Genomic DNA, 54,231 nt, shown 5'->3' with positions numbered 1-54,231 from the left:
GCGGTGCAGATAGGCGACGTTCTCGCGCCAGGTGTCGATGCCGACGCGGCGGATGTGCAGGTCGTGGGCGTCCAGGGCACTGTTCATACGCCGATTCTGCGCCCGTCAAGCCAGGCCGGGGTTGACGCAGACGAGGGCCCGGGGCATGGACAATGGCGCCATGTTCAAGAACCTGATCGTCTTTCGCATCGCCCCCGAGTGGACGCCGCCGCCGCTGGCGGGGCTGGATGCCGAGCTGGCCAAGGCCGCCTTCGTGCCCTGCGGTGCCAGCCAGCCGCAGTCGATGGGCTGGGTGCCGCCGCGCGGGCAGGCGCACAGCACCTACGTGGAGAGCGTCGACGGCGGCCGGCACTGGCTGCTGCGGCTGATGGTGGAGCGCAAGATGCTGCCGGCCTCGGTGGTCAAGCGCCGCGTCGAGGAAATGGCCGCGCAGATCGAGCAGGCCACCGGGCGCAAGCCGGGCAAGAAGGAGCGCGGCGAGCTGAAGGACCAGGCCACGCTGGAGCTGCTGCCGATGGCCTTCACCCGGCAGTCGGCCCTGCAGCTCTGGCTGGACCTGGAGCAGCGCCTGCTCTGTGTGGACGCCGGCAGCGCCAAGGCGGCCGACGAGGCGCTCAGCCTGCTGGTGCGCACGCTGGACGGCCTGGCGCTGGCGCCGCTGCACACCGCGCAGTCCCCGGCGCAGGTGATGTCCGACTGGCTGGTGAGCGGCGAGCCGCCGGTGGTGTTCTCAGTGGACCGCGAGTGCGAGCTGAAGTCCGCCGACGAAATGAAATCGGTGGTGCGCTATGCCCGCCACCCGCTGGACATCGAGGAGGTGCGCGCGCACATCGCACAGGGCAAGCGGCCCACGCGGCTGGCGCTGACCTGGGGCGGGCGGGTGTCCTTCGTGCTCACCGAGGCCGGCACGCTCAAGAAGCTGGACTTTCTCGACGGCGTGTTCGAGAGCCAGGGCGCGCCGAAGGGCGAGGACGAATTCGATGCCGATGCGGCCATCACCACCGGCGAGTTGGGCCGACTGCTGCCGGACCTGATCGACGCGCTGGGCGGCGAGCAGCTGCCCGGCAGCGCAGCACCGGTCGAAGGCGGCGCCACAGCCAGCCCCCTGCCCACGCTGGCCGACGACGGCCCGCCGTTCTGAACGAACACACCGCCCCGCCGCCGCGCGGGGGTCACTGCTCTGGAGCCTTCTCCAGTTGCAGGTCAACCCAGGTGTTCTCGTCCTGGCGGATCAGGATGCGCACCGGCAGCAGCTGCAGGCGCGGCGCATACCAGACCTCCACGCTCAGGTCGCCCTTGCTCGCCGCCCGCCGCGGCTTGACGTGGAAGGCCTCCAGCACGCCCACCGGGGTGGTGATCGGCTCGCGGCGCCCCACGTCGTAGGTCCAGCGGTCCACCCGGTGCGGCATCGCCAGCGGGAACTCGATGCTGCGCCCGACCTCCTGCAGCGCCGGCTGGGCGGTGAAGAGGTAGATCATCTGGATGAACTGGCTGGCGGTGTCCTGCACGTCGGCCTGCTGGGGCACGCGGTTGCCCTTGTCGAGCAGGATCTCGCTGTCCTCGAAGCCGATGCGCGCGGTACGCGTGCGCCCGATGATCTGCTGGGTGACCTGCAGGTAGCGCTGCGGCACCAGGCCGCGCTCGGTGATGCGGCCCTCGCTGGTCATGCGCCGGGTCATCAGCGGCGCCAGCCGCGGCCCCACGGCCACGTCCAGGTACACCTGGTAACGCCAGCCCTCGCGCAGCCACTCGACCTGGGCCTGGCCGTAGACGTCGCCGTTGTACCAGCCGTGCAGGGCGTAGCTCAGCCGGGTCGAGACAGGCCAGGGCCGGCCCTCGCTGATCATCGGCGTGCCGGCAGCCAAGGCCGCCACACCCGATGCGGACGCCGACACCGATACCGACGCGGCCGTGGCAACGGCCGAGGCCGATGAGGCCGGGCCGCTGGCGGCGGCAGCAGAGGTTGCAGGGGCGGCGGCCGCAGAAACGGCCGCAGAAACGGCCGCAGAAACGGCTGCAGAAACGGGTGCTGAAGCAGGAGCGGCCACCGCGACGCCCGACGCCGGGGGAGCCGGTGCGACCACCTCGGCCGGACGCGGGCCGGCCGATGCCGCCTGGACCGCGGCGAGGGCGCGTTCACGCAGCGCGGCCTGTTCCGCGGCGATCTGCTCGGCGGTCAGTGCGCGGGCCTGTGCCGCACCGGGGCGTGGGCGCGTGGGTGCGGTGACCACCGGCCTGGCCGCAGCCGCGGGGGCAGGCGGCTCGGCCTGGGCCACGCTGCGGGTGTAGGCGGCCTGGATGCGCTGCAGCGGCGGCGCGGCGGGATCGATCGGCGCGATCAGCTCGCCGACTTGCTGCCCGACCAGGGCGTGCAGCGCCAGCGTGACCAGCAGCGCCACCCGCCCGGCGCGCCGCCACCCCGGCGGCGTCAGGCGGGCGGGGTGCCCAGCCATGCCTCGCGGCGGCGGCGCTCGGCCGCGCCGGCCTTGGGCTGAACCACCAGCGCCACCGCGCCTTCGGCAGCGGCCGCACTGGAGGCACCAGCGGGCAGTTCGAGCGCCAGCACACGCCGGTCGCGACTGACCAGCAGCGGCAGCGTCCGGGTGCCAGCGGGGTCGAAGGCGCCGTAGAGCGTCAGGTCGTCGATCTTGCCCAGCCGCCAGCCGTCCAGCGCCAGCAGCTCGTCTCCCGCGGCCAGGCCGGCCCGCTCGGCCACGCCGCCGCTCAGCACCGCCAGCACGGTCGGCCCGGCGGGGCCGTCGCTGGTGCGCGCGCCCAGGCGCTGGGCCAGGGTGGGTGCCTCGCGGCTCCAGCCCACCGCCGCCGAGGCGAGCAGGCGCTCCAGCGGCAGATCGCCGGTGCCGTGCACCCAGACAGCCAGTTCGGGGGCGAAGTCACGCCGGCCCACCGCCTGCAGCGCGGCGGCGATGTGGGCCTCGCTGATCGGCCCGCCCTGCTCGGGGGCGCTGCCCGCCGCGACGCTGCGCGCGCAGGCCTCGCGCCACAGGCGCTGCATCACGGCGTCGAGCGTGCCGCGGCCCTCGCTGCGCAGCGTCAGGTCCAGCGCCAGCGCCACCAGCGCGCCCTTGGTGTAGTAGCTCACCGTGGCGTTGGCGCTGTTCTCGTCCGGGCGGTAGTACTTGATCCAGGCATCGAAGCTGGCCTGCGCCACCGACTGCACGGCCCGCCCCGGGCTGCCCAGCACCTGGTTGGCGGTCTTGGCCAGCAGCTTGAGGTAGCGTGCCGCGTCGATCAGGCCACTGCGCACGAGGAACAGGTCGTCGTAGTAGCTGGTGAAGCCCTCGAAGAACCAGAGCAGCTCGGTGTAGTGCTCGCCGCTCAGGTCATGCGGCGCGAACTCGGCCGGGCACAGGCGCTTGACGTTCCAGGTGTGGAAGTACTCGTGGCTGATCAGGCCGAGCAGGGTCACATAGCCATCGCTCGCGGCGGCAGGCCGGCCATCGGGCGGTGGCGCCACGGGCCGGCGCGGCAGGTCGCGGCGGTTGCAGATCAACGCGGTGCTGTTGCGGTGCTCCAGGCCGCCATAGCCGTCGTCCACCGCGCTGAGCATGAAGACGTAGCGGTCGAAGCCGGGGCGCGTCTGCCCGGCATCCCCGGGCTCGCCGTGCCAGAAGCGGATCTGCGCCTCGCAGATGCGCTGCGTGTCCGCCAGCAGCCGCTCCCCGTCGAAGCCTGGCGGCACCCCGGCCACGACGAACTCGTGCGACACGCCGCCCGCCTCGAAGCTGCCCCGCCAGAAGGCGCCCAGCTCGAAGGGGTGGTCGATCAGCGTGGCGTAGTCCGGCGCCTGCCAGCCGCCCGCCAAGTCCCCCGCCAGCCCGGAGGCCACGTCCCAGCCCGCCGGCAGACCGGCGAGCGTCAGGCCGTGCGGGCCGGCCTCGTGCCCGGCGCAGCTCAGGCAGACGCTGGTGCCGTTGAAGAAGCCGCGCTGGCTGTCCAGCCAGGCGGTGCGCACCGAGCGGTCGAAGGCGTAGACGCGGTAGCGCAGCTGCAGCGCGCCCGCCTCCGGCCCGGCGCAGTGCACCTGCCAGCGGCACTTGTCGATCTGCTGCACGGTGCAGGCCCGGCCGGCCTGGGTCGCCACCAGCCCGCTGAGGTGCCGCGAGAACTCGCGCACCAGGTAGCTGCCGGGGATCCACACCGGCAGGCTGACGAGCTGCATGGCCTGCGGTGCGGCCAGCGTCAGGGTGACGTCGAAGTGGTGGCCGTTGCGGTCGGAGAGATCAACCTCGTAGTGCACCGGCGCCGACGCAGCGGCGGGCGCGGCGACGGAGGCGGCACGGGTTCGGCGGCGGGTGGCCATCGGGTCTTCTCCGGGTGGGGGTGGGCAGGGCGGCGTACGGAGCGACGTACGTGGCGGCTCAGGTGCGCGCGGCACCCAGGAAGCAGCTCAGCACTGCCACCACCGTGAGGCGGAAGCGCAGCGTCAGCCAGGGCGACAGGCCGTGCGCCGGGTAGGTCCGGCGGTCCACCAGGTAGCAGGCGATCAACACCAGGCCGTCGATCACCAGGCCGGCATAGGCCGGCATCACCACCGCCACCCAGGCCAGCAGCGCGGGCACCACCGACCAGCCGAAGGGCGTGGGCGAGGGCACGGCCCCGCGCATGCCCAGGCCCCAGTGGATGCCGCCGAGGAAGGAGATCACCACCGCCGCGTAGCCCGCCAGCGCCAGCACGACATAGGGGTGGGCGTCCTCGCGCACGATCAGCGACAGCAGCGCCCCCAGGACGAAGGGCAGCAGCCCCAGGTAGCCCAGCCGCAGGGCGACCGGGTTGGGTGGCGCCATCGGCTGGCGCCCGGGGTGGCGGGGGGTATCGAGGGAGGGCAGCGGGGGATGGGCGGACACGGCGGACTCGCGGCGAGCGAGGAAGAGCGGACGGCGGTGGCGATTGTCGCCGCTGCACGCCCGGGCTGCAGGCGCAGCGCCTCGACCACAGCGCACGCCGGGTGCGGGCCAGATCGCAGGCCGGCTCGCGGGCGCTCAAGGCGCCAGCCAGCGCCGGCCGCGCGCGTCGAACATCGCCCGGCGGTGGCCGAGCGCATGCACCTCCAGCCAGTCGACCGACTGCACCTGCAGCGTCATCACGCCGAAGTGCTCGCGCGGGTGGTCCACCTTGCCGCCGGCCACCCACTCGCTGCCCGGCGCCAGCGGCGAGAGGTAGTCCTGAGCCGCCGGGCGGTGCTTGATGGTGGCCCAGCGCGAGGTCACCTGCAGGCCGTCGCAGGCCACCTCGACCTCGCCGCGCAGGCGCAGCTGCCAGCCCAGCGCGGCCGACCAGCACACCAGCGTGGCGCGCCGGTCACGCTGCAACTGCGCCACCTTGGGCGAGCGGGTGTCGGTGTAGATCATGAGCTCGCGTGCCTCGCGGTCGACCTCGCGCAGCACCACGAGGCGGGCATCGGCGCCCTGCTCGCCGCTGCTGGCCAGCACGCAGCGGCGCCAGTCGTGATCACGCTCGTGCACGCAATGCCCCAGCTCCTGCCAGAGCGCCTCCTCGATGTCGTCGAGGCTCGTCAGCCGCTGCGCTACCCTTACTTGCTCCAGCATCGTCCTCTCCCGCACCGCGCCCTGCCTCATCCGACTGAGGCGCAGCGCCGCGAAGGTGAAAAGTACACCGGGCGCGGCGCGACGAACGGCGGGGTTTGCGAGAACCAGAGGCCCTTGTGCGCGCCCAATCTTCATCGGCGTCAATTTCCAGCAGCCAGCCCCGGCCAGACCGATAGCGCGGATTGCCCGTCCACGTTACGAGGCTGTAACCTCGCGTCCGCGCCAGCCCATCACCTCTCCACGTTCTCCCACCATGCCTGCGAACCTCCCCGATTCCCGTCAACGCCGCGAGCTGCTGGGCCTGGGGCTCGGCCTGGGCACGCTGCTCACCGGCTGCGCACCGCTGCCCCAGCCGCCGCAGGACAGCCAGCCCCGATTCGCCTACGGGGTGGCCTCCGGCCAGCCCATGCCGGACCGGCTGGTGCTCTGGACCATGCTGACCGGCAGCGCCCTGCCGGCGCAGGTCGAGGTGCAGTGGGAGCTGGCCGCCGACGAGGGCTTCCGCAACGTGGTCGCCCGTGGCAGCGAATGGGCCGAGGCATCCTGGTCGCACAGCGTGCACGCCGAACCGGGCGAACTCGCGCCGGGGCGCTGGTACTGGTACCGCTTCACCGCGGCGGGCCAGCGCAGCCCGGTGGGCCGCACCCGCACTGCACCGGCGGCCGACGAGATGGCGCCACTGCACTTCGTCACCGCCTCCTGCCAGCGCTGGGACCACGGCCACTGGGCCGCCTGGCGCCACGTGGTGCAGGAGGCGCCCGACCTGATCATCTTCCTCGGCGACTACATCTACGAGAGCGCCGCGGCGCCGGGTCGCGTGCGCGCCCACAACGCCCTGCCCGAGGGGCGCAGCTGCCGCACGCTGGCGGACTACCGCGCCCGCCACGCGCTCTACAAGACCGACCCCGCCCTGCAGGCCGCCCATGCGATCGCGCCCTGGATGATGATCTGGGACGACCACGAGGTCGAGAACGACTACGCCGGCCTGCGCGGCCAGCACCTGCAGCCGGACTTCGCCGCCCAGCGCGCCGCCGCCTACCAGGCCTATTGGGAGTTCCTGCCCTTCCCGAAGTCGGCGGCGCCGCGCGGCGAGCACATGCGCATCCACACCCGCTTCGACTGGGGCCGGCTGGCCCGGCTGATCTGCCTGGACGGGCGCCAGTACCGCGACCCGCAGGCCTGCGCCAAGCCCGGCCGCGGGGGCTCCACCACCGTGCGCCAGGCCGAATGCGCCGAGCTGGAAGACCCGCGCCGCAGCCTGCTGGGCATGGCGCAGGAGCAGTGGCTGGCCGAATCCTGGAACCCCGCGCAGCGCTGGAACCTGCTGGCCCAGCCCACGCTGATGTCGCGCGCGGTGGCGCAGGACCGTTTCGACCCCGAGCGCGCCCAGGTCTGGACCGATGGCTGGGACGGCTACGCCCACGCCCGCCAGCGCCTGCTGCAGACCGTGCTGGACCGCCGCATCAACGGCTGCGTGGTGCTCAGCGGCGACGTGCACGCCACCTACGTCAGCGAGCTCAAGGCCGATCCCCTGGCGGCCGGCTCGCCGCGCGTGGCCACCGAGTTCTGCGGCACCTCGATCTCCAGTCACGGCTGGGCGCAGTCGCGCACCGACGCGCTGCTGGAGATGTACCCGTTGACGCGCTACGGCCGCGCCGACGAGCGCGGCTACCTCAGCTTCCGCCTCGAACCCCACCTGCTGCGCGCCGAGGTGCGCAGCGTGCTGGACCCCAACGACCCCGCCAGCAGCATCCGCACCGCGGCCCGGTTTGCCGTCGAGGCCAGCCGGCCGGTCATCCAGCGCATCTGACCGACCGATTCGGCAATCCAGGCTTCGCCTGGGTCAGTTCGCCGTCGGCGAGGCACTCCAGTACACCGGGTCGGTGTAGGGGTAGTTGCCCTCGCTGGCCTGCATCTGACCCGACATCACACCCGTGGTGGCGTTGCGCGTGCCCGTGTAGGTGAACTTGTAGGTGACTCCCGCATAGGCCACGCTCTGCACGAAGCTGACGGCTCCGTCGCCGCTGACCGTGCCCTGCAACGTGCCCCTGGCATCGCCCCAGTCGGCCGTGCCGCTGATCCTGCCGTCCAAGAGTTGCAGCGACAGCGCATGGGAGAGCGGGTAGTCCACCGAGCCCTGGTAATTGCCGGTCTGCACCGCAGACGTCTCCGGGCAGGCCTGCGAGGGCGTGCCCTTGAGGCCGAGCACCCGGCCGTTGATCTCGCCGCTGCAGACCACGCCGCCGGCCTTGAGGCGCTTGACCTCGATGTCCATCGCGCGGCCCGAGTTGGGGTTCTGGCTGCGCATGGTGTTGCAGTAGGTGGCCATCGTGGTGTCGTTGCCATCGCCGTCCAGCCGCACCCCGGCGATCGCGGTGATGACGTCGCCCGGCATCACGCCGGCCTTCTTGGCCTTGCCGCCCGCGGCCAAGCCGCGCACCCACACGCCGATCGGCACATCCTTGCTGGCCACCGAGCCGCTGGGCCGCTGGCCCCACAGCCCGTAGCCCAGCACAGTGCCGGAGCCATCGGCAAAGCGGTAGTACATCTCGCCCGAGAAGCCCAGCGCCAGCACGTCGCGACCGGCCATCAGCTCGGTGACGATCTCCTTGGCGGTGGTGGACGACAGGGCAAGGTAGCGGTTGTCGGCGCCGCTCGCGTAGTGCACGCCGACCACGGTACCGCTGTCGAGCTCGATCAGCGGCCCACCCGAGTTGCCGCCGTAGCTGGTGGCGGTGTGATAGAAGGCGTCGGCCGACGACCAGTAGGTATTGCGGAACAGCACGTCGGTGTTGATCGTGCCCTCCGTCAGGGTGTAGGGCGCGCTCTGGTCGGTGGCATTCACGTCGGCCGGGTAGCCGGCCAGGCCGACTTTCATCGAGATCTTCGGCGTGCTCACCGACCACGGCAGCGCGGGGTAGGGGCTGCCAGACACCAGCTTCAAGGCGGCCAGGTCCTCGCACTCGGCGATGGCCACCAGCTCGGCGGCCACCGGGCGATCGCGGCCCGGGATGGTCACCATGATGCTGCCCTGGCCGGTCACGACGTGGGCGTTGGTGACGATGCGCCCAGCGCTGTCATAGATGAAGCCGCTGCCGCGCGAGCCATTCGGGTCCTCGACCACCGCCAGGCCGTTCGGCTTGTACTCCGTACCCTGGGTGCGGATGAACACGGTCGAGGCACGCGCATCGACCTTGATCTCCTCCACGCGCAGCGTCGCGTCGGCCGAGTAGAGCGTGCCATCCGGCCGCTTGTAGGTGGACTTGCTGGTGTCGCTGGGCGGCGGCGTGGTCGCGCCGCCGCCGCTGTCCCCACCGCCGCCGCAGGCGGTGAGCAGCAACAGGGAGCTCAGCAGGCTGAGGGCGAGTGGGCGGTGCAGGGCGGGCATGGGTTCCTCCGGGGCCGGGCAAGGGGTGGAATCGACGGGTCGGCTCGCTGCGGGGACGTTGCCGTGCGTGGCGGGCCGTTGCGGTTGATCGTCCTGCGACGGCCGTTGCCGCTCCATATGGGCCGCCCCATACGGCACAACACCGCCGCCCGGCGTGCGCAGGGGGCTCACTAAAATGAGAAAACCAACCGACCCGCATGAGCCCGATCTGGCCGAACGACCCCCTAGCGCCCCTGTTGCTCGGCGGCATGGCACTGGCCTACCTGCTGGGCCGGCTGCACCGGGGGGACCGCCAGCGCCTGCAGGCGCAGATCGACGCACTGCAGCGCAAGGACGCCGAGCTGCAGCGCGAAGCGGCGGCCCGCCAGGCCGATGCCCGGTCGCTGGCCCAGGAGGTCGCATTCCGGCAGGACATCGAGGAGTCGGTCGACATGGGCCTGCTGGTGATCGACCGCGACGGCGTGCTCACCTGGGTCAACCGGGCTTTCTGCGCCCTCTCGGGCTGGCCGCGCGAGGCCCTGCTCGGCCTGCGCGCGCCGCTGCCCTACTGGCCGGCGCCGCAGCGCGAGGCCCATGCCGCGGAACGGCAGGCGCTGCTGACCGGACACGCGCCAACGCAGAGCCGCGTGGTCGAGTACGAGCGCCCGGACGGCTCGCGCTGGCAGGCCCGCGTGCAGGTGCGCGCTCTGGGCCGCGGCGACGGCTGGATCGTGGCCAGCAGCGACGTCAGCCGCGAGGTCGAGGACCAGCGCCGCATCGAGGCGATGAACGAGCTGCTGCGCCGCCAGTCCGCCGTGCACCTGCTGGGCGAACGCGCTGGCGAGCTGCTGCACAAGATCTCCAACCACGCAGCGGCCTGCAGCAGCGCCTGCGACGGCATGCAGGCCTGGCTGCAGCAGGGCCGCCCCGACCGGCTGGCCGACGGCGCGCGGCTGGCCGCTCGGGCCGCCGCCGACATGCAGGCCATCGTGGAGCGCTTCCGCCCCTGGCTGCGCGCCGAGGTGGCCTGGGAGCGGCTGGCGCTGCAGGAGGTGGTGGCCGACGCCCTGGCGCACCAGGCCGGCCTGGCCGCTGCGCACGCCGTCCGGCTCGAACAGAACCTGCCACCCGAACTGCCGACCGTGCTGGCCGACCGCCTCGCGCTGGGCGAGGTGCTGGGCAACCTGATCGCCAACGGCATCGCGGCCATGGCCGACACCCCTGCAGCGCAGCGGCTGCTCACGATCGAAGGCGCGCCCTGCGAAGGAGCCGATGCAGTCGAGCTGCGGGTGCGCGACCGCGGCCACGGCATCCCGCCCGTACTGCACGCGCGCGTGTTCGAGCAGGGCTTCACCACCCGGGCCGGCGGCACCGGCTGGGGCCTGTACATCTGCCGCCACTGGGTGGAGGAGCTGGGCGGGCAGCTCGACATTGCCGACAGCGCCACCGATGGCGCGTCACAGGGCACCACCCTGCGGGTGCGCCTGCCGCTGCATCGGCGCTCCGCACCACTGCAGGCCGATGACTGAATCCGCCCGCCCAAGCGACCCGGCCTGCCAGCCCATGGTGCATGTGCTGGACGACTACGCCGACTTCCGCGACGGCCTGGTCTACAGCCTGCAGGCGCACGGCCTGGAGGCCCGGGGCCACCCGAGCGGCGAGGCCTTCTTCGACGCCTACCGCTGGGGCTGGCGCGGCATCATCACGCTGGACATCGACTTCGAGCCGCCCGGTGCGGCCAGCGGGCTGCAGATCTTTGACCGCCTGCTGGCGCTGCGCTGCCCGATGCCGGTGATCTTCCTGACCGGCCCGCACGGCCACGACGTGCGCCTGGCGGTGTCGCAGGTGACGCGGCGCGCCGACGTGGACTTCTACGCCAAGCAGACCGCGCCGGCCGAGCTGCGTGCCGCCATCGGCCGGGCGATGGCGCGCGAGCCCCTGCTGCGCGAGCGCGCCGAGCAGGAGCGCCGCCTGCTGCAGATCGTCGTGGCCGAGCTGACCCCCGCGGAGCGCGAGGTGCTGTCACGCGTGCTGCGCGGGCAGACCAACTACGGCATCGCCCGCGAGCTGTGCAAGGAGGAAGGCGTGGTCGAGCTGCAGCGCGCCAGCGGCCTGCGCAAGGTGCTGGGCGAGCGGCGCACGCCGCAGGCGCTGGTGGAGGAGCTCAAGCCACTGATCGACGCGCAGGGTGCCAGCGACCTGGTCGACCTGGCGCGGCGCGAGCTGCGCGCCCGCCGGGCGCTGCTCAGCCCGCTCCAGCAGTCGCTGCTGGAGGCGGCGCTGGCCGGGCGCAGTGACGTGCAGATCGCCCGCCAGCTCGGCTGGCACGACGAGGCCGACCGCGAGCGCCGCTGGCGCCCCCGTGTGCAGGAGGCCCTGGACGACGCGCTGGCGCTGCTGCAGGCGCGCTCGGTGGCGCAGCTGCGGCGCTGGCTGGCCTGGCTCGATCAGCGCCATCCGGCAGATCCGGGCGATCCAGACCCGCCGGGCGACGGCTGATCAGCGCGTCAGAGCTGCCGCGCCTCGAAGGTGCTGCAGTCCTGCATGCGCCCGCTCTCGTAGCCACGCTGGAACCAGCGCACGCGCTGGGCGCTGGTGCCGTGGGTGAAGTTCTCCGGCGCCACCGCGCCACCGGCGTTGCGCTGCAGGGTGTCGTCGCCGATCTGCGAGGCGGCGTTGAGTGCCTCCTGCAGGTCCCCGGCGTCCAGCCACTGGCGCGCCTGCTGGGAGTGGTTGGCCCAGATGCCGGCAAAGCAGTCGGCCTGCAGCTCCAGCCGCACCGACATCGCGTTGGCCTGCGCCTCGCTCATGCGCCGGCGCGCGTTGTCCACCTTGTCGGTGATGCCCAGCAGGTGCTGCACGTGGTGGCCGACCTCGTGCGCCACCACGTAGGCCTGGGCAAAGTCGCCTGGCGCACCGAGGCGCTTGCGCATCACGTCGAAGAAGTCCAGGTCCAGGTAGACCTTGCGGTCGCCCGGGCAGTAGAACGGCCCCATCTCGGCCTGGCCCACCCCGCAGGCCGAGCGCGTGGCGCCACGGTAGAGCACCAGCACCGGCTTCTGGTACTGGCCGCCTGCGGCGCGCAGGGTCTGCTCCCAGGCGTCCTCGGTGGAAGCGAGCACGGTGGATACGAAGCGCGTGGCTTCGTCGCGCTGCACAGGCGCTCCTGGCGCCGGCCGGCTGACCTCGGTGGGTGCCGGGCCTCCGCCAGCCAGCAGGCCGAGGATGGTCATCGGGTTGATGCCGAAGATCCAGCCCGCCACCAGCGCGATCGCCACCGTGCCCAGGCCAACGCCGCCACGGCCGACCGGCAGGCGCACACCGCCCCCGCCCAGGCCACCACCGCCCCCGCCGCTGCGGCGGTCCTCGATCTGGTCGCTCTCGCGCTGGCCTTCCCACTTCATCGCCGCACTCCTTGCAGGCCGGCGCGCCGCTCGGGCCGGTTACCTGTGAATTCTGTCACCGCAGCATCTCAACGCGTGAAAAGCCCCCGCGCCAGCGCCACCGCCAGCAGCGGGATCAGCAGCATCACGTGGGCAATGACCATCACCCGGCGCCGCACCACATCGACCTCTTCCGCGGCGGGCAGGCGGCCCTCGCTGCGCCACTGCGCCAGCCAGCGGGTGTAGGCCCGCGTGTTGGGCCAGGCCGCTGCGCCCAGCGCCAGCAGCAGCGTCAGCTTGGTGTGCAGCAGCGGCTGGCTCCAATACCAGCCGGCGCCCTTGACGCCCCAGAAGGCACGCGCCAGCCCGCTCAGCAGCAGCGCCGCCCAGCAGATCCAGAGGATGCGGTCCACCCGCAGCAGGCGCTCCAGCACGGCGGCATTGAGCCACTCGCTGCGCGCGAGCGCGGCCTGGCTGGTGACGAAGACAACCCAGCCCAGCACACAGGCGAGGTGGGCGTAGGCAAGCAGGGCTTCGGTCCACATAGGCGCGCGAGTGTAGGACGACGTCGGGGCGGCAGGTGTCAGCCACGGCGCCACCAGGCCAGCGAGGCCATGCCCAGCAGCGTCATCGCCAGCGAGCCCAGCACGTGGGTGGCGATCACCGCGCCGGCCCAGCCCAGGCGGCCGGCCTGCAGCAGGGTGGTGACCTCGGCCGAGAAGGTCGAGAAGGTGGTCAACCCGCCCAGGAAGCCGGTGATGACGAACAGGCGCCACTCCGGCGGCAGATGCGGCTGCTGGGCAAAGAAGGTCAGCGCCAGGCCGATCAGGTACCCGCCGACCAGGTTGGCCACCAGCGTGCCCGGAGGCAGGGTGGGGAACAGGCCATTGAGCCCGATGCTGAGCAGCCAGCGCAGGATGGCGCCGAGCGCGGCACCGAGGCTGATGGCGAACAGGGAGCTGAGCATGGCGGCAGCAGGGCAGGGATCGTCGGGGCGCCGCCACTATATCGGCGTGCCCAGCCCTGGTGGGCCCCGGGCGGCGCGGATTGGGCATCATGCGCGCTGTCGAGCGCCACCGCTGATGGAGAGACCGCCCTGGACACCGCCACCCCCCTGATCGCCGAGCAGATGGCCGAGCTGATCACCAGCCTGAACCGCGCCTGCTTCTGCGCCAGCCTCGACCCCGCCGCGCTGTCGCGGGCGCTGGACGCCGAGCTCGGCCGCCCCGGCCTGGCCGCGCTGGTGCGCGAGCGCTGCCCCTACCTCTTCGCCGCGCAGCCGGTGTTCGTCGCCCCCGAACAGGTCCTGCGCATGGCGCAGGTGGTGCGCGCGGTGGAGGCGGTCGCCGCGCTGCCGGCCTGGCGCGAGCGCGCCCTGGCCGATGCGCCGGCCATCGCCCGGCTGCCGGCACCCGGTGGGCCGCGCGGGGTGTTCTTCGGCTACGACTTCCACCTGGCCGAAAGCGGCGAGCTGGGCCTCATCGAGGTCAACACCAACGCTGGCGGCGCAATGCTCAACGCGGTGCTGGCGCGCGCGCAGCGGGCCTGCTGCGAGGACATGACCGCCTTCGTGCCCTCGCGGGAGCAGGTGCGCCAGTTCGAGGACGCGCTGGTCGCGATGTTCCGGCAGGAGTGGGCCCGCGGTGGCGACGCCACCGCGCGGCCGTTGCAGACGATCGCGATCGTCGACGAGGCACCCTCCACGCAGTACCTCTACCCGGAGTTCCTGCTCTTCCAGGGCCTGTTCGAGCGGGCCGGCCTGCAGATGCGCATCGCCGACCCCGGCGAGCTGGCCTGGCGCGACGGCCGCCTCTGGGCCGACGGCCTGGCGGTGGACCTCGTCTACAACCGCCTGACCGACTTCTACCTGGAGCAGCCTGCCAGCGCCGCCCTGCGCAGCGCGTGGGAGGCCGGCGCGGTGCTGCTCACGCCCCACCCGCAGGCCCACGCCCTGCTGGCCGACAAGCGCCGCCTGGCCTGGCTGAGCGATGCCGGCGAGCTGGCCGCCCTGGGCGTGCCCGCCGAAACCCGCGACCGGCTGCTGGCGCACGTGCCGCGCACCGAGGTGGTCAGCCCCGAAGCGGGAGAGCGCCTGTGGGCGGCAAGGCGCGGCCTGTTCTTCAAGCCGGTGGCCGGCTACGGCAGCCGCGCCACCTACCGGGGCGACAAGCTCACCCGGCGGGTCTGGGGCGAGATCCTGGCTGGCGACTACGTGGCCCAGGCGCTGATCGCCCCCGGCGAGCGCGGCGTCGACGAGGCCGACCCGGTCCGCCTGCTCAAGTTCGACCTGCGCGCCTATGCCTACGCGGGCCGCGTGCAGTGGCTGGCCGCAAGGCTCTACCAGGGCCAGACGACCAACTTCCGCACCCCGGGCGGCGGCTTTGCGCCGGTCTACAGCACCGTCGGGCCGGCCATGCCGGAGGCTGCAGTCGCCCCGACCGGCCAGCCGGTCTAGCCCGGCGCAGGCAACACGACGTGGCCCGCCGCCCGCCTTCGCGAAGCCAGGTCGTATGGATGCTGGGCACCGCCCAGACGCTGGGCTACGCGTCCACCTTCTACCTCCCGGCGATGCTGGCCGAGCCGATGGCGCGCGATCTCGGCATTGGCAACGCCGCCGTGTTCGCCGCCTTCTCGCTGGCGATGTTGCTCTCCGCGCTGGTCGGCCCCAGCGCCGGGCGGCTGATCGACCGCCACGGCGGGCGGGGCCTGCTGTCGCTCACCAGCCTGGGCTTCGCCCTGGGCCTGCTGGCCCTGGCCTGCGCACAGGGCCCCTGGAGCCTCGTCGCCGCCTGGCTGCTGCTGGGCCTGGGGATGGGGGCCGGGCTGTATGAGTCGGCCTTTGCCACCCTGGTGTGGCTGTACGGGCGGGACGCCGGCCGCACCATCACCGGCATCACGCTGCTGGCCGGCTTTGCCAGCACCGTCGGCTGGCCGCTGTCGGCCTGGATGGACGCGTACTTCGGCTGGCGCGGCGCCTGTGTCGGCTGGGCCCTGCTGCACCTGGGGCTGGGGTTGCCGCTCAACGCGCTCCTGCCGTCGACCCCTCCTGGCACCGATGGCAAGCCCGCCACCTCGGCCCTGGCCACGCAGAACGGCCCGCCAGGCAATGCGCCGCATGAGGCGCCGGACGAGTCGCCACGCCTGGCAAACCCCGTGCGTGTCATTGCCCTGCTGGCCTTCGTGTTCGCAGCCGCCTGGTTCTGCGCCACCGCGATGGCCACCCACCTGCCCCGGCTGCTGCAGGCCGGCGGCGCCACGCTGGCCGCTGCGGTGGCGGCCGGCGCCCTGGTCGGCCCGGCACAGGTGGCCGGGCGCTGGCTGGAGTTTGCCCTGCAGCGCCGGCTGCACCCGCTGCGGTCGGCCCGCGTGGCGGCCGCGGGCCACCCCCTCGGCGCCCTGCTGTTCGGGCTGGCGGGCGCCACGCCGCTCGCCACCGGCGCGTTCGCGGTGCTGCACGGGCTGGGCAACGGCATCCTCACCATCGCCAAGGGCACGCTGCCGCTGGTCTATTTCGGGCCGGCGGGCTACGGCCGGCGCCAGGGCTGGCTGATGATGCCGGCCCGCATCGCACAGGCCGCCGCGCCCTGGCTGTTCGGCCTGGCGCTGGACGCCTGGGGGCGTGCCGCCCTGGCACTCACCGCCGCAATCGGCCTGGCCGCCTGGATCGCCCTGCTGGTGTTGCCGCGCCCACCGCCCTGAAAGAATGCCGGCCATGCACAAGCACCACGGCCACGACCCCGCCGATCACCACGGCCCCGCCAACCACGACCGCGCCTTCGCGCTGGGCATCGTGCTCAACCTCGGCTTCGTCGCCGTCGAGGCCGGCGTGGGCTGGCGCATTGACTCGCTGGCGCTGCTGGCCGACGCCGGCCACAACCTCAGCGACGTGGCCGGGCTGGTGCTGGCCTGGGGCGGCGCGCTGGCCGGGCGGCTGCGCCCGGATGCGCGCCACACCTTCGGCTGGCAGCGCGCCAGCATCCTGGCGGCCTTCGCCAACGCCCTGCTGCTGCTCGTGGCGATGGGCGCGCTGGCCTGGGAAGCCGTGCAGCGGCTGAACGCGCCCGCGCCGGTGGAAGGGCTGACGATCGTCTGGGTCGCGACGCTCGCCATCGTGGTCAACACCGCCACCGCGCTGCTGTTCCTGCGCGGGCGCGAGCACGACCTCAACATCCGCGGCGCCTTCATGCACATGGCGGCCGATGCACTGGTGTCGGTGGGCGTCGTGATCGCCGGGCTGCTGACCTGGCGCTTCAGCTTGTACTGGATGGACCCGGTGGTCAGCCTGCTGATCGCGCTGGTGATCGTGGTGGGCACCTGGGGGCTGTTCCGGCAGTCGCTGCACCTGCTGTTCGACGGCGTGCCCGAGGGCATCGACCTCGGCGAGGTGCAGGCCCTGCTCGAAGCCCTGCCCGGCGTCGAGCGCGTGCACGACCTGCACGTCTGGGCCATGGGCACGGCGCAGACCGCGCTGACCGCGCACCTGCTGATGCCCGAGCAGCCGGCCGATGATGCCTTCCTGGCCGAAGCGAGCCGGCAGCTGCACGAGCGCTTCGAGATCGCGCACGTGACGCTGCAGGCCATCCGCACGCCGTTCACGGTGTCGTGCCACGGGGCGCCGGGCTGCGCCTGACGTAACCGAGGCTGGGGAAAGCCCGCGTCCCGCGCGAGACAGGGTGCACGATGGCACGGCCGTGACAATCGCGGCCCCATGAGCACCCTCTACCTCGTCCGCCACGGCCAGGCCTCCTTCGGCGCGGCCGACTACGACCAGCTCAGCGAGCTCGGCGCGCGGCAGTGCCGCCGCCTGGGCGAGTACTTCGCGGAGCGCGGCATCCGCTTCGACGCGGTGCTGATGGGCAGCCTGCGCCGCCATGCCCAGTCCCACGCCGCGCTGGCCGAAGGGCTGGGCAAGGGCCTGGGCAACATGCCCGCGCCGCGGGTCTGGCCGGGCCTGAACGAGTACGACAGCGAGGCGCTGATCCGCGCGGTGCTGACCCCCGACGAGTTCGACCGCATGGCCGCCGACCGGAGCCCCGAGGGCTACCGGGCGCACTTCCGCGTGCTGCGCACGGCGCTGAACCGCTGGGCCGAAGGCGAGATCGAGCCACGGGGCATGCCGAGCTGGCGCGCCTTCGTCGGCGGCATCGTCGGCGCGCTGGACCTGGTGCGCGAGCGCCACCATGGCGGACAGGTCCTGATCGTCTCCAGCGGCGGGCCGATCGCCACCGCGGTGGCGCAGGTGCTGGGCGCGCCGCATCAGACCGCCGTCGAGCTGAACCTGCGCATCCGCAACAGCGCGGTGACCGAGTTCAGCTTCACGCCCAAGCGCCACATGCTGCAGAGCTTCAACGGCATCCCGCACCTGGATGCACCGGCCTACGACGGCTGGGTCAGCTACTCCTGAGCCTGGGCCTGGGCCTGAAGCTGGGCCCCGGCGGGCGTCGGCGCGCGCCGCGCCGCCAGCGCGGCATCCAGGTCCAGCCCCTTGTGCACCTCGGCCTGCAGCAGCTCGCAGGTCAGGCGCACGTGCGCCTCCAGCGCCAGTGCGGCACGCGCCTCCTGGCGCGCAATGGCGGCGCGGAAGATGTCCTCGTGCTCGCGGTGCACGTCGTGCTGCAGGCTGGCCATGTCGACCAGCCGCAGCGCCAGGTAGCGGTAGCGCTCCGAGTGGCGGTAGAGGATGCCGAGCATGTACTTGTTCCAGGGCGAGCCGTGCGCGGCGATGAGCGCCTCGTGGAAGGCCCGGTTGCAGCGCTCCCACTCGGCCACGTCACGCCCGGCGGGGTTCAGCTCGGCCAGGGACAGGGCCTCGAAGGCGGCGGCCAGCTCGCGCTCCCACTGCGCATCGCCGCTGCGGATCGACTGGCGCAGCGCCTCGGTCTCCAGGAAGACGCGGTTGGCGGTGACGTCGGCCAGGTCGGCCATCGACATCGGCGCGACGCGAAAGCCGCGCTGCCCCTCGGCCTGCACCAGCGCGTCCGACACCAGCAGGCCCAGCGCCTCGCGCAGCGTGCCGGCACCCACCTCGTAGCGGTCCTTCAGGTGCTCGACGCGCAGGCGCTCGCCCGGCGGCAGCGCACCAGTAACGATGTCGTGGCGCAGCCCGAGGTAGGCGCGCTCGGCCAGGGTGCGCGGCGCCTCATCAGGGACGTGGAAGGCGGCGAGGAATTTCTCGGACGGGAGCATCGCGGCGATCCTACGCGGCGTCAGGCTGGGTCGGCCGCAGCGGGCGAACCGGAGGCCTCGGCCGCCCGCTTGAGCCGATAGGCCAGCTGCGGCCGGGTGATGCCGAGCCGCCGCGCCGCGGCCGAGAGGTTGCCGCCGGCCGCGCTCACCGCCGCCTCCAGCACGCGCTGTTCGAGCTGGTCCAGCGACATCCCGCAGTCCAGCACGCGGTCGAGCAGGTCGCGCTGCTCGCGCGAATCGACATCGGCCAGCCGCCCCTGCGGGCCCAGGCCGGCCTGGCGCTGCGGCTCGGGCGCCTCGGGGAAGACATGCTCCAGCTCGATCGGCCCGTCCTGCGCGGCCAGGATGACGCCGCGCTCGATCAGGTTCTCCAGCTCGCGCACGTTGCCCGGCCAGGGGTGCGTGGCCAGCGCCTGCATCGCCCGCTCGCTGATGCCGGCGATGCGCTCGATTTCGCCCTCCTGCAGCGCGCGCAGCAGCTTGGCCTGCGCCGCCAGCGGCATCTCGCCGATCTCGTCGAGGAAGAGCGTACCGCCGTCGGCGCGCTCGAAGCGCCCGGCCCGCGAGGCGTGCGCGCCGGTGTAGCCGCCCTTCTCGACGCCGAACAGCTCGGCCTCGATCAGCTCGCCCGGCAGCGCCGCGCAGTTCACCGCGACGAAGGGGCCCGTGCGCCGCTCGGACAGCTCGTGCAGCGCGCGCGCGAAGCGCTCCTTGCCCACGCCCGTCTCGCCGGTCAGCAGCACCGTCACCTGCGTGCCGGCGGCCTTGCGCAGCAGCTCGTAGGCGCGGCGGAAGCTCGGCGCGCTGCCGATCAGCGCCCCCTGCGCGGCCGGCTCCAGGCTGGAGCGCAGCGCCTGCACCTGCTGCTGCAGCGCGTCGATCTTCTCCAGCAGCGAGTCGGGCTCGAAGTAGGTGCGGTGCACGTCGCCGTCCGGCCATTCGTCGATCGGCCGGCCCACGATGTGGCAGTGGTCCGCCCCGCAGGCCGCGCAGGTGGTTTCCTTGAACAGCACCAGCCGGCCCATGAAGGCGCTGGTGTAGCCGCTGGCGTAGCCCAGCAGGATCCAGCAGGCCGGCTCTTCCGCCAGGCCCAGTTTCTCGCGGTGCGCGTAGGCCTCCCAGCAATGGTCCCAGCGGTACTCGCCGTAGAACTTGCCGGCGTCCAGGTCGATGTCGGTCTGCACCGGCGTGACCTTGGCCGCGCCCTCCAGCATGTGCAACTGCGGGCCGACCAGGAACATCTCGTTCCAGGAGCGCTCGCCACGCAGCCGCTTGGCGAACTCGGCGTCGCGCAGCCCGCTCGCATAGCCCATGCGCGTGAGCACCCGCTTGGCATGCTCGGGCCCCACCGAGGTGATCAGGTCATGGCGCAGCGCCCCCAGTGCCGCGGTGTGCAGCAGCACCATGCGGCGGTCGCCCAGCCAGATCGCGCCCTCGTCGGGCGTGAAGCGCAGCAGGCCGCGCAGGTCCGCGTCGGCGGGGTACTTCAGGTGGGCATCCAAGGGCGGCGGTCTCCTGCGGCGGGAGCGGAGAGGGTCGCTGTGCCCGCCCGCGAAATCTCGATATTCCAGTCTCCAACTGGATTGTCCGCCGCAGGCGCAGAGCGTCAAGGCGGGCTAGCCCCATGGCCGGGAGGGCCCACGGGGCAGCCCGAAGCGGGGCCCGGGGGTTCGATCAGAAACGCGTGCCCAGCGACAGGAACACCACCAGCGGATCCAGCCGCACATCGGCATGGGCCGCAGCGCCGCCCATCGCCGGCAGGACGCCATCGGCCTGGGTCTTCACGAAGATCTTGCGCGCGTCGAGGCTCAGGGTCCAGCGATCGCTCAGCGGCAGGTCCAGCCCGGCCTGCAGCACCGTGCCGAAGGCGCTCTTCGCATCCAGGTTGGCGATGAAGCCGTCCCGGCTCTTGAACACGACGGTGTAGTTCAGCCCGGCTCCCAGGTAGGGGCGCACAGGGCCGTCCGTGAGCAGGTTCCAGGTCACCGTGCCGGCAAGGGGCCCATAGGTCACCTTGCCCAGCGTGCCGGTGCCGGCCAGCGCACCGGTGCCGGTCAGCGTGGTGGTGGGCGGGATGCCGCCCAGCAGCCGCGCCGTCCAGCGCGGGTCGAGGGCGTAGGCAAGTTCAAAACCGAGGGTCGTGTTGGAACTCGCTTCGGCGTTGGCGCCGGGCACCCGGGCGCCGTTGACCGAGACCTCCGCGTCGGTGCTGAAGCGCACGTTGGCCGGACCCAGCCGCAGGGTCCAGGGGGACGACTCGGCCTGGGCCGAGCCCGCCAGCACCAGGCCGGCGAGCAGTGCCCAGCGGGCGGTCGAAGATAGGGTGTTCATCTCGGTCTCCTCATGGTTCCGTCAGGGACGGCAGTGGCTGGCCCGCCTCGGTCGTGCGGGTCCGTGGAACTTTGGGGGTGGGGGGGGCGCCGGCCGGCCGACCGGGCGGCGGGCCTACACGAAGCGGTCGAAGTGGATCTGTGCGAAGGGCACGCGCTGGCGCACCATCAGCAGGTCCTGCAGCGCCTCGACCATCGGCGGCGGGCCGGCGAAGTAGTGGTCGTAGGCGTCGAAGGGCCGGCCCAGCGCCGTCAGCGCCGCCTCGACCTGGGTGTGCACGAAGCCGGTAACACCCTCCCAGGCCAGGCCCTCGGTCGGGTTGGACAGCACGGTGGTCAGCCGCAGGCGCTCGCCACCCGCCTGGGCTTGCAGCTGGGCCACCTCCGCGGCGGCGCCCAACTCGGCCTGCGTGCGCAGCCCGAGGAAGAAGTGCACCCGCCGCGTGCCCGCCTCGGCCAGCACGCCGCGCGCCACCGACCGCATCGGCCCGAGGCCGGAGCCACCGGCGATGCAGATCACGTCCCGAGGCGCCTCCGCCGCACCCGGGCGCAGCCAGGCGTGGCCGTAGGGGCCGTCCAGGTCGATCGCGTCGCCCGGCGCCACCCGGTCGAACAGCGCGTTGCTGCCCCGCCCACCGGGCACGCGGCGGATCATGAAGCGCCAAAGCCCCGGGGCGCCAGGCTCGCCGGGCGCATCGCTGAACGAATAGGCCCGCGCACCCTCGACGCCCGGCGGGTAGAGCAGGGCGTACTGGCCGGCGCGGAAGGCCACGTCCGCCGGCAGGCGGAAGGTGAACTCGCTCAGGTCCGGCGTGACGGCGCGGCGCGTCAGCAGCGTGGCGCGCAGGCGCTGCGCCGCCGGCAGGCCGCTGGGCTCGGAGCCGGCGGGGCGCACGCGGATGGTGCAGTCGCCCTGCGGCCGCGACTGGCAGGCCAGCCGCTTGCCGCGCCGCCGGTCGCGCTCGGACAGGCCGGGCGCCTGTTCCCAGAGCGTGGCCATCGGGCCGTCGAGCAGGTCGAAGCGGCAGCCGCCGCAGCCGCCGACGCTGCACTCGTAGGGGAAGTCGAAGCCCGCACGCAGCGCGCCGCGCAGCAGGCTGTCCTCCCCGGCGGCGACCTCGAAGGCCGGGCCGTTCTCGATCTGGACTTTCACGCTGCGCTCTCTGCGTTTACAGCCCGAGCCCCTGGCGGAACTCGCGCGTCGCGGCCTGGGCGCGCTGCGTGCCATTGGCCATGTCCGGCAGCGCGGCGCAGTAGGCGGCCATCGCCGCATCGGCCAGCGGCTCCCACTTGGCCACCCAGCCGGCCAGCACCTCCCGGTTGCCCGGCTGCTCCAGCGCCATGCGCGCCAGCGCGGCGGCCCAGCGGCGGTGGCGCTGGGCGTCCTGCAGCTGCGCATCGGTCAGCAGGCCCAGCAGCGTGTCGCCGTTGTGGCGGGCGGCTTCACCCAGGCCGCGCAGCACCGCTTCCTCGACGGCCGGGCGGATCACCAGGCTGAAGGCGGTGAAGCTCTCGGCCCAGTCCCAGGCCACCAGCGCCCGTTCGACCAACTCGCGCCAGCCCTGCCAGGCGCTGTCCTGCTCCCAGTAGCGGCGTTCGTCGGCGCCGAAGCCGATGTCGCCGAAGGTCTTGGACAGTTCCTTGGTGCGGTACGCCACGTGCGTCAGCCAGCGCAGCGAGTCGGCCGTCTGGTAGGTGGCGCAGTTGGAGATGGTGGAGGCCGGCGCCATCTGGCAGAGGTAGGCCGAGGCCATCTGCAGCGTGTGGAAGAGGTAGCGCGCCGGGGTGTACAGGCGCGCAAGGCTGCCCGCCCAGGTGCGCTCCAGCATGCTGTCGTGGCCGCGTGCCGAGAACTGGTCGAACAGGCCGAGCACGTAGGTCTCCTGCCCGTCCTGCTGCATGTTGTAGGTGCGGTAGACCATCTCGTCCGGATCGCGGAAGGCGTTCCAGTCCGGATGCTTCAGCGGCGAGCCGTTGCGCTTTTCCTTGAACCAGCGCGCCATCTCGAAGTTGGGGTCGAGCTCGAAGGGTGCGTCCGGGTTGTCGGTGGAGAAATGCAGGTTGGTCGAGACGATCTCGTACTCGCTGGGCTTGCGGCGGCGGCTGGCCAGGTGGCTCCAGGTCTTGAGCGGCTTGAGGACTTCGGGTGCGTTCATGGTCTTGTCTCCTTCGCTTGGCGGGGCGGGCGGGGCAGGGGGCGCGGGCTCAGAGCGTCTTTTCGTAGTAGAAGCGGACGTGGTCCTCGGTGGTCTCGATGCGGCCGGCGAAGGAGGCGAGGTTCACCTCCAGCTCGGACATCTTGAACGGCCGGCCCAGCGCGCGCTCCAGCGTGTCGCGGCGCAGGATCAGCTCGCCCTCGCAGTCGATGCGCACATAGGCCAGCTTGTCGTCCACGCGGATGGTCTTGTCCGGGTTGTCTTCCTCGGCGGCTTCCACCACGCCGCTGGTGATGCCGCAGGCGCGCAGCACCGGGCCGACGCGGTTGTTGCGGTAGGCGTCGGCGGTGGCTTGGTCATGGCTCATGGTTTGTCTCCGTTCGTTCTGTAGGGGCCGGCCTTCACTTCACCGAGTGCCGGCACGGGTCCGGCTCCGCCGGCCCGTTGCGGGCCCGGCCCCCTCGGGGGGTACCGAGCGCGAGCGAGGTTGGGGGCCTCAGGTATGGGCAAAGAGCGGCTTTACGCCCTCGACCTGGATCAGCACGTCGTCGCCGTCGACCTTCACCGGGTACTCGGCCAGCCGGCAGTCGCCGGGGTTGATGCCGACGCCGGTGCGTGCGTCGAAGGTCCACTGGTGGGCGCGGCACATCAGCGCCTTGCCGTCGAACTTGCCTTCGCACAGCGGAATGTCCTGGTGCGGGCAGATGCCCTGGAAGGCGCGCAACTCGCCGCCCTCCAGGCCGACGACCACGATCACGTGCTCGCCGACCTCCACCTCGTTCATCTCGCCCTCCCACACGTCGTCGAGCGTGCAGACTTTCTGGAAACTCATCGCCTCGTCCTCAGGCGTCGGTGAAGATGAATTCGAGGGCCTCCATCGGCTTGATGTCGGTCTCGCTCAGCCTGGCGGCGCGCGGGAAGAAGTCCTCCGCACCCTGGCGGCGCACCCGCACCACCTTGTCGGGCCGCGGGGCCACGCGCCGGCCCACCGAGTGGTGCGCGGCGGCGGCGGCGACTTCGTCCATCGTGTTCTCGGTGTCGACCGGAACGAGTTGCAGCACGAAGTCGTACTGGAAATTGGAAATCACGGGGAACAGGGCCATGTCGCTCTCCTCAGGCTGCCTTCTTCTGCTCGGCGGCGCGACGTGCGCGCCAGGCTTCCACCCAGGCGTACTGGTGCGCGTCGTCGCCGATCTCGCCGGGGGCCAGGTTCATGTACTGCAGCGCGCCGCCCAGGTTGGGCGGTTGGATCTGCCCGGCCAGGAAGCGGTCCACCAGCGTCAGGTGGTCGCGGTAGCGCACGGGGTCCTGCTGGAACACCCAGCGGTCGATTTCGCTGTTGAAGTGGTAGGTCCGGCCCTGGTAGTCCAGCGGGTAGTCCTTGACCGCCCAGCCCTTGCCCGGGATGTTGCAGATCGGGATCTGGCTCATGTTGCAGACGATCGGCAGCGTCTCCGGGTAGGTCAGCTCGCGCCGGCCGGCCAGCAGGTTGTCGATGATCACGTCCCAGCACTGGCCGAAGGTGTCGTTCCAGCCCGGGTACTTCTCCTCCAGCCAGTCGCGGCACTCCGGCGTCATGCCGGCCGCGACGTTCCACCACAGCGTCGGGCGCCAGAACCAGATGCCCATCTGGTAGGCGTGATGCTGGTAGTCGAACTCGTTGATCATCTGGTCCCAGTACCAGGGCAGGTCCAGCCCCAGGTCGATCAGCGTGCGCTCGAACTGGCCGACGATCCACTCGCGCATGAACTCCTTGAAGCTCTGCTTGCGGTGCTCCAGCGGCGTGGAGTAGTCCATCGACGAGCCGGTCAGCAGGCTGAACAGCCGCCAGGCGCGGGCGATCGCCACGTCCACCAGCTTCTGCGCCTCCTCCTTGCGGCCATTGCGGATCAGCACCTGCAGCGCCGGCCCGCCGATCTGTGCGTGGCGCGACTCATCGGTCTGGATGCTGGAGATCAGGCTGGAGAAGGTGAAGTCCCCAGCCTCGGCCGCATCCGCCGCCAGGCCGAGGAACTGCATGTTGGTGAAGCCGGTCTCGAAGGCGAAGGTCAGCATCACCGCGATGTCCGTGGCGCTGCGCGACAGGAACAGGTCGTCGAAGGTGTGCCGCGCCGCGATCGCGCCCCACTCGTTGGTGTGATACGCCTTGTGCGCCCAGTCGAACTGGCGGTCCTTGGGGCAGTAGCTGTGCGGGAAGTACAGCTGGATCTGCGCGTGGCGGTTCTCGTCCATCATCCCGAAGGTCGCCATGTTGCGCATGCCCGGCGCCCGGCCGAAGCGCGTCATGCGCGCCTCCGCGCTCATCGCCGCGTACTCGCCCAGCGCGATCGCGCCGTAGTGCGCCTTCAGGATCGACAGCCAGCCCGGATCGGCCTCCTCGAACATCCGGCTGCGCTCCAGCGCCGCCTTCACCGAGTAGGCCCCGGCGTCCTTCTCGCGCTGGATCTTCACGTACTCGGGAAACGAGGTCTTGTAGGGCTCGTCGTAGACCTCCCAGGCCGCCATCGGCACGCCCATCGCGCCGGTCATCTGGTCGGGGAAGAGTTCGGACTCCGGGACGTACGAAGGCGTCCAGTTCGTGCTGCGCGCGATGTCGTACCACTCGTGGCGTTCGAGCAAGGCCATGGTGCTTGTCTCCTAGCGTGGGATGTGTGCCGTGCGATCCGCAGGCCGCGGGCCGCAGCGCGTCGTCCGTTGCAGTCGAGTGCAGCGGGCCGGCGGCGTGGCATCAAATCTAGGGACGCAGCGCGCTTCGCGCTATTGCACTTTGGTTTAGGGGCGCCGCCTGCCGCGGTGCCGGCCATCGCCGGATGGGGCCAGGTTTGCTAGACTGACCGAAACCGTTAGAGTTGTTTAGGCAATCAATAAGACCAATTGCAGTTGTCCAATGAAAAAATCTGCCGACCTGAAGCGGCTGCCCTTCGAGGCTGAGGACGTGCTGCTGGCCTTGAGCGAGCGCGTGCGTGTGGCCCGCCGCGCCCGCCAGCTGACCCAGGCCGACCTGGCCGCCAAGGCCGGCATCGGCCTGAGCACCGTGGTCGCCATCGAGAAAGGCGCGCCCACCGTGCAGATGGGCTACTGGCTGGCGGTGCTCTGGGCGCTCGACCTGCTGCAGGGCTTTTCGACCCAGGTGGGCCAGCTCGGCCGGGAGGAGGGCGATGTCGCCCTGCTGGAAGCGCAGTTGCCCAAGCGGGTGCGGGGTGCGTCGCGATGAGCGCGCGCAGCAAGCCGGTGTGGGTCTGGCTGCCGGGCCAGTCGGAGCCACAGCGCTGCGGCAGCTTCACGCTGGAGGGCGGCGTGGGCCGCTTCGTCTACGACCCGGCCTACCGCGAGTTGCCCGGCGCGCTGGCCCTGGACCCGCTCAACCTGCCCTTCACGCGCTCGGCCCGCGGGTGGCGCGAAACCCGGCAGGGTGGCCTGTTCGGTGTGTTCCGTGACGCCAGCCCGGAGGGTTTCGGCCTGGCCCTGTTGGAGCAGCTGCAGGGCGTGTCCCTTACCGACCCGCTGCAGCGCCTGGAGCTGTCGGAGGGCGACGCGGTCGGTGCCGTGGAAGTCTGCGACGACATCGAGCGCAAGCTGGCCTTTCAGGCGCCGACGTCGCAGGATCTGATGGACTTCCTGCGCAGCCTGCCGCCGGAGCGGCCGAGCAGCCAGGCCGTTCGGGGCGTCAAAGGCCTGCACGGCACCAGCCTGGGCGGTGAGCGCCCCAAGCTGACGGTGATGCACCAGGGCCAGCTCTGGATCGCCAAGCTGCAGGACCGTGGCGACCCCCCGCATGCCCCGCTGCGCGAGTACCTGGCGATGCGCCTGGCCGCGCGCTGTGGCGTCCAGGCGGCCGAGGTGGCCTTCCATCGGGTGGGTGACGAGCGCGAGCTGCTGCTGGTGCGCCGCTTCGACCGCGAGGTGGACGCGCAGGGCCGCACGCTGCGGCGCCTCTACGCCAGTGCCCACACCGTGCTGCGGCTGGACCAGCCGACCCGTGGCGACCGCAGCCGCTCCTACGTCGCGCTGGCGCACGAGCTGCAACGCTGGTGCGGCCGCAGCGATGTGGACAGCACCAGGCTGAAGCGCGAACTCTGGCGCCGCATGGCCTTCAACGCCCTGTGCGGCAACGGCGACGACCACCCCCGCAACCACGGCCTGCTGTTCACGGACGGCCGCTGGGGCCTGGCCGATGCCTTCGACATCGCGCCCTACCTCACCTTCTCCGGCACCCTGGCGATGGCCGTGACCCGCGCCGGCCGCAGCGAAGCCACCCAGGCCAATCTGCTGCACGACTGCGCCCTGTTCGGCACCACCATGGAAGAGGCCCGCGAGTTCCTCTCCACCAGCCGGGAGCGGATCACCGAGGCCTGGCCGCAGGAACTGGTGGCCTGCGGCTACCGGGGCGACGAAGTGCTGCTGCCGCCTGCACTGGCCTGACCGGCCGAGCCCGCCCTACCGCCTGCGCCGCCGCCCGGGCGCATCGGCGGTGGTCATCGCCATGGCCATCATCTCGTCCAGCTCCTGCTCCAGCAGCATGGCCTCGAAGGGATCCAGTTCCGCGTCGGGGTCGTCGATGCGCAGGCCGTTGAGGAAGGCCTTGCGCGTCGCGTCCGCGCGCAGCTCTGCGCCGTCGGCTTCGATCTGGTGCGTGGCCTGGAGCAGCTGCTGCAGCTGGTCGTCCACCATCTCGTCGTACAGACGGGGCGACCAGCGCCCGGGCTGGTTCGGCAGACCGGTCATCGGGTCCATCAGCGGCAGGCGCAGCTGGTCGATCTCGTCGACCAGCGTCTGCTCCTGCTCCTTGAGCACGCGGATGTAGTGGCGCAGGCGCTGCTCCGACACGCTGCGCAGGTGCTCTTCGTCGATCTGCTCGATGGCCATCTGCACCGTCAGCAGCTCCAGCAGGTCGCTGCGTCCGTAGGCGTCGTTGACCCGAGCCATCAACGCGGTCTTGCGCTCGCGCTCGGCCGGGTCGCTTTCGCGGTCGGGGTGTAGCTGGCCGACCAGGCGCCGGTACACCTCCCGCACCGACCGGCCGGCCTCTTCCCGGGCCTGGGCGTCACGGGCCTGGGCCTGCTGAGCGCGGGCGGACGGCCGGCGTGGCGCCCCTTTGTCGGTGAACCCGGCAAACGCAGCGGTGCCGTCCTCGGCTGCGGATGGCTTCTGATGCAGGCGTTGCGTGGCGCGTTCGAGCAGATCCTCCAGCGAGTCGGCAGGCCCCTCGAACAGGCTCTCGTCGCCGGTCACCGAACCGAGCATCGCGGCGGCCAGGTCGATCTGCTCGCGCTGGTCCTCGCCGTGCGAGCGCTGTGCGTGGCGGTCATGGGCCGCCTCGACTTCGGGGTCGGCGCCATCGGCCAGCACCGCGCGCGACAGGTACAGCAGCATCCAGGTCAGCTTGAGCCGCTGCTTGGCCGTCAGCCGCAGTTCACGCCGGCCGGACGGCCGGGCCAGGAAGTCATCGATCCACAGCACCAACTCGCGCTGCAGCGTGCGCAGGCACGCGTGCAGCGGCGCGACCTCGCTGCCCTGGCGAACCTGAGCACGTTCCTGCGCTAACTGTCATGGCCCGGGCGGGTCACCCTGGATGATGGAAGACACTGAGGGTGTGCGGGCCTGAGCGGGTAGAGGTCGGTCAATATTTTGATGGCACTCGACCGCGATCGCTAACTTGACCCGCTGCCGACCACTCGTACCCAGGATTGCCTGCGGGCGCTGCTGAGTTCCTTGCGGAGCCCGGGCGCCCGACAGCCCACATTAAAGAGAGCCGCCAGGCTTTGTCCCGGCAGGCCGTTGGTCGGCGGCACCTGCGCGGGCCCGCACGCTTGTGATTGTTGTTCAAGCTGCAGGAGCCCGGCAATGGATCTGACCCCGATGCACAAACGCGTGATCGCGCTGGACGTACACCAGGCCAAGATCACCGCCTGTGCGGTGGTCGAGCATGACGATGGCCGAGTGGAGGTCACCAAGCGCGACTTCGGAGCCTTCAGACGCGACCGCCGTGCCTTGGCGCAATGGTCGCTGGAGATTCGGCCCGAGGTGGTGGTGATGGAGAGCACGGGGGTGTACTGGAAGAGCCCGTTTGCGGCGCTGGAGGCGGTGGGCATCATCGCGTGGGTGGTCAACGCGCGCCATGTCAAAGCTGTGCCCGGGCGCAAGACCGACATGGCCGATGCGCAGTGGCTGGCCACGCTGGCGCGTGCGGGCCTGTTGCGCGCCTCGTTCATTCCACCGGTGGACTTGCGCCAGCTTCGTCTGGTGGCGCGTCAGCGGCAGAAGCTCGTGGGCATGTGCAGCGCCGAGAAGAACCGGCTGCACAAGGTGCTGGTAGATGCGGGCATGCGCATCAACGTGGTGGTCAGCGACATCCACGGTGCCAGTGCACGCGCCATGGTCAAGGCGCTCATTGCGGGCCAAGCCATGTACGAGGTGCTGGATCAAAAGGGGCGCCTTCGGGCCAGCCGGGACGAGTTGTTCGAGGCCCTGAGCACCGAGCAGTTCAGCGCCGCGCACCGCTTCGTGGCCCAGGAGATCATGCAGCACATCGAGCACATCGAGACCCGCATCGCCCGCATGGACCAATACCTGCTGGACGGACTGCGCGCCTGGCAGCCGCAGCTCAAGCTGCTGCAGACCTTGCCGGGTATCGACATCCAGGGCGCGGCGATGCTGCTGGTGGAGATCGGCGCGGACATGGACGTCTTCGGCAGTGCCGAGCGGCTGGCCAGCTGGGTGGGCATCTGCCCGGGCAACAACGAGAGCGCGGGCAAGCGCAAGACCGGGCGCATCCGCAAGGGCAACGCCTGGGTCAGAAGGCTGCTGTGCGAGTTCGCCCAGGCTGCAGCGCGTACCCGCTGCGCGCTCAAGGCCAAGTTCGACGCGCTGGCCATTCGCAAGGGACACAAGAAGTCCATCGTGGCGCTGGCCCACAAGATGCTGCGTACCGTCTACGCCATGTTGGCCAACGGCACCCACTACCAAGACAAGGAGGTCGACTACGAGGCCCTGAACGTCCAGCGCAACGCCCCGCGCTGGCTCAAAATGCTGCGCAAGCACGGCTTCATCGCCACCCCCACCGCCACCTGAGACTCGCTTGCCTGCTGACCTTGCGGCCCCGACCAGCCTCAGGTCAGGCAGCCACACGTCCGCGCTTGGGTGTCTTCCACATTAACCGCCAGTCGGCCAGTTCGCCGCGCAGGCGCTCGATGCGCCCGATCAGCCGGTTGAACTCGCGCTGCGCCTTGCTGAGCTGGGCGGCGGGGGCCTGGATGCGGATCAGGGCGCGCTCGGGGTCGGCGCCCCCCGCGGGCGCAGGCATGGGCTCGGCATTGCCAAAGAGGTCGGGCTGGGTGGGGGCAGTCATGCAACAAGAATAACCCGCGTGCCTTGGCATCCCGGCGCCTTCGCACGCATGCCGCGGCAAGCCGGCGGGCGAGCCAACGGGCCGTTCCGGGGCACGGCTGGGCGAGAATTGACCGCTGACGAGGCCACCCAGGCCTCGTGACGGGAGAGACATGGCGACGGAACTTGGCGCCCCCCAGCCGGGCGAATTCCTGCTCTACGAGACCGAGGACGGCCGCTCGCGCGTGGAGTGCCGGTTTGCCGAGGACAGCCTGTGGCTCTCGCAGGCTCAGATGGCCGAACTGTTCCAGACCACGCCGCAGAACATCACGCTGCACCTGAAGGCGCTCTACGCTGAGGGCGAGATCCTTCAGGAGGCAACCTGTAAGAGCCACTTACAAGTTCGACACGAGGGCGATCGCCAAGTCCGCCGCAACGTCAGGTTCTACAACCTCGACGCCATCCTCGCCGTCGGCTACCGCGTCCGCTCCACCCGCGGCACGCAGTTCCGGCGCTGGGCCACCGAGCGGCTGCGGGAGTATCTGGTCAAGGGCTTCGTGCTCGATGACGAACGCCTGAAGAACCCGCCCGTGGCCGGCTCGGCGGTGCCCGACCGCTTCGACGAACTGCTCGAACGCATCCGCGACATCCGCGCCAGCGAGCGGCGCATGTACCTGCGGGTGCGCGAGATCTTCGCGATGGCGGCCGACTACGCGCCGTCGCTGCCGGAAACCACACGGTTCTTCCGCTTCATGCAGAACAAGCTGCACTTCGCCGTCACCGGCCGGACGGCCGCCGAGTTGATCGCCGAGCGCGCCGACAGCCGCCAGCCGAACATGGGCCTGACCACCTGGAAATCCGGCAGCGTCCAGAAGGCGGACGTGACGGTGGCCAAGAACTACCTGCGCGAGCCCGAAATCGCCGAACTCAACCGCGTCGTGACGATGTGGCTCGACTTCGCCGAAGACCAGGCGCGGCGGCGCAAGGAGGTCTTCCTGAACGACTGGGCCGACAAGCTCGACGCCTTCCTGGCCTTCAACGACCGCGAAGTGCTGGAAGGCGCTGGCCGGATGTCGAAGCAGGAGGCCGACGCCCACGAGCAGCAGCAATACGACCAGTTCGCCTCGGAGCGCCGGGCCTGGTTGGAAGCCGAGGGGGCGCAGGCCAATCTGCAGGCGTTGGAGGAGGTGGCCAAGGCGTTGCCGGTGGGCAGGAGGGGCGGCTGACTTGCCCACCCTTTTTTGGGGGTTTTGTACAGCGGTTGACGAGGAGCACATGGCTCCACTTGCCACTGCGGTTGGTCGCCCGCAGAATGAGCCAGAAGAGGACACGACTTTGGACAGCAGATTGGGACCTGTATGAATACGCAATCAACAGGGAAGAATATCAAGGTGCCGTAACTGTTTAGCGCCACTCAGGCGGATTGCATTAGACGACACTCGACCTTCAACGTGGCGGAAGTTCGTCGTCAATAACTGCTGAAAAATGCCGTCACCATTGAACGTGTTCACCGCAAGGTAGTAGACTGTGGAAGCTGATCAAGAATATATATCATCAATTCTTTACCATTTCATTGGTCGGTCGGCAAACAACGATATTGCTCGCTTCGAAACATTGTTGATGATTCTCGAAAGTGGGAAGCTGCTTTACGATCCAGGTAAGTGTTTTCCAAGCGCGATACCAACCTTCCAAGAAGGAACATTTAAGCAATCAGGTGAAATTACACGTGTACCCGCCGTATGCTTCTGCGATATCCCTCGCAACCAGTTGGCAATACATACAGGAAAGTACAGTAGGTTTGGTCTAGGCTTCTCCAAGCAAACCCTACTCGCCCATGGTGTCCGTCCGGTTTGGTATCTACCTCTTTCCGCAACGTCAGCCATTGCCACGTCCGAACTACTTGTCAATCGATTTCCGACCGAGCTTAGAAGCTTACTGAATTCGACGGCAATGATAATCAAGAAGCTTACTCAAAATACGGACATCACAGACGCTCATAATATATTGTCAAGTAATGCGGACGTCCAATCAGCATTATCACAGATCAGCAAATCGCACTTCTTCTTGTTAGCGGATATGGCTTGGTACTTCAAGTTCTATGATTCGTCACTCAAGGATTCTGATATCAATAATTTCTATTTTGAGCGGGAGTGGCGAAAGGTGAATTCTGATTTCCAGTTTGAACACAAGCAAATTGAGGAGATCCTTGTGCCAGACAATAGTTTTAAGAATACTCTGGCTTCAAGAATGCCACATCTCGAAGAAAAGATTTTTGTACTCTAGATTTCGCTGAAATGGTATCTAGTCGGCGACTCAATTGGGCCCGCTCTAGTCGGGTCTTACCTGTCAAGCCCCAGACACTTCGTCAACGTCAGGGAAGCCGGTATGCGCGCCCTCTTTGAAGCAAACAGGAAGGCTGCATTTTTGAACGGACGGATGTCGTGCAGTGCCCTGGCGCCTCTATCCGGCCGAGGACACAAGTTCACCCTCCACTCACATTTCCCCTCAACCCCAACCGATCCACCATGTCCACCAGCATCGGCAGCGAGCTGGCGCGCATCTTTTCCATCACGTGGTGGCGGTGTACCTTCACCGTCACTTCGCTGATGCCCAGGCGGTCGGCGGTGAGTTTGTTGCGCAGGCCCTGGACCATCAGGAGCAGCACTTCGCGTTCGCGCGGGGTCAGGGTGTCGAAGCGGGCCTGGACGGATTGGCGGGCGGCGGCGTCGTGCTGGGCGGCGCGGGCCTGGGCCAGGGCGAGGTCGATGGCGGCGAGCAGTTCCTGGTCGCTGAAGGGTTTGGGCAGGAATTCGATGGCGCCGGCGCGCATGGCGCGCACGGTCATCGGGATGTCGCCGTGGCCGGTGATGAAGACGATGGGCCAGGGCCGCCCACCGGCGCTGCGTTCGGCCAGCTGCTGCTGCAGCTCCAGCCCGGTCATGCCGGGCATGCGCACGTCCAGCACCAGGCAGGCCGGGCCGGCCACCGGGTGTTCCAGCCGGTCGAGGAATTCGGCCGGCGACGCCCAGGTTTCCACCCGCAGCCCGGCGGAGCGGATCAGGCTGCTGAGCGCCTCGCGCATCGACAGGTCGTCGTCGACGACGAAGACGAGCGGCGGGTCGCTGGCGTCGGTCGTGTCGATCGGGGTCGGGGGGGCGGAGGAGGGTGCATGGGAGGGGGCGGTCATGGGGCCTCCGGGGTGATGCTGGCATCGCGCACATCACCGGCCTCCACCGGCAGCGTGAAGCTGAAGGTGGCCCCCGCGCCCGGTGACGGCGTGGCCGTCCAGAGCCGGCCGCCGTGGGACTCGACGATGCTGCGGCAGATCGCCAGGCCCATGCCCATGCCGCCGGGCTTGGTGGTCTGGAAGGCTTCGAAGAGGCGCTCGGCCAGCACCGGGTCGATGCCGGCACCGCTGTCGGTGACGTCGACGCGAACGTGGTCGGGTGACTCGGCGGCGAGGGTGATGTCGACCTCGCGGCGCGGGCCGGCGCGGCGGTCGATCGACTCCATCGCGTTCATCACCAGGTTCAGCAGCACCTGCTGCACCTGCACGCGGTCGGCCCGCACGGGAGGCAGGGGCGGCTGCGCATCGTCGGGCCGGCTCAGGCGCAGCTCGATGCCGCGGGCGGCGGCCTCGCCGCGCAGCAGGGCCAGCGTTTCCTCGGCGGCCTGCGCAACGTCCATCGGCGCGGCCGGCACCTTCGGCTGCTCGCCGCGGCGCAGGAAGGCGCGGATGCGGGTGATGACCTCGCCAGCTCGGTGGGCGTCGCGCACGATGCGGCGCAGCGAATCCTTGGCCTCGTCGGTGCTGGGCTGAGGGGACTCCAGCCAGCGCAGGCCGGCCTGGCCGTTGGTCGCGATGGCCGCCAGCGGCTGGTTCACTTCGTGCGCAATGGACGCGGCCAGCTCGCCCAGCGTGCTGGCGCGCGAAACCTGGGTCAGCTCCGCGCGGGTCTGCGCCAGCGCCTGCTCGGCGCGCTTCTGCTCGCTGATGTCCTTGGCCACCACCAGCAGCAGCGGGTTGGCCTCCGACAGACCGGGCACCAGCGCGACGCTGGTGTGGGTCCAGACCGGCGTGCCGTCGCGCCGCAGGTAGCGCCGCTGCACGTGGTACTCGCGCACCGTGCCGGCGAGCAGGCGGGTGACGCGCTCCTGCGTGCTGGCGCGGTCCTCCTCGGGCGTGATCTGGCGCAGCGTGCCGGCGCGCAGCTCCTCGGCGCTGTAGCCCAGCATGGCGCGGAAGGCCGGGTTGGCGGTGCGGATCGGCCCGTCGGCGTCGATCAGCGCCAGGCCCACCGGCGAGTGCTCGTACACCGTCCACCAGCGCTGCTCGGACTCCTGCAGCGCGCGCCGGCTGGCGATGAGGCGGCGCGTCATGTGCGTCAGGTCACCGCCCTGCACCGCCAGCTCGCGCTTGAGCACGTCGCGGGTGTGCTTCATGGCAGCGAGGTTGCGCACCCGCGCGCGCAGCTCCTGGGCCGAGAAGGGCTTGGTGACGTAGTCCTGCACCGCGTCGGTCAGCAGCCGGGTGCGCAGCGCCTCGTCGCCCCGGGCGGAGAGCACGAGCACCGGCAGGTCGGCCAGCTCGGGGCGCGCGCGCATCGCCTCCACCAGCTGGTCGCCGCCCAGGCGGGGCAGCATCAGGTCGGTGACGACCAGGTCAGGCGGCGCGGCCAGCACCTGCTCCAGCGCGGCCTGGCCGTCCGCCACTGCGGTGACGCGGCACTCGCCGCGCAGCGCGTCGGTGACGAAGCGGCGCATCTCCGGGTTGTCCTCGACGACCAACACGGTGGGGCGTTCGTCGGCAGCCGCTGCATCGGTGGCGGCCTGGTTGGGGCAGGGCGGCGGCAGGGTCGGCGTGACGGGGGCGCCGGTGTCGCCGCTGTCGCCGGTCTCGGGCGCCTGCAGCTCGGCGATCACGCCCTCGAGCATGGCGTCGGTCGCGTGGGCCGATGGCGGCGGATCCGGCGCGTCGGGCGAGCGCGTCACCACGAAGCTGCCCGGCGGCGGCTGCAGCGGCAGTTCGACCTGGAACAGCGCGCCGCCGCCCGGCGCGGCGGTGACGGCGATGCTGCCGTGGTGCAGGTCGACAAACTCCTTGGCGATCGCCAGGCCCAGGCCGGTGCCGCCGTGCTCGCGCGTGGTGCCCTGCTGGAGCTGGCGGAAGCGCTCGAACACCGTCTGCCGCTGCTCGGGCGGCACACCGGGGCCGGAGTCCTGCACGCTGAGCAGGCAGCGGCCCTCGCCCTGCGAATCCACCAGCGGCTCCAGCGTGCAGCGCACCCGGCCGCCGGGCGGCGTGAACTTGAAGGCGTTGGACAGCAGGTTGAGCGCGATGCGCTCGAACTTCTCGGGGTCGACCAGCGCCGGCAGCGTCGGCGGGGCGGTCACTGAATAGGTCAGCTCGCGCTGCGGCGCCAGGGTCTGGAAGGGCTCTGCCAGCACGCGCAGCAGCGCGGCCAGGTCCACCGGCTCGCAGCGCAGGTCGACCTTGCGGGCGTCGAGCCGGGCCAGATCGAGCAGGTCGTCGACGTGCTTGAGCAGGGTCGCGGCACTGCGCCGCACCAGCTGGAGCTGGCGCCGCTGCGGCTCGGTGAGGTTCGTGCCGTGGGTCAGCAGCTCGTCGGTGGGCCCGAGGATCAGCGCCAGCGGGGTGCGCAACTCGTGGCTGACGTTGGCGAACAGGTCGCTCTTGAGCTGGTCCATCTGCCGCACGGTGTCGAGCAGGCGCTGCAGCTCGGCGTTCTTGCGCGCCACCTCGGCCTCGGCCAGCTTCTTGGCGGTGATGTTGCGCCCCTCGGCCAACAGGAAGGCCACCCGGCCACGGTCGTCGCGCACCGGCAGCAGCGAGAAGTCGACCACGATGGTTCGGTCACCGGCGGCCTCGCCGTAGACCTCCAGGTCGCAGCGGATGAATTCGCCTCCACGGGCGCGACGCACGAAATCGCGCTGCTGCTCGATCGACTCGCGCGAGACCTGGAACCAGCGCGCCTCCCAGAACGGCCGGCCGCGGATGTCCTCCAGCCGCAGGCCGGCGCCATCCAGCGCGGCGCGATTGATCTCCAGCGTGCGGCCCTCGGCATCGAGCAGGCCGACGAACTGGTACATCGCGTCGAGCACGACGCGGGCAAGTTTCTCGCGCTGGGTCTGCGCGTCATCGCTCGGGGACAGCGTGACCGCGCCGACGCGCAGCGGGGCGTTCGGCCAGGCAGGCGAGGCTGGGTCCACGCGGCGGTCTCCTCGGTGGGAAGCTGAGCAGCATCCTGAAACGTCCGCTCACAAAATCTCGATATTCAAGAGTCAGCTTGCCAGTTTCTCGCAATCTCAACAACCGGGCAAAGACGGGTCAATCGATGATCATTTGATCGAATCAGGCTTCAGAGGCTTCACCAAATGATCAATTGGTGCACTGCAATGCGGAAAACAACCGCCGACATCGCCCCCCTGGTGCCGCTGGATCTGGCCCCTCGAGAGGGTCAAACCTCGGTGCTTACCCTTGAATTATCGAGATTTCATGGGTTCAGGACCAGACCGGGCAAGGTCATTGCAAAAGGGGCTTCATGCAAGTGCCCGCTCCCTTCGACCCTGCCCGCCGATTCGTCCGCATCGTGGAAGAGCGCCCCGACGGCATGGTCGAGTTCCATTTCGCCGTGGGTGAACCCGAACTCTTCGTCGAGATGATGCTGCCGCGCTCTGCGTTCGACGAGTTCTGTGCCCATCAGGGTGTGCAGCCCAGCCACGACGTGGTGCTGCCCGCCGAGCGCGGCGGCGAGGGTCAGTCCTGGACGCTGCACGACGCGCGCACCCAACGGCTCGACCGCCACGGCGCGGCCAAGCCGGACCCATCGGCCGACCCTGGCACGGCCTGATGCGGCGCAGCGCCACGCGCTGACGCCCCCGGCCCTGCGCCCTTCCCCGATTTCCGATTTCCGATTCCCGACCGAAGCCCACCGAGGAGACCACCCACCATGCAGATCGACCTCCGCACCGTCAGCATCACCCCGCTGCGGCAGACCTACGACCACATCGCTGCACGCCTGGGCGGCGACAAGGCCGCCTCGCGCTACATCGAGGCCACGATGGACGTGCAGGCCAACGCCAACTTCCATTACCGCCCGACCTGGGATCCGGAGCACGAGATCTTCGACCCCTCGCGCACGAAGATCGTCATGAAGGACTGGTACGCCTTCAAGGACCCGCGCCAGTTCTACTACGGCACCTACACCCAGGCGCGCGCCCGGCTGCAGGAGACGGCGGAGTCGGACTTCGAGTTCATCGAGACGCGCGGCCTGGCCGAGGGCTACGACGACGCCGCACGCCGCACCGCGCTGGATTTCTACGTGCCGCTGCGCCATGTGGCCTGGGGCGCGAACATGAACGGCGCGTCGATGTGCGCCTACGGCTACGGCACCGCGATCACCCAGCCCTGCCTGTACCAGGGCATGGACCAGCTCGGCATCGCCCAGTACCTGACCCGCCTGGGCCTGGCGCTGGGCCAGCAGGGTGACCTGGAGGCCGGCAAGCAGGCCTGGCTGGAGGCATCGGCCTGGCAGCCGCTGCGCCGCTACGTGGAAGACACGTTCGTGCTGAAGGACTGGTTCGAGCTGTACGTGGCGCAGAACGTGGTGCTCGACGGCCTGCTGTTCGCGCTGGCCTACGGCGAGGTCGACCGGGCGCTGGCCGCCAAGGCGGGCCCGACGGTGTCGATGCTCACGCGCTTCCAGGCCGAGTGGTTCGTGGATTCGAGCAAGTGGGTGGACTCGGTGATGAAGATCGCCGCGGCCGAGAGCGCCGACAACAAGGCGCTGCTCAACGGCTGGGTTGCCCACTGGCGCGCCCGCGGCATCGAAGCGCTCGCGCCGATCGCCAGCCTGGCGCTGGGTGACGGCGCCGACGCCGCGATGGCGCGCGTGGCCGCGCTGCTCGACGCCCGCCTGGCCAAGGCCGGCCTGGGCGCGGCCTGACCCCGGCCATCGATTCACCCAAGATTCACGGAGACACCCGATGTCGAACGTATTCATCGCGTTCCAGAAGAACGAAGAGAGCCGCTGCATCGTCGAGGCCATCCTGGCCGACAACCCCGCGGCCGTGGTCAACGAGCAGCCCGCCATGGTCAAGGTCGACGTGCCTGGCCGCATGGTGATCCGCCGCGAGACGGTGGAAGAGCAGATGGGCCGCGACTTCGACCTGCAGGAGCTGCACGTCAACCTGATCACGATGTCCGGTCACGTGGAAGAGACCGACGACGAGTTCGCCCTTTCCTGGAAGAACTGAGGAGACACACCATGGACATGAAGGTCAACAAGAAGCTGGGCCTGAAGGAACGCTACAACCTGATGACGCGCGACCTGGCGTGGACGCCCACTTACCAGGCCGTGCAGGACGTCTACCCCTACGTCGAGTACGAGGGCATCAAGATCCACGACTGGGACAAGTTCGAGGATCCCTTCCGCATGACGATGGACGCCTACTGGAAGTACCAGGCGGAGAAGGAGAAGAAGCTCTACGCGATCATCGACGCGTTCAACCAGAACAACGGCCACCTCGGGCTGACCGACGCGCGCTACATCAACTCGCTCAAGCTGTTCCTGACGGGGGTGTCGCCGCTGGAGTACATGGCGCACCGCGGCTTCGCGCACGTCGGCCGGGCCTTCCCGGGGGCCGGCCCGCGCGTGGCCTGCCTGATGCAGAGCCTGGACGAGATCCGCCACTCGCAGACGCAGATCCACAGCCTGTCGAACTACAACAAGTTCTACAACGGCTTCCAGAACTGGCGCCACCAGCACGACCGGGTCTGGTACCTGTCGGTGCCGAAGTCCTTCTTCGACGACGCGATCACCGCCGGCCCGTTCGAGTACATGATCGCGATCGGCTTCGCGTTCGAGTACGTGCTGACCAACCTGCTGTTCGTGCCCTTCATCTCGGGTGCGGCCTACAACGGCGACATGGGGGCGATGGCCTTCGGCTTCTCGGCGCAGTCCGACGAGTCGCGCCACATGACGCTGGGCCTGGAGATCATCAAGTTCATCCTGGAGCAGGACCCGGATAACCTGCCCATCGTGCAGGCCTGGATCGACAAGTGGTTCTGGCGTGGCTACCGCGTGCTCACGCTGGTGGCCATGATGATGGACTACATGCTCCCGAAGAAGGTCATGAGCTGGAAGGAGGCCTGGGAGATCTACGCCGAGCAGAACGGCGGCGCCCTGTTCAACGACCTGGCGCGCTACGGCATCAAGGTGCCGGCCGGCTGGACGCAGGCCTGCAAGGACAAGGAGCACCTCTCGCACCAGGCCTGGGCGGTGTTCTACAACTACGGGGCCGCCGCGCCCTTCCACACCTGGGCGCCCAGCGAGAAGGACATGGAGTGGCTGTCGGCCAAGTACCCCGACACCTTCGACAAGTACTACCGCCCGCGCTACGAGCACTGGGGCAAGGAGGCCGCGGAGGGCCGGCGCTTCTACAACACGACGCTGCCGATGTTGTGCCAGACCTGCCAGATCCCGATGTTCTTCACCGAACCGGACGATCCCACCAAGATCGCCTACCGCGAGAGCACCTACCACGGCATGAAGTACCACACCTGCTCGGACGGCTGCAAGGCGATCTTCGACAACGAGCCGGAGAAGTACATCCAGAGCTGGCTGCCGGTGCACCAGATCTACCAGGGCAACTGCTTCACCCCCGAGGCCAACCCGGGCGCGCCGGACTTCAACCCGCTGATGGAAGTGCTGAAGTGGTACCGCATGGAGTTCGGCCGCGACAACCTCGACTACGAGGGCTCGCCGGACCAGAAGAACTTCAACGCCTGGAAGCAGGCGGCCACCGGCAACTGAGCCTGGCTGCCGCCATTGCCTGATCCGGCCCGGCCGGTGCCTGTTGCGGCGCCGGCCGGCCCACCGACTTTCGAAACGGAGACATCCCCATGGCCGTCACTGCCATCGGCAAGTACGAATTTGCCCCCAAGGACCCTGTCGAGAAGTTCCCTGCCCCGCTGCTGTTCGTCGGCTGGGAGGACCACCTGATGTTCTGCGCGCCGTTCGCGGTGCCGTTCCCGCCGACGCTGAAGTTCGGCGACATGTGCCGCGGCGCCTTCCCGGGCATCTTCGGCGCGCACCCGGAGTTCGCCCAGATCGACTGGGAGAAGGCCGAGTGGTTCAAGTCCGGCCAGCCCTGGCAGCCGGACCCCGAGAAGAGCCTGGCCGAGAACGGCCTGGGCCACAAGGACGTGATCCGCTTCCGCACGCCCGGTCTCACCGGCTTCAAGGGCTCCTGCAGCTGAGCCAGACCCACCCCCGTAGCGGCTGACGCCGCTCCCCCTCAAGGGGGCGACGCCAGTGGACCGGCAAAGCCGGCTCCACGGCGTCTGCTGGGTACACCCTAGTTTCGCGCCCGGCACCCGTTCTGCAATGCACCACCCGCCATGTCCCATTCGCTGACCATCGAACCGCTCGGCCAGACGCTGGAAGTCGAGGAGGGCCAGACCATCCTCGACGCCGCGCTGCGCGCGGGCATCTACCTGCCGCACGCCTGCTGCCACGGGCTGTGCGCCACCTGCAAGGTGAGCGTCACCGACGGTGAGATCGACCACGGCGAGGCCTCCAACTTCGCGCTGATGGACTACGAGCGCGAGGAGGGCCTGTGCCTGGCCTGCTGCGCGACGCTGCAGTCCGACGTGGTGATCGAGGCCGAGATCGAGGCCGACGACGACGCCCGCAACCTGCCGGTGCGCGACTTCCCGGGCACCGTCAGCCGCATCGAGGCGCTGACGCCCACGATCAAGGGCGTGTGGATCACGCTGGACAAGCCGATGGACTTCCAGGCCGGCCAGTACATCAACCTGGCACTGCCGGACGGCACGGGCTCGCGCGCCTTCTCGCTGGCCAATGCGCCGCAGCAGGCGGGCGAGGTCGAACTCAACATCCGCCACGTGCCGGGAGGCCATGCCACCACCTGGGTGCATCAGCAGATGAAGGTCGGCGACCGGGTCAAGCTGGCCGGGCCCTACGGGCGCTTCTTCGTGCGCAAGTCGGCCAACGTGCCCTCGCTGTTCCTGGCCGGTGGCTCCGGGCTGTCGAGCCCCAAGTCGATGATCCTGGACCTGCTGGCAGACCAGGCGAACGGGGGCGCCTCCCTGCCGATCACGCTGGTCTACGGCGCGCGCAACCGTGCCGAGCTGTACGACCACGACCTGTTCACCGCGCTGGCGGCGCAGCACCCGCACTTCACCTACGTGCCGGCGCTGTCGGACGAGCCGGCCGACTCGGGCTGGACAGGGTTCCGGGGCTTCGTGCACGACGCCGCCAAGGCGCACTTCGACAACGACTTCCGCGGGCGCAAGGCCTACCTCTGCGGCCCGCCGATCATGATCGACGCCTGCATCACGACGCTGATGCAGGGCCGGCTGTTCGAGCGCGACATCTACACCGAGAAGTTCATCTCGGCCGCGGACGCCGCGCAGCAGATGCGCAGCCCCTTGTTCAAGCGGATCTGAAGTTCCGGCTGGGCACACGCGCAAAGCCATGCACTACGTCCAGGAAAGCAGCCAACACCGGCGAGGTGTCGCCGCGCCGGTAGAGGCAGCTCAGCTCCACGTCGCGCAGGTGGCGGCTGGACAGCGGGCGAAAGGCCACGCCCGGCAGACGCAGGTTGGTGGCCGACTGCGTCGTGATCGCCAGCCCGAAGCCACTGGCCACCAGGGCCACGGCGGTGAGCACGTCCTCGACGTCCTGCTCCAGGCGCATCGTCAGACCCTCGGCGCGGAAGGCATCGGCAATCTCCTGCGCCAGCCCGCGCATCGGGATGTTGGGGTAGAGGATCAGCGGCAGGCCTTCCAGTTCGGCGATCGGGATGCTCGGGCGCACCGCCAGCGGGTGGCCCTCCGGCAGCGCCACCACCAGCGGCTCGCGCAGGATGGGCTCGATCACCAGGTCCTCGTCCTCCGGCACCAGGCGGTTGAAGCCGACCGTGAGGCGGCGCTCGCGCAGGGCCTGCAGCTGCTCGGCCTTGGTGAGGTTGTGCAGCTTGATCTTCACGTCCGGCCGCGCGGTGTGGAAGCGCGCCAGCATGCGCGGGATCACGTCCAGCACGCCCGAGCCGAACAGGCCCACGTCGAGCTGGCCGATCAGCCCCTGGCCGGCGCGCCGGGTGCGCTCCTTGGCGCGCTGGGCCAGCGCGAGCAGGTTGGGTACCTCGTCGAGCAGCGTCTGCCCGGCCTCGGTCAGCTCCACGCCCTTGGGTGTGCGGATGAACAGCTGCGCGCCCAGCTCGTCCTCCATCGCCCGGATCTGGCGCGACAGCGGCGGCTGGGCGATGTGCAGCCGCTCGGCCGCACGGCCGAAGTTCCGCTCCTCGGCCAGGGCAAGGAAGTAGCGCATTTCACGCAGGTCCATGTCGGGGCTCCAGATCGGGCTTGTGGGCAGTCAACTCGATACTCAGCAGGTATTGAGATTGGAATATATGGTATTGGACAGTATCGAGCCACGGTTCCATCATCCCGGGCACTCAAGGTGAAAGCGGCTTCAAGTCCGCAGCAACACCAGACAGGAGACAGGTAAGTGGTTCGATACGACATCCTGATCGAAGACACCGGCGAGACCTACCGCTGCGCCGAGACGCGTTCGCTGCTGGAGGGCATGGAGGCCCTCGGGCGCAAAGGCATCCCGGTGGGCTGCCGCAACGGCGGCTGTGGCGTGTGCAAGGTGCAGGTCACCGAGGGCAGCTACGTGGCCCGGGTGATGAGCCGGGAGCACGTGAGCGAGGAAGACGAGCGCGAGGGCCGCGTGCTGGCCTGCCGCGTTCGCCCCACCAGCGACGTGCACCTGACGGTGATCGGAAAGATGAAAAAGAGCGTCGTCCGCGGGGTTGAGACGGCCGGCGCCCCCACTTCCCACTCAACCTGACCTCAAGAAGGAGACCGAAATGGCAATGACTGGTGTGCTGCGTCCGGGCCACGCGGTGGTGCGTGTGCTGGACCTGGACGAGTCGGTGAAGTTCTACACCGACGTGATGGGCCTGAAGGAAACCGGGCGCGACAACTCGGGCCGCGTGTACTTCAAGTGCAACGAGGAGCACGATCACAACAGCTTCGTGATCCGCAAGGCCGACAGTGCCGGCCTGGATGCCTTCGCCTTCAAGGTGCTGAACAACGCCACGTTGAACGAGCTGGAAGGCAAGCTCAAGGACTACGGCGTGACCACCGAGCGTGTGCCCGCCGGTGAGATGCTGGAAACCGGCGAGCGCGTGCGCTTCAAGCTGCCGACGGAACACGTGATCGAGCTGTATGCCCAGAAGACCGACGTGGGCAATGGCATCGGCTACGTGAACCCGGAAGCCTTCCAGCAGGGCCTCAAGGGCATCAACCCGCTGCGCATGGACCACTGCCTGATCTACGGCCCGGACATCGACGCCAACCGCAAGCTGTTCGAGGAGGTGCTGGGCTTCGGCATGGTGGAGCACATCCTGCTCGAAGACGGCAAGACCGACCTGGCCACCTGGCTGTCCTGCGGCACCAAGGCGCACGACATCGCGATGGTTCGCCACGGCGAACCCGCCAAGCTGCACCACGTGAGCTTCCTGCTGGAGACCTGGGAGCAGGTGCTGCGCGCCGCCGACATCATGTCGATGCACCGCGTCTCGATCGACATCGGCCCGACCCGCCACGGCGTCACCCGCGGCACGACGATCTATTTCTTCGACCCGTCGGGCAACCGCATGGAGACCTTCTGCGGCGGCAACTACTGGTACCCGGACATGCCGCCGATCACCTGGACCTGGGACGAAGTGGGCGCCGGCGTATTCTATCACGACCGCAAGCTCAACGAGCGCTTCCTGAGCGTTGTGACCTGAAGGGATGGTCGCCCACCCCCGTTGCGCCTGACGGCGCTCCCCCTCAAGGGGGCGACGCGAGTGGACCGGCCAAGCCGGATCCACCGCGTCCACTCACGGGGGCCGTTGGCCCCCAGTGGTTTCCTCCTCTTCGCTACCGGCTGCAGTCATGACTCAACACAGTGTTCCTGTCCGTTGCATCACCGCTTCGGCCGCATCGGCTGCCGTCCAGGCGGCCGTGGCGAAGGCGGAGGCCCTGGGCATACGCATCAACGTTGCCGTCACCGATGCCTCGGGCACGTTGATGGCGTTCTTGCGCATGCCCGGGGCCTTCCTGCATTCGATCGACATCGCCATCGACAAGGCCTACACCGCGGCGAGCTTCGGGTTTCCGACCTCGCAGTGGGGCGGCGTGATCGGTGACGACGAGTTGCTGCGCATCGGGCTGAACCAGCGCGCCCGCCTCGTGCTCTTCGGCGGCGGGCTGCCCGTCGTCGAGGGCGACGAGCGCATCGGCGGCATCGGCGTGTCCGGTGGCTCGGCCGAGCAGGACGAGGTCTGCGCCGCCGCGGGGCTCGCGGCGCTGGGCCTGGCCTGAGCGCCCTTGAAAACGATCATCATCGTCGCGTCGTCCATCGCGTCAGCATCAACGCACTATCTGCCATGAAACAGTTCCTGAACTTCATCAACGGCGAGTTCGTCGCCACCGGCAAGACTTTCGAAGACCGCATCCCGGCCACCAACGAGGTGATCGGCCTGGTGCACGAGGCCGGCCAGGCGGAGGTGGACGCTGCCGTCGCCGCGGGCCGCGCCGCGCTGAAGGGCGAGTGGGGCCGCATGTCGGTGGTCAAGCGCACGGAACTGCTGCACGCAGTGGCCGATGAAATCAACCGCCGTTTTGACGATTTCCTGGCCGCCGAGCTGGCCGACACTGGCAAGCCGCGTTCGCTCGCCTCGCACATCGACATCCCGCGCGGCGCCGCCAACTTCAAGGTCTTTGCCGACATCGTCAAGAACGTGCCCACCGAGAGCTTCCAGATGACCACGCCCGACGGCGGCACGGCCATCAGCTACGGCGTGCGCAGCCCCCTGGGCGTGATCGGCGTGATCTGCCCCTGGAACCTGCCGCTGCTGCTGATGACCTGGAAGGTCGGCCCGGCGCTGGCCTGTGGCAACACCGTGATCGTCAAGCCCTCGGAAGAAACCCCCGCCACCGCCACGCTGCTGGGCGAGGTGATGAACACGGTGGGCATCCCCAAGGGCGTGTATCAGGTGCTACACGGCTTCGGTCCCGGATCGGCGGGCGCCTTCATCACCCAGCACCCGGGCGTCAACGGCATCACCTTCACCGGTGAAACGCGCACCGGCGAGGCCATCATGGCCGCCGCCGCCAAGGGCGTGCGTCCGGTCAGCTTCGAGCTCGGCGGCAAGAACGCCGGCATCGTCTTTGCTGATGCGGACTTCGACAAGGCGGTGGCCGGCATCACCCGCAGCGCCTTCGAGAACTGCGGCCAGGTCTGCCTGGGCACCGAGCGCGTGTACGTGCAGCGCCCGATCTTTGAGAAGTTCGTGGCCGCGCTCAAGGCCAAGGCCGAGGGCCTGAAGGTCGGCGGCCCCGACACCCCGGGCGTCGGCCTGGGCCCGCTGATCTCTGCCGAGCACCGGCAGAAGGTGCTGGGCTACTACGCCAAGGCCAAGGAGGCCGGCGCCACGGTGGTCACCGGTGGCGGCACGCCCCCGATGGAAGGCGAGTACGCCAACGGCCACTTCGTGCAGCCCACCATCTGGACCGGCCTGCCCGAGAGCGCCGCGGTGATCCGCGAGGAGATCTTCGGCCCCTGCTGCCACATCGCCCCCTTCGACACCGAGGAAGAGGCAATCGAGCTGGCCAACGCCACCGACTACGGCCTGGCCACCACGGTCTGGACCTCCGACATCGGCACCGCCACCCGCGTGGCCAACGCCATCGAGGTAGGCCTGTGCTGGGTCAACAGCTGGTTCCTGCGCGACCTGCGCACGGCCTTTGGCGGCGCCAAGGCCTCGGGCATCGGCCGCGAGGGCGGTGTGCATTCGCTGGAGTTCTATACGGAACTCCGCAACGTGATGATCAAAATCTGAGGACGGCCTCGATGACCCCCGAGAAGATCCAAGCCTACGGCGACGAGCTCTACCAGTCGCTGCTCAGCCGCGTGCCGGTGGAGCCGCTCACCAACCGCGAGGCCGACATCACCGTCGCCGACGCCTACCAGATCCAGCTGCGCATGATCCAGCGCCGCCTCGATGCGGGTGAGATCGTCGTCGGCAAGAAGATCGGCGTGACCAGCAAGGTGGTGATGGACATGCTGGGCGTGAACCAGCCGGACTTCGGCCACCTGCTCTCGGGCATGGTGTTCAACGAAGGCGAGCCGGTGGACACCAGCAAGCTGATCGCGCCCAAGGCCGAGGCCGAAGTCGCCTTCATCCTGGCGCGTGACCTCACCGGCCCGGGCGTGACCGCGGCCGACGTGCTGCGCGCCACCGACTGCGTGATGCCCTGCTTCGAGATCGTCGACAGCCGCATCCGCGACTGGAAGATCAAGATCCAGGACACCGTGGCGGACAACGCCAGCTGTGGCGTGCTGACCCTGGGCGGCACCCGCCGCAGCCCGCACGACCTCGACCTGGCGCTGGCCGGCATGGTGCTGGAGAAGAACGGCGAAATCATCTCGACCTCCTGCGGCGCCTCGGTGCAGGGCTCGCCCGTCAACGCGGTGGCCTGGCTGGCCAACACGCTGGGCGCACTGGGCATCACGCTCAAGGCCGGCGACATCATCCTGTCGGGCTCGCAGTCGCCGCTGGTGCCAGTCAAGGCCGGCGACAGCCTGCACGCCTCGGTGGGCGGTCTCGGCAGCACCTCGGTGCGCTTCATCTGAGCCCCCACGCTCCCTGCCGGTCGCTGCCCCCCGAGGGGGCGCAGGCAGCGGACCGGCGGAGCCGGATCCACGCCTGGACCTTGCTGAAGAAAGAGATACACCATGGCACTTGATCGCAAAGACATCGAGGCGCTGGCCGCCCACCTGGAATCGGCCGAGCTGGAGGCGCGCGACGTCACCAAGATCACCGACGACTACCCGCAGATGGACTGGGCCGACGCCTACGACATCCAGGACGAGATCCGCCGCCGCAAGGAAGCACGTGGCCACAAGACCGTCGGCCTCAAGGCCGGCCTGACCTCGTTCGCGAAGATGAAGCAGATGGGCGTGGACGTGCCCTGCTTCGGCTTCGTCTCCGACTACATGGCCCGCCCGGACGGCGGAGAGATCCAGACCTCGGAACTGATCCACCCCAAGGTGGAGGCCGAGATCTGCATCGTCACCAAGGCGCCTTTGCGCGGCCCGGGCTGCCACGTCGGCGCGGTGATGGCGGCGATCGACTTCGTCCTCCCCGCGGTCGAGATCATCGACAGCCGCTACCGCGACTTCAAGTTCGACCTCAAGAGCGTGATTGCCGACAACACCTCGGCCTCGCGCTTCGTGATCGGCGGGCGCTCGCGCCGCGTCGAGGAGCTGGACCTGCGCACGCTGGGCGTGGTGCTGGAGAAGAACGGCCAGATCATGGCCATGGCCGCCGGCGCCGCGGTGCTGGGCCACCCGGCCGCCGCGGTGGCGATGATGGCCAACCACCTGGGCGCGCGCGGCCAGGAAATCCCGGCCGGCACCTTCATCATGACCGGTGGCGTCACCGAGGCCATCGCGGTGCAGGCCGGCGACAGCGTCAACGTGCGCTTCCAGGACCTGGGCAGCGTCTCCATGAAGTTCGTCTGATCGGCGACGGCCCGCCATGAGCTCCCCCGAAATCGCCCGGCGCGTCCGCACCGGCGCCTTCGAGACCAACTGCCACGACATCGGCAGCGCCCAGTCCGGGCAACCGCCGGTGCTGCTGGTGCACGGCTCCGGGCCGGGCGTGAGCGCCTGGGCCAACTGGCGCCTTGTCATGCCTGAACTCGCCAAGTCCCGGCGTGTGCTGGCGCCGGACATGGTCGGCTTCGGCTTCACGGACCGGCCGGCGGGGCAGGCCTACTCGATGGACGTCTGGGTGCAGCAGGCGCTGGACCTGCTGGATGCGCTCGGCGTGCCGCAGGTCGACCTGGTCGGCAACTCCTTCGGTGGCGCGCTGTCGCTGGCGCTGGCCATCCGTGCGCCGCAGCGGGTGCGTCGGCTGGTGCTGATGGGCAGCGTCGGCGTGCCCTTCGCGATCACGCCGGGGCTGGACGCGGTGTGGGGCTACGAGCCCTCGCTGGCGGCGATGAAGGGGCTGCTGGACCTCTTTGCCTACAGCCGTGCCCTGGTCACCGACGAGCTGGCCGAGCTGCGCTACCAGGCCAGCATCCGGCCGGGCTTCCAGGAGTCGTTTGCCGCGATGTTCCCCGCCCCGCGCCAGCGCTGGGTGGACGCGATGGCCAGCGCCGAGGCCGACATCCGCGCGCTGCCCCATGAGACGCTGGTGATCCACGGCCGCGAGGACCGGGTGATCCCGCTGCAGAACTCGCTGACGCTGGCCGACTGGATTCCCAACAGCCAGCTGCACGTCTTCGGCCACTGCGGCCACTGGACACAGATCGAGCACGCGGGCCGCTTCGCCCGGCTGGTGGGCGACTTCTTTGCCGAGGCGGACGCGCAGTCATGAACGCTCCCGCCGCTGCGTCCGGCAAACCCGTGACGGTGCTGGTCACCCGCCGCGTCAAGGCCGGCCACGAGGCCGCCTTCGAAGCGGCGATGACGCAGATGATCGCCGCAGCCGCCACCTTTTCAGGCCACCTCGGTGGGCACCTGATCCGCCCGGGCGAGGATGCGAGCGGCGATGACGGCAGGGAGGGCAACCTCTACCACGTCATCTTTGCCTACGACTCGGCCGAGCACCTGGCCGCCTGGCAGAGCTCGCCGGTGCGCTCGCTGGGCCTGACCGCGGTGGCGCCGCACACCGAGGGCGAGCAGCAGCTGCGCCAGCTCACCGGGTTGGCGCACTGGTTCGTCGATCCCAAGGGGCCGAAGCTGACCCCGCCGCCGCGCTGGAAGGTGGCCATCGTCACCTGGCTGGGCATCTTCCCGACGGTGCTCTTCCTCTTCCTCACCGTCGTGCCGCTGCTGGCCGACTGGCCGCTGGTGCCGCGCACGATGCTCGTCACCGCGCTGGTGGTGCTGATCATGACCTGGGGCGTCGCGCCACGGCTGACGCAGTGGCTCAAGCCCTGGCTGCACCCGGCGCCCAAACCTGCCTGAACCCATGGACCTGCAACTCAAAGGCCGGCGCGCGCTAGTGACCGGCTCCACCGCCGGCATCGGCTTCGCGATCGCGAAGGCCCTGGCCGCCGAAGGCGCGGCGGTGGTCATCAACGGCCGTGCGGCCGACCGCGTCGAGGCGGCGCTGGCGCAATTGCGATCCGCCTGCCCCGGTGCCGAGGTGACGGGCGTCACCGCCGACCTCGCCAGCGCCGAGGGCTGTGCCGCGCTGGTCGCGGCCTGTCCGGACGTGGATGTGCTGGTCAACAACCTGGGCATCTTCGACCCCAAGCCCTTCGAGGACATCCCGGACGCCGACTGGCTGCGCTTCTTCGAGACCAACGTGATGAGCGGCGTGCGCCTGGCGCGCGCCTACCTGGGCGCCATGAAGCGGCGCAACTGGGGCCGCATCGTCTTCATCTCCAGCGAGTCCGGGATGTGCCCACCCGCGGAAATGGTGCATTACGGCATGACCAAGTCGGCGCAGATCTCGGTGGCCCGCGGCCTGGCGGAGACCTGCGCCGGCACCGGCGTGACGGTCAACAGCGTGCTGCCCGGCCCGACGCTGACGCAGGGCGCCGAGGACTTCTTCGCCACGCTGGCGGCCGAGAAGGGCCAGACCTTTGACGAGGCGGCGCGCGACTTCTTCGCCCACGGCCGGCCCACCTCGATCCTCAAGCGCTTCATCCAGCCACACGAGGTGGCCTCGATGGTCGCCTACGTCTGCAGCCCGCTGGCCGCGGCCACCCAGGGCGCCGCCCTGCGGGTCGAGGGCGGCGTGGTGCGCAGCCTCTGACCTCACCCGATTTCACAACCTTTCCTCCCAAGGACACTCCGATGAACAAGATCAAGTGCGCCCTGATCGGTCCCGGCAACATCGGCACCGACCTGCTGGCCAAGCTCCAGCGCAGCCCGGTGCTCGAACCGGTGTGGATGGTGGGCATCGACCCCGAATCCGACGGCCTCAAGCGGGCCCGCGAGATGGGCATCAAGACCACCGCCGAAGGCGTGGACGGGCTCGTTCCGCACATGCGTGCTGACGGCGTGCAGATCGTCTTCGACGCCACGTCGGCCTACGTGCACGCCGAGAACTCGCGCAAGGTCAACGCCCAGGGCGCGCTGATGATCGACCTCACGCCCGCGGCCATCGGCCCGTACTGCGTGCCGCCGGTCAACCTGGCCGAGCACGTCGGCAAGGGCGAGATGAACGTCAACATGGTCACCTGCGGGGGCCAGGCCACCATCCCGATGGTGGCGGCGGTTTCCCGCGTGCAACCGGTGGCCTACGGCGAGATCGTCGCCACCGTGTCCTCGCGCTCGGTCGGCCCCGGCACCCGCAAGAACATCGACGAGTTCACCCGCACCACCGCCGGCGCGGTCGAGCGCGTGGGTGGCGCCAGGAAGGGCAAGGCCATCATCGTCATCAACCCGGCCGAGCCGCCGCTGATCATGCGCGACACGGTGCACTGCCTGGTCGAGGGCGAGGTCAACCGCGAAGGCATCACCGAAAGCATCCACGCGATGATCCGCGAGGTGCAGAAGTACGTGCCGGGCTACAAGCTGGTCAACGGACCGGTCTTCGACGGCCAGCGCGTCTCGGTCTACATGGAGGTCGAAGGCCTGGGTGACTACCTGCCCAAGTACGCCGGCAACCTCGACATCATGACCGCCGCAGCGGCGCGCACCGCCGAGATGTTCGCCGAGGAGATCCTCGCCGGGCGCCTCACCCTGCAACCCACGGCCGCCGCCACCGCCGCTGTTTGAGCCGGGAGAAGAACATGGACCTGAACGGCAAGACGATCACCCTGCACGACATGACCCTGCGCGACGGGATGCACCCGAAGCGCCACCTGATGACGCTCGACCAGATGAAGTCGATCGCCCAGGGCCTGGACGAGGCCGGCGTGCCGCTGATCGAAGTCACCCACGGCGACGGCCTGGGCGGCTCAAGCGTCAACTACGGCTTCCCGGCGCACACCGACGAGGAGTACCTGGGCACCGTCATCCCGCTGATGAAGCAGGCCAAGGTCTCGGCGCTGCTGCTGCCGGGCATCGGCACCGTCGACCACCTGAAGATGGCGCACGGCCTGGGCGTGCACACCATCCGCGTGGCCACGCACTGCACCGAGGCCGATGTGAGCGAGCAGCACATCACCTTCGCACGCCAGCTGGGCATGGACACCGTGGGCTTCCTGATGATGGCGCACATGAACAGCGCCGAAGGCCTGGTCAAGCAGGCCAGGCTGATGGAGAGCTACGGCGCCAACTGCATCTACGTCACCGACTCGGCCGGCTACCTGCTGCCCGACGGCGTGAAGGAGCGCCTCAGCGCTGTGCGCGACGCACTCAAGCCCGAGACCGAACTGGGCTTCCACGGCCACCACAACCTGGCCATGGGCGTGGCCAACAGCATCGCGGCGATCGAGTGCGGCGCCACGCGCATCGACGCGGCGGCCGCAGGCCTGGGCGCCGGCGCCGGCAACACGCCGATGGAGGTGCTGGTCGCGGTGCTGGACCGCATGGGCGCCAAGACCGGCGTGGACGTCTGGAAGATCCAGGACGTGGCCGAGGACCTGGTGTTCCCGATCATGGACTTCCCGATCCGCATCGACCGCGACGCGTTGACGCTGGGCTACGCCGGGGTGTACGGCAGCTTCCTGCTGTTCGCCAAGCGCGCGGGCGCCAAGTACGGCATCCCGGCGCGCGACATCCTGGTCGAGCTGGGCCGCAAGAAGATGGTGGGCGGTCAGGAGGACATGATCGAGGACACCGCGATGACGATGGCGCGCGAGCGCGGGCTGAAGATCAGCTGAGCACGGGCTTGATGAAGATGACGCAACGTTTCCCCTCCCGCCGCCACGCGCTGGCGCTCACCCTGGCCGCCGCCCTGGGCGCGGCCCCGTTCGGCAGCGCCCTGGCGGCCGACGCCTACCCGAGCAAGCCGATCAAGGTCATCGTCCCCTTCGCGCCGGGCGGCCCCACCGACATCATGGGCCGCTACGTGGCCAAGGTGATCGGCGACGCGCTGAAGCAGACGGTGATCGTCGAGAACCGCGCCGGTGCCGGTGGCAACCTGGGCACCGACGCGGTGGCCAAGTCCGCCCCGGACGGCTACACGCTGGGCATCGGCGCGATCAGCAGCCTGGCGATCGCCCCGGGGCTGTACGAGAAGCTGCCGTACAACGCTGCCAAGGACTTCGCGCCGATCACGCTGGTGGGCATCGCCAAGGGCGCCATCCTGGCGCACCCGTCGGCTCCCTTCAACGACCTGAAGGGCATGCTGGCCTACGCCAAGGCCAACCCCGGCAAGCTGAACTACGCCAGCTCGGGCATCGGCACGGCCAACCACCTGGCGGGCGAGTACCTGCAGTCGCTGGCCGGGGTGGACCTGCAGCACGTGCCCTACAAGGGCACCGCCGCCGCGGTGCAGGACCTGCTGGCCGGCAACGTGCTGCTGAGCGTGGAAAGCTCGCTGACCAGCGCGGCGCAGCATGTGACCTCCGGCAAGCTGAAGGCCATCGCGATCACCTCGGCCACGCGCAGCAAGATGCTGCCCAACGTGCCGACGGTGGCCGAGCAGGGCTTCCCCGGCTTCGACGTGCCGACCTGGTTCGGCCTGATCGCCCCGGCCGGCACGCCCAAGGAGGTGGTGGCCACGCTGAACCGCGTCATCACCGATGCGCTGAAGTCGCCCGACGCCGCCGAGCGCTTTGCGCAGATCGGCGCCGAGCCGCACCCGACCACCCCCGACCAGTTCGGCGCCTATATCCGCGAGGAGACGGCGCGGTGGACCAAGGTGATCAAGTCCGCCAACATCAAGCCCGAGTGAGTGTCCGGGACAGGAGCCGACCATGCCGTTCGCACAGATCTACATGCTCGAAGGCCGCACGCCCGAGCAGAAGAAGGCCGTCATTGAGAAGGTGACCCAGGCGCTGCACGAGGCCACCGACGCGAAGGTGGAAACCATCCGCGTCTGGATCCACGAGATGCCCAAGGAGAACTGGGGCATTGCGGGGGTGTCGGCCAAAGACCTCGGGCGTTGACGCCGGCCCCGCCTGGGCGGGGGCATAGACTCGGCGCATCCTGTCCATGGAGGCGACGATGTCCCTGATCCACCTGGTTTCTCTGCTGGCCCTGCTGCAATACCTGTTCTTTGGCGCGCTGGTCGGCCAGGCGCGGGGGCGCTACGGGGTCGAGGCCCCGGCGATCACCGGGCACGAGCAGTTCGAGCGCATGTACCGCGTGCAAATGAACACGCTGGAGCTGCTGGTGGCCTTCCTGCCCGCGCTGTGGCTGGCGGCGCAGTACTGGTCGCCCGCCGGCATGGCGGCGGTTGGTGCGGTCTACCTGGTCGGCCGGCTGATCTACTGGCGGGCCTACACCCGCAACCCGGCGAGCCGCTCGCTGGGCTTCACGCTGAGCTTCCTGCCGATCGTGCTGCTGCTGCTCGCCGCACTGGGCGGCGCGGCCATGGCGCTGCCGCAATGACGGCGGCTCCCAACCCCTCCACTTCCGCCCAATCCGCCACGCCCGCCACGATCGGCTGGCAGGCCGCGGACGGCAGCGCGCAGCAGGCCACCTGGCACTCCGAGCGCGGCGTGGCGCCGCCGCGGCGCGTGCAGCGGGCCGACGACACGCTGCCGGCCGACACCGCCTACCGCCTGGCCTGCGAAGGCACGGCGCTGCTCTGGCAGGGCGACTTCCAGAACGCCCGCCACCTGCTGCAGGCCCTGGCCCGCCGCGCCGACCACGCGCCGCCGCAACGCAAGCAGCGCCAGGCCCGCCAGCAGGCCGGTAGCGCGGTGGTCTTCCCCGAGGCCTTCCACCG

The 54,231-nt window shown here is 69.9% G+C and carries 58 protein-coding genes (2 of these 58 running past the window's edge); 34 read left to right on the top strand and 24 right to left on the bottom strand.

What is annotated here, in order from left to right:
- On the bottom strand, positions 1–87 hold the start of the coding sequence (locus NGK70_RS02300; RefSeq protein WP_251971772.1) for a thymidine phosphorylase family protein. 1,476 nt of this gene lie to the left of the window's left edge; only the first 87 of its 1,563 coding nucleotides appear in the window; it begins with the start codon at positions 85–87; the stop codon falls past the left edge of the window.
- 73 nt (positions 88–160) lie between these two features.
- Here NGK70_RS02300 and NGK70_RS02295 point away from each other — a divergent pair, with 73 nt between their 5' ends.
- On the top strand, positions 161–1,141 hold the full coding sequence (locus NGK70_RS02295; protein WP_251971771.1) for a recombination-associated protein RdgC: 981 nt from the start codon (positions 161–163) through the stop codon (positions 1,139–1,141).
- 31 nt (positions 1,142–1,172) lie between these two features.
- On the opposite strand, the gene NGK70_RS02290 is transcribed toward NGK70_RS02295, so the two are convergent.
- The 4 genes from NGK70_RS02290 to NGK70_RS02275 all read right to left on the bottom strand — a co-directional run bounded on the left by NGK70_RS02290 (position 1,173) and on the right by NGK70_RS02275 (position 5,570).
- Positions 1,173–2,453 (bottom strand): DUF3108 domain-containing protein, encoded by a 1,281-nt coding sequence (locus NGK70_RS02290; RefSeq protein WP_251971770.1) that lies wholly within the window; start codon positions 2,451–2,453, stop codon positions 1,173–1,175.
- Entirely contained in the window at positions 2,429–4,324 is a 1,896-nt protein-coding gene (locus NGK70_RS02285; RefSeq protein ID WP_251971769.1) for a M61 family metallopeptidase, read from the bottom strand. The genes NGK70_RS02290 and NGK70_RS02285 overlap by 25 nt, the downstream gene beginning before the upstream one ends.
- A gap of 58 nt (positions 4,325–4,382) precedes the next feature.
- A complete protein-coding gene (locus tag NGK70_RS02280) occupies positions 4,383–4,868 on the bottom strand; it encodes a DUF3429 domain-containing protein (protein ID WP_310742572.1) in 486 nt (161 codons plus the stop codon).
- Between the two features lie 135 nt (positions 4,869–5,003).
- The gene (locus NGK70_RS02275; protein WP_251971768.1) at positions 5,004–5,570 is read right to left on the bottom strand and encodes a pyridoxamine 5'-phosphate oxidase family protein; all 567 of its coding nucleotides are present in this window, start codon (positions 5,568–5,570) and stop codon (positions 5,004–5,006) included.
- 253 nt (positions 5,571–5,823) lie between these two features.
- On the opposite strand from NGK70_RS02275, the gene NGK70_RS02270 reads away from it, so the two are divergent.
- Complete coding sequence (locus NGK70_RS02270; RefSeq protein ID WP_251971767.1) at positions 5,824–7,380, top strand: alkaline phosphatase D family protein; 1,557 nt, start codon at positions 5,824–5,826, stop codon at positions 7,378–7,380.
- Between the two features lie 33 nt (positions 7,381–7,413).
- On the opposite strand, the gene NGK70_RS02265 is transcribed toward NGK70_RS02270, so the two are convergent.
- Entirely contained in the window at positions 7,414–8,958 is a 1,545-nt protein-coding gene (locus NGK70_RS02265) for a S1C family serine protease (RefSeq protein WP_251971766.1), read from the bottom strand.
- 197 nt (positions 8,959–9,155) lie between these two features.
- On the opposite strand from NGK70_RS02265, the gene NGK70_RS02260 reads away from it, so the two are divergent.
- Positions 9,156–10,466 carry an ATP-binding protein gene (locus tag NGK70_RS02260; protein ID WP_251971765.1) on the top strand — a complete coding sequence of 437 codons (1,311 nt, stop codon included), beginning with the start codon at positions 9,156–9,158 and terminating at the stop codon, positions 10,464–10,466.
- Positions 10,459–11,436, top strand: a complete 978-nt coding sequence (locus NGK70_RS02255; protein WP_251971764.1) for a response regulator transcription factor — start codon at positions 10,459–10,461, stop codon at positions 11,434–11,436. Before NGK70_RS02260 ends, NGK70_RS02255 begins: the two co-directional genes overlap by 8 nt.
- Before the next feature lie 8 nt (positions 11,437–11,444).
- Here NGK70_RS02255 and ypfJ read toward each other — a convergent pair whose 3' ends face one another.
- From ypfJ to crcB, 3 genes are all read right to left on the bottom strand, one after another.
- The gene (gene ypfJ, locus NGK70_RS02250; RefSeq protein WP_251971763.1) at positions 11,445–12,341 is read right to left on the bottom strand and encodes a KPN_02809 family neutral zinc metallopeptidase; all 897 of its coding nucleotides are present in this window, start codon (positions 12,339–12,341) and stop codon (positions 11,445–11,447) included.
- 68 nt (positions 12,342–12,409) lie between these two features.
- The gene (locus NGK70_RS02245) at positions 12,410–12,865 is read right to left on the bottom strand and encodes a DUF2214 family protein (RefSeq protein WP_251971762.1); all 456 of its coding nucleotides are present in this window, start codon (positions 12,863–12,865) and stop codon (positions 12,410–12,412) included.
- A gap of 38 nt (positions 12,866–12,903) precedes the next feature.
- Complete coding sequence (gene crcB / locus NGK70_RS02240; protein WP_251971761.1) at positions 12,904–13,287, bottom strand: fluoride efflux transporter CrcB; 384 nt, start codon at positions 13,285–13,287, stop codon at positions 12,904–12,906.
- 162 nt (positions 13,288–13,449) lie between these two features.
- Here crcB and NGK70_RS02235 point away from each other — a divergent pair, with 162 nt between their 5' ends.
- The 4 genes from NGK70_RS02235 to NGK70_RS02220 all read left to right on the top strand — a co-directional run bounded on the left by NGK70_RS02235 (position 13,450) and on the right by NGK70_RS02220 (position 17,724).
- Positions 13,450–14,775: a hypothetical protein gene (locus NGK70_RS02235; RefSeq protein WP_251971760.1), complete on the top strand. Its 1,326-nt coding sequence runs from the start codon at positions 13,450–13,452 to the stop codon at positions 14,773–14,775.
- A 59-nt stretch (positions 14,776–14,834) separates the two neighbouring features.
- Positions 14,835–16,019 (top strand): MFS transporter, encoded by a 1,185-nt coding sequence (locus tag NGK70_RS02230; protein WP_251971759.1) that lies wholly within the window; start codon positions 14,835–14,837, stop codon positions 16,017–16,019.
- Positions 16,020–16,032: 13 nt separating this feature from the next.
- The gene (locus tag NGK70_RS02225) at positions 16,033–16,950 is read left to right on the top strand and encodes a cation diffusion facilitator family transporter (protein ID WP_428985562.1); all 918 of its coding nucleotides are present in this window, start codon (positions 16,033–16,035) and stop codon (positions 16,948–16,950) included.
- Between the two features lie 78 nt (positions 16,951–17,028).
- Positions 17,029–17,724 carry a histidine phosphatase family protein gene (locus NGK70_RS02220; protein ID WP_251971757.1) on the top strand — a complete coding sequence of 232 codons (696 nt, stop codon included), beginning with the start codon at positions 17,029–17,031 and terminating at the stop codon, positions 17,722–17,724.
- On the opposite strand, the gene NGK70_RS02215 is transcribed toward NGK70_RS02220, so the two are convergent.
- From NGK70_RS02215 to NGK70_RS02175, 9 genes are all read right to left on the bottom strand, one after another.
- Positions 17,715–18,506 carry a GntR family transcriptional regulator gene (locus tag NGK70_RS02215; protein WP_251971756.1) on the bottom strand — a complete coding sequence of 264 codons (792 nt, stop codon included), beginning with the start codon at positions 18,504–18,506 and terminating at the stop codon, positions 17,715–17,717. The two genes, NGK70_RS02220 and NGK70_RS02215, sit on opposite strands and share 10 nt — an antisense overlap.
- Before the next feature lie 20 nt (positions 18,507–18,526).
- Positions 18,527–20,008: a sigma-54-dependent Fis family transcriptional regulator gene (locus NGK70_RS02210; protein WP_251971755.1), complete on the bottom strand. Its 1,482-nt coding sequence runs from the start codon at positions 20,006–20,008 to the stop codon at positions 18,527–18,529.
- 172 nt (positions 20,009–20,180) lie between these two features.
- Positions 20,181–20,837 carry an OmpW/AlkL family protein gene (locus tag NGK70_RS02205; RefSeq protein WP_251971754.1) on the bottom strand — a complete coding sequence of 219 codons (657 nt, stop codon included), beginning with the start codon at positions 20,835–20,837 and terminating at the stop codon, positions 20,181–20,183.
- A gap of 114 nt (positions 20,838–20,951) precedes the next feature.
- Positions 20,952–21,989, bottom strand: coding sequence for a 2Fe-2S iron-sulfur cluster binding domain-containing protein (locus NGK70_RS02200; RefSeq protein ID WP_251971753.1), 1,038 nt, complete (start codon positions 21,987–21,989; stop codon positions 20,952–20,954).
- A 16-nt stretch (positions 21,990–22,005) separates the two neighbouring features.
- Positions 22,006–22,992: an aromatic/alkene monooxygenase hydroxylase subunit beta gene (locus NGK70_RS02195; RefSeq protein WP_251971752.1), complete on the bottom strand. Its 987-nt coding sequence runs from the start codon at positions 22,990–22,992 to the stop codon at positions 22,006–22,008.
- Positions 22,993–23,041: 49 nt separating this feature from the next.
- On the bottom strand, positions 23,042–23,359 hold the full coding sequence (locus NGK70_RS02190) for an MmoB/DmpM family protein (RefSeq protein ID WP_251971751.1): 318 nt from the start codon (positions 23,357–23,359) through the stop codon (positions 23,042–23,044).
- A gap of 129 nt (positions 23,360–23,488) precedes the next feature.
- A complete protein-coding gene (locus NGK70_RS02185) occupies positions 23,489–23,824 on the bottom strand; it encodes a monooxygenase system ferredoxin subunit (protein WP_251971750.1) in 336 nt (111 codons plus the stop codon).
- A gap of 10 nt (positions 23,825–23,834) precedes the next feature.
- Complete coding sequence (locus tag NGK70_RS02180; RefSeq protein WP_251971749.1) at positions 23,835–24,095, bottom strand: toluene-4-monooxygenase system B family protein; 261 nt, start codon at positions 24,093–24,095, stop codon at positions 23,835–23,837.
- 10 nt (positions 24,096–24,105) lie between these two features.
- Positions 24,106–25,617, bottom strand: a complete 1,512-nt coding sequence (locus NGK70_RS02175) for a ferritin family protein (protein WP_251971748.1) — start codon at positions 25,615–25,617, stop codon at positions 24,106–24,108.
- 262 nt (positions 25,618–25,879) lie between these two features.
- Between NGK70_RS02175 and NGK70_RS02170 the strand changes: the two genes are divergently transcribed.
- Positions 25,880–26,206, top strand: coding sequence for a helix-turn-helix domain-containing protein (locus tag NGK70_RS02170; protein ID WP_251971747.1), 327 nt, complete (start codon positions 25,880–25,882; stop codon positions 26,204–26,206).
- Complete coding sequence (locus NGK70_RS02165; protein WP_251971746.1) at positions 26,203–27,414, top strand: type II toxin-antitoxin system HipA family toxin; 1,212 nt, start codon at positions 26,203–26,205, stop codon at positions 27,412–27,414. Before NGK70_RS02170 ends, NGK70_RS02165 begins: the two co-directional genes overlap by 4 nt.
- Positions 27,415–27,429: 15 nt before the next feature.
- On the opposite strand, the gene NGK70_RS02160 is transcribed toward NGK70_RS02165, so the two are convergent.
- Positions 27,430–28,452: a J domain-containing protein gene (locus NGK70_RS02160; RefSeq protein WP_251971745.1), complete on the bottom strand. Its 1,023-nt coding sequence runs from the start codon at positions 28,450–28,452 to the stop codon at positions 27,430–27,432.
- A gap of 384 nt (positions 28,453–28,836) precedes the next feature.
- Here NGK70_RS02160 and NGK70_RS02155 point away from each other — a divergent pair, with 384 nt between their 5' ends.
- Positions 28,837–30,063, top strand: coding sequence for an IS110 family RNA-guided transposase (locus tag NGK70_RS02155; protein ID WP_251969229.1), 1,227 nt, complete (start codon positions 28,837–28,839; stop codon positions 30,061–30,063).
- A gap of 43 nt (positions 30,064–30,106) precedes the next feature.
- Here NGK70_RS02155 and NGK70_RS02150 read toward each other — a convergent pair whose 3' ends face one another.
- Complete coding sequence (locus NGK70_RS02150) at positions 30,107–30,340, bottom strand: hypothetical protein (RefSeq protein ID WP_251971744.1); 234 nt, start codon at positions 30,338–30,340, stop codon at positions 30,107–30,109.
- 151 nt (positions 30,341–30,491) lie between these two features.
- Here NGK70_RS02150 and NGK70_RS02145 point away from each other — a divergent pair, with 151 nt between their 5' ends.
- Both NGK70_RS02145 and NGK70_RS02140 read left to right on the top strand, forming a co-directional pair.
- Complete coding sequence (locus tag NGK70_RS02145) at positions 30,492–31,544, top strand: virulence RhuM family protein (RefSeq protein ID WP_251971743.1); 1,053 nt, start codon at positions 30,492–30,494, stop codon at positions 31,542–31,544.
- Positions 31,545–31,845: 301 nt separating this feature from the next.
- Complete coding sequence (locus NGK70_RS02140) at positions 31,846–32,601, top strand: abortive infection system antitoxin AbiGi family protein (protein WP_251971742.1); 756 nt, start codon at positions 31,846–31,848, stop codon at positions 32,599–32,601.
- Positions 32,602–32,800: 199 nt separating this feature from the next.
- On the opposite strand, the gene NGK70_RS02135 is transcribed toward NGK70_RS02140, so the two are convergent.
- Positions 32,801–33,505 carry a response regulator transcription factor gene (locus NGK70_RS02135; protein ID WP_251971741.1) on the bottom strand — a complete coding sequence of 235 codons (705 nt, stop codon included), beginning with the start codon at positions 33,503–33,505 and terminating at the stop codon, positions 32,801–32,803.
- Entirely contained in the window at positions 33,502–36,549 is a 3,048-nt protein-coding gene (locus tag NGK70_RS02130) for an ATP-binding protein (RefSeq protein ID WP_251971740.1), read from the bottom strand. Before NGK70_RS02130 ends, NGK70_RS02135 begins: the two co-directional genes overlap by 4 nt.
- Before the next feature lie 332 nt (positions 36,550–36,881).
- On the opposite strand from NGK70_RS02130, the gene NGK70_RS02125 reads away from it, so the two are divergent.
- From NGK70_RS02125 to NGK70_RS02100, 6 genes are all read left to right on the top strand, one after another.
- Complete coding sequence (locus tag NGK70_RS02125; RefSeq protein ID WP_251971739.1) at positions 36,882–37,190, top strand: phenol hydroxylase subunit; 309 nt, start codon at positions 36,882–36,884, stop codon at positions 37,188–37,190.
- A gap of 99 nt (positions 37,191–37,289) precedes the next feature.
- Positions 37,290–38,285 (top strand): aromatic/alkene monooxygenase hydroxylase subunit beta, encoded by a 996-nt coding sequence (locus tag NGK70_RS02120; protein WP_251971738.1) that lies wholly within the window; start codon positions 37,290–37,292, stop codon positions 38,283–38,285.
- A 40-nt stretch (positions 38,286–38,325) separates the two neighbouring features.
- The gene (locus NGK70_RS02115) at positions 38,326–38,595 is read left to right on the top strand and encodes an MmoB/DmpM family protein (RefSeq protein WP_251971737.1); all 270 of its coding nucleotides are present in this window, start codon (positions 38,326–38,328) and stop codon (positions 38,593–38,595) included.
- Between the two features lie 11 nt (positions 38,596–38,606).
- Entirely contained in the window at positions 38,607–40,154 is a 1,548-nt protein-coding gene (locus tag NGK70_RS02110) for an aromatic/alkene/methane monooxygenase hydroxylase/oxygenase subunit alpha (protein WP_251971736.1), read from the top strand.
- Positions 40,155–40,243: 89 nt separating this feature from the next.
- Entirely contained in the window at positions 40,244–40,600 is a 357-nt protein-coding gene (locus NGK70_RS02105; RefSeq protein ID WP_251971735.1) for a phenol hydroxylase subunit P4, read from the top strand.
- 141 nt (positions 40,601–40,741) lie between these two features.
- A complete protein-coding gene (locus NGK70_RS02100) occupies positions 40,742–41,812 on the top strand; it encodes an NADH:ubiquinone reductase (Na(+)-transporting) subunit F (RefSeq protein ID WP_251971734.1) in 1,071 nt (356 codons plus the stop codon).
- On the opposite strand, the gene NGK70_RS02095 is transcribed toward NGK70_RS02100, so the two are convergent.
- The gene (locus NGK70_RS02095) at positions 41,799–42,710 is read right to left on the bottom strand and encodes a LysR family transcriptional regulator (protein ID WP_251971733.1); all 912 of its coding nucleotides are present in this window, start codon (positions 42,708–42,710) and stop codon (positions 41,799–41,801) included. The genes NGK70_RS02100 and NGK70_RS02095 overlap by 14 nt on opposite strands.
- A gap of 165 nt (positions 42,711–42,875) precedes the next feature.
- On the opposite strand from NGK70_RS02095, the gene NGK70_RS02090 reads away from it, so the two are divergent.
- The gene (locus NGK70_RS02090; RefSeq protein WP_251971732.1) at positions 42,876–43,220 is read left to right on the top strand and encodes a 2Fe-2S iron-sulfur cluster binding domain-containing protein; all 345 of its coding nucleotides are present in this window, start codon (positions 42,876–42,878) and stop codon (positions 43,218–43,220) included.
- A gap of 19 nt (positions 43,221–43,239) precedes the next feature.
- Positions 43,240–44,166 (top strand): catechol 2,3-dioxygenase, encoded by a 927-nt coding sequence (locus NGK70_RS02085; protein WP_251971731.1) that lies wholly within the window; start codon positions 43,240–43,242, stop codon positions 44,164–44,166.
- A 153-nt stretch (positions 44,167–44,319) separates the two neighbouring features.
- On the opposite strand, the gene NGK70_RS02080 is transcribed toward NGK70_RS02085, so the two are convergent.
- Positions 44,320–44,466, bottom strand: coding sequence for a hypothetical protein (locus tag NGK70_RS02080; RefSeq protein WP_251973913.1), 147 nt, complete (start codon positions 44,464–44,466; stop codon positions 44,320–44,322).
- On the opposite strand from NGK70_RS02080, the gene NGK70_RS02075 reads away from it, so the two are divergent.
- The 13 genes from NGK70_RS02075 to NGK70_RS02015 form a co-directional block, all read left to right on the top strand.
- Entirely contained in the window at positions 44,402–44,743 is a 342-nt protein-coding gene (locus NGK70_RS02075) for a GlcG/HbpS family heme-binding protein (RefSeq protein ID WP_251973651.1), read from the top strand. The genes NGK70_RS02080 and NGK70_RS02075 overlap by 65 nt on opposite strands.
- Before the next feature lie 65 nt (positions 44,744–44,808).
- On the top strand, positions 44,809–46,263 hold the full coding sequence (locus NGK70_RS02070) for a 2-hydroxymuconic semialdehyde dehydrogenase (RefSeq protein ID WP_251971730.1): 1,455 nt from the start codon (positions 44,809–44,811) through the stop codon (positions 46,261–46,263).
- Positions 46,264–46,274: 11 nt separating this feature from the next.
- Complete coding sequence (dmpE, locus tag NGK70_RS02065; RefSeq protein ID WP_251971729.1) at positions 46,275–47,057, top strand: 2-oxopent-4-enoate hydratase; 783 nt, start codon at positions 46,275–46,277, stop codon at positions 47,055–47,057.
- Between the two features lie 102 nt (positions 47,058–47,159).
- Positions 47,160–47,948: a 2-oxo-3-hexenedioate decarboxylase gene (dmpH, locus tag NGK70_RS02060; RefSeq protein WP_251971728.1), complete on the top strand. Its 789-nt coding sequence runs from the start codon at positions 47,160–47,162 to the stop codon at positions 47,946–47,948.
- Positions 47,949–47,964: 16 nt separating this feature from the next.
- The gene (locus NGK70_RS02055) at positions 47,965–48,810 is read left to right on the top strand and encodes an alpha/beta fold hydrolase (protein WP_251971727.1); all 846 of its coding nucleotides are present in this window, start codon (positions 47,965–47,967) and stop codon (positions 48,808–48,810) included.
- Entirely contained in the window at positions 48,807–49,403 is a 597-nt protein-coding gene (locus NGK70_RS02050; RefSeq protein ID WP_251971726.1) for an antibiotic biosynthesis monooxygenase, read from the top strand. Before NGK70_RS02055 ends, NGK70_RS02050 begins: the two co-directional genes overlap by 4 nt.
- A 4-nt stretch (positions 49,404–49,407) precedes the next feature.
- Positions 49,408–50,199, top strand: a complete 792-nt coding sequence (locus tag NGK70_RS02045; RefSeq protein ID WP_251971725.1) for an SDR family NAD(P)-dependent oxidoreductase — start codon at positions 49,408–49,410, stop codon at positions 50,197–50,199.
- A 41-nt stretch (positions 50,200–50,240) separates the two neighbouring features.
- Entirely contained in the window at positions 50,241–51,167 is a 927-nt protein-coding gene (locus tag NGK70_RS02040; RefSeq protein ID WP_251971724.1) for an acetaldehyde dehydrogenase (acetylating), read from the top strand.
- A gap of 14 nt (positions 51,168–51,181) precedes the next feature.
- Positions 51,182–52,216: a 4-hydroxy-2-oxovalerate aldolase gene (gene dmpG, locus NGK70_RS02035; RefSeq protein ID WP_251971723.1), complete on the top strand. Its 1,035-nt coding sequence runs from the start codon at positions 51,182–51,184 to the stop codon at positions 52,214–52,216.
- Positions 52,217–52,227: 11 nt separating this feature from the next.
- Positions 52,228–53,232: a Bug family tripartite tricarboxylate transporter substrate binding protein gene (locus tag NGK70_RS02030; RefSeq protein ID WP_251971722.1), complete on the top strand. Its 1,005-nt coding sequence runs from the start codon at positions 52,228–52,230 to the stop codon at positions 53,230–53,232.
- Positions 53,233–53,254: 22 nt separating this feature from the next.
- Entirely contained in the window at positions 53,255–53,446 is a 192-nt protein-coding gene (thmT, locus tag NGK70_RS02025; RefSeq protein ID WP_251971721.1) for a 2-hydroxymuconate tautomerase, read from the top strand.
- A gap of 58 nt (positions 53,447–53,504) precedes the next feature.
- Complete coding sequence (locus NGK70_RS02020) at positions 53,505–53,891, top strand: MAPEG family protein (RefSeq protein WP_251971720.1); 387 nt, start codon at positions 53,505–53,507, stop codon at positions 53,889–53,891.
- Positions 53,888–54,231 carry the 5' end (the start) of a 50S ribosomal protein L11 methyltransferase gene (locus tag NGK70_RS02015; RefSeq protein WP_251971719.1) on the top strand. It continues 910 nt past the right edge of the window, so 344 of the gene's 1,254 nt are visible here — the first part of the coding sequence; its start codon is at positions 53,888–53,890; its stop codon lies beyond the right edge, outside the window. The genes NGK70_RS02020 and NGK70_RS02015 overlap by 4 nt, the downstream gene beginning before the upstream one ends.

The organism is Sphaerotilus microaerophilus, from assembly GCF_023734135.1.
GTDB lineage: Bacteria > Pseudomonadota > Gammaproteobacteria > Burkholderiales > Burkholderiaceae_C > Sphaerotilus > Sphaerotilus microaerophilus.
The sequence above is the reverse complement of the archived record's forward strand: the minus strand, read 5'-3'. Positions and strand labels throughout refer to the sequence as shown.

Excerpts from the sequence above, each read along its gene's own strand:
- NGK70_RS02095 (WP_251971733.1), bottom strand. The coding sequence starts at position 42,710 with ATGGACCTGCGTGAAATGCGCTACTTCCTTGCCCTGGCCGAGGAGCGG.
- NGK70_RS02175 (WP_251971748.1), bottom strand. The coding sequence starts at position 25,617 with ATGGCCTTGCTCGAACGCCACGAGTGGTACGACATCGCGCGCAGCACG.
- NGK70_RS02270 (WP_251971767.1), top strand. The coding sequence starts at position 5,824 with ATGCCTGCGAACCTCCCCGATTCCCGTCAACGCCGCGAGCTGCTGGGC.
- NGK70_RS02230 (WP_251971759.1), top strand. The coding sequence starts at position 14,835 with ATGCTGGGCACCGCCCAGACGCTGGGCTACGCGTCCACCTTCTACCTC.
- NGK70_RS02185 (WP_251971750.1), bottom strand. The coding sequence starts at position 23,824 with ATGAGTTTCCAGAAAGTCTGCACGCTCGACGACGTGTGGGAGGGCGAG.
- NGK70_RS02170 (WP_251971747.1), top strand. The coding sequence starts at position 25,880 with ATGAAAAAATCTGCCGACCTGAAGCGGCTGCCCTTCGAGGCTGAGGAC.
- NGK70_RS02265 (WP_251971766.1), bottom strand. The coding sequence starts at position 8,958 with ATGCCCGCCCTGCACCGCCCACTCGCCCTCAGCCTGCTGAGCTCCCTG.
- NGK70_RS02190 (WP_251971751.1), bottom strand. The coding sequence starts at position 23,359 with ATGAGCCATGACCAAGCCACCGCCGACGCCTACCGCAACAACCGCGTC.
- NGK70_RS02040 (WP_251971724.1), top strand. The coding sequence starts at position 50,241 with ATGAACAAGATCAAGTGCGCCCTGATCGGTCCCGGCAACATCGGCACC.
- dmpE (WP_251971729.1), top strand. The coding sequence starts at position 46,275 with ATGACCCCCGAGAAGATCCAAGCCTACGGCGACGAGCTCTACCAGTCG.
- thmT (WP_251971721.1), top strand. The coding sequence starts at position 53,255 with ATGCCGTTCGCACAGATCTACATGCTCGAAGGCCGCACGCCCGAGCAG.
- NGK70_RS02255 (WP_251971764.1), top strand. The coding sequence starts at position 10,459 with ATGACTGAATCCGCCCGCCCAAGCGACCCGGCCTGCCAGCCCATGGTG.
- NGK70_RS02120 (WP_251971738.1), top strand. The coding sequence starts at position 37,290 with ATGCAGATCGACCTCCGCACCGTCAGCATCACCCCGCTGCGGCAGACC.
- NGK70_RS02195 (WP_251971752.1), bottom strand. The coding sequence starts at position 22,992 with ATGAACGCACCCGAAGTCCTCAAGCCGCTCAAGACCTGGAGCCACCTG.
- NGK70_RS02105 (WP_251971735.1), top strand. The coding sequence starts at position 40,244 with ATGGCCGTCACTGCCATCGGCAAGTACGAATTTGCCCCCAAGGACCCT.
- NGK70_RS02030 (WP_251971722.1), top strand. The coding sequence starts at position 52,228 with ATGAAGATGACGCAACGTTTCCCCTCCCGCCGCCACGCGCTGGCGCTC.
- NGK70_RS02150 (WP_251971744.1), bottom strand. The coding sequence starts at position 30,340 with ATGACTGCCCCCACCCAGCCCGACCTCTTTGGCAATGCCGAGCCCATG.
- NGK70_RS02260 (WP_251971765.1), top strand. The coding sequence starts at position 9,156 with ATGAGCCCGATCTGGCCGAACGACCCCCTAGCGCCCCTGTTGCTCGGC.
- NGK70_RS02235 (WP_251971760.1), top strand. The coding sequence starts at position 13,450 with ATGGCCGAGCTGATCACCAGCCTGAACCGCGCCTGCTTCTGCGCCAGC.
- NGK70_RS02155 (WP_251969229.1), top strand. The coding sequence starts at position 28,837 with ATGGATCTGACCCCGATGCACAAACGCGTGATCGCGCTGGACGTACAC.
- NGK70_RS02125 (WP_251971739.1), top strand. The coding sequence starts at position 36,882 with ATGCAAGTGCCCGCTCCCTTCGACCCTGCCCGCCGATTCGTCCGCATC.
- NGK70_RS02225 (WP_428985562.1), top strand. The coding sequence starts at position 16,033 with ATGCACAAGCACCACGGCCACGACCCCGCCGATCACCACGGCCCCGCC.
- NGK70_RS02295 (WP_251971771.1), top strand. The coding sequence starts at position 161 with ATGTTCAAGAACCTGATCGTCTTTCGCATCGCCCCCGAGTGGACGCCG.
- ypfJ (WP_251971763.1), bottom strand. The coding sequence starts at position 12,341 with ATGAAGTGGGAAGGCCAGCGCGAGAGCGACCAGATCGAGGACCGCCGC.
- NGK70_RS02275 (WP_251971768.1), bottom strand. The coding sequence starts at position 5,570 with ATGCTGGAGCAAGTAAGGGTAGCGCAGCGGCTGACGAGCCTCGACGAC.
- NGK70_RS02220 (WP_251971757.1), top strand. The coding sequence starts at position 17,029 with ATGAGCACCCTCTACCTCGTCCGCCACGGCCAGGCCTCCTTCGGCGCG.
- NGK70_RS02205 (WP_251971754.1), bottom strand. The coding sequence starts at position 20,837 with ATGAACACCCTATCTTCGACCGCCCGCTGGGCACTGCTCGCCGGCCTG.
- NGK70_RS02020 (WP_251971720.1), top strand. The coding sequence starts at position 53,505 with ATGTCCCTGATCCACCTGGTTTCTCTGCTGGCCCTGCTGCAATACCTG.
- NGK70_RS02285 (WP_251971769.1), bottom strand. The coding sequence starts at position 4,324 with ATGGCCACCCGCCGCCGAACCCGTGCCGCCTCCGTCGCCGCGCCCGCC.
- NGK70_RS02045 (WP_251971725.1), top strand. The coding sequence starts at position 49,408 with ATGGACCTGCAACTCAAAGGCCGGCGCGCGCTAGTGACCGGCTCCACC.
- NGK70_RS02245 (WP_251971762.1), bottom strand. The coding sequence starts at position 12,865 with ATGTGGACCGAAGCCCTGCTTGCCTACGCCCACCTCGCCTGTGTGCTG.
- NGK70_RS02080 (WP_251973913.1), bottom strand. The coding sequence starts at position 44,466 with ATGCGCAAGAACGCCATCAACGTGCCCGAGGCATCGGTGACGGCAACG.
- NGK70_RS02070 (WP_251971730.1), top strand. The coding sequence starts at position 44,809 with ATGAAACAGTTCCTGAACTTCATCAACGGCGAGTTCGTCGCCACCGGC.
- NGK70_RS02110 (WP_251971736.1), top strand. The coding sequence starts at position 38,607 with ATGGACATGAAGGTCAACAAGAAGCTGGGCCTGAAGGAACGCTACAAC.
- NGK70_RS02290 (WP_251971770.1), bottom strand. The coding sequence starts at position 2,453 with ATGGCTGGGCACCCCGCCCGCCTGACGCCGCCGGGGTGGCGGCGCGCC.
- NGK70_RS02055 (WP_251971727.1), top strand. The coding sequence starts at position 47,965 with ATGAGCTCCCCCGAAATCGCCCGGCGCGTCCGCACCGGCGCCTTCGAG.
- crcB (WP_251971761.1), bottom strand. The coding sequence starts at position 13,287 with ATGCTCAGCTCCCTGTTCGCCATCAGCCTCGGTGCCGCGCTCGGCGCC.
- NGK70_RS02085 (WP_251971731.1), top strand. The coding sequence starts at position 43,240 with ATGGCAATGACTGGTGTGCTGCGTCCGGGCCACGCGGTGGTGCGTGTG.
- dmpH (WP_251971728.1), top strand. The coding sequence starts at position 47,160 with ATGGCACTTGATCGCAAAGACATCGAGGCGCTGGCCGCCCACCTGGAA.
- NGK70_RS02135 (WP_251971741.1), bottom strand. The coding sequence starts at position 33,505 with ATGACCGCCCCCTCCCATGCACCCTCCTCCGCCCCCCCGACCCCGATC.
- NGK70_RS02215 (WP_251971756.1), bottom strand. The coding sequence starts at position 18,506 with ATGCTCCCGTCCGAGAAATTCCTCGCCGCCTTCCACGTCCCTGATGAG.
- NGK70_RS02180 (WP_251971749.1), bottom strand. The coding sequence starts at position 24,095 with ATGGCCCTGTTCCCCGTGATTTCCAATTTCCAGTACGACTTCGTGCTG.
- NGK70_RS02115 (WP_251971737.1), top strand. The coding sequence starts at position 38,326 with ATGTCGAACGTATTCATCGCGTTCCAGAAGAACGAAGAGAGCCGCTGC.
- NGK70_RS02145 (WP_251971743.1), top strand. The coding sequence starts at position 30,492 with ATGGCGACGGAACTTGGCGCCCCCCAGCCGGGCGAATTCCTGCTCTAC.
- dmpG (WP_251971723.1), top strand. The coding sequence starts at position 51,182 with ATGGACCTGAACGGCAAGACGATCACCCTGCACGACATGACCCTGCGC.
- NGK70_RS02100 (WP_251971734.1), top strand. The coding sequence starts at position 40,742 with ATGTCCCATTCGCTGACCATCGAACCGCTCGGCCAGACGCTGGAAGTC.
- NGK70_RS02165 (WP_251971746.1), top strand. The coding sequence starts at position 26,203 with ATGAGCGCGCGCAGCAAGCCGGTGTGGGTCTGGCTGCCGGGCCAGTCG.
- NGK70_RS02050 (WP_251971726.1), top strand. The coding sequence starts at position 48,807 with ATGAACGCTCCCGCCGCTGCGTCCGGCAAACCCGTGACGGTGCTGGTC.